Source organism: Nocardia vaccinii NBRC 15922, assembly GCF_001613305.1.
In the GTDB taxonomy this organism is placed as follows: domain Bacteria; phylum Actinomycetota; class Actinomycetes; order Mycobacteriales; family Mycobacteriaceae; genus Nocardia; species Nocardia vaccinii.
In genome coordinates this window covers 1-48,508 of sequence record NZ_BDCC01000081.1, presented here as the reverse complement: position 1 = coordinate 48,508, position 48,508 = coordinate 1, and the positions used below count along the sequence as shown (strand labels likewise).

General features: G+C 65.9%; 19 protein-coding genes. 5 read left to right on the top strand and 14 right to left on the bottom strand.

What is annotated here, in order from left to right:
• The coding region (locus NV1_RS38545; protein ID WP_157117657.1) for a hypothetical protein at window positions 1-671 on the bottom strand (671 nt) is incomplete at its 3' end.
• Between the two features lie 60 nt (window positions 672-731).
• Complete coding sequence (locus NV1_RS38540; RefSeq protein ID WP_084526529.1) at window positions 732-1,265, bottom strand: cupin domain-containing protein; 534 nt, start codon at window positions 1,263-1,265, stop codon at window positions 732-734.
• Between the two features lie 258 nt (window positions 1,266-1,523).
• Between NV1_RS38540 and NV1_RS38535 the strand changes: the two genes are divergently transcribed.
• Together NV1_RS38535 and NV1_RS38530 are read left to right on the top strand one after the other, a co-directional pair.
• Window positions 1,524-2,480: an AraC family transcriptional regulator gene (locus NV1_RS38535; protein ID WP_218027348.1), complete on the top strand. Its 957-nt coding sequence runs from the start codon at window positions 1,524-1,526 to the stop codon at window positions 2,478-2,480.
• Between the two features lie 178 nt (window positions 2,481-2,658).
• On the top strand, window positions 2,659-3,279 hold the full coding sequence (locus NV1_RS38530; RefSeq protein ID WP_067903502.1) for a hypothetical protein: 621 nt from the start codon (window positions 2,659-2,661) through the stop codon (window positions 3,277-3,279).
• Between the two features lie 17 nt (window positions 3,280-3,296).
• On the opposite strand, the gene NV1_RS38525 is transcribed toward NV1_RS38530, so the two are convergent.
• From NV1_RS38525 to NV1_RS38515, 3 genes are all read right to left on the bottom strand, one after another.
• Complete coding sequence (locus NV1_RS38525; protein ID WP_067903506.1) at window positions 3,297-5,252, bottom strand: acyl-CoA dehydrogenase family protein; 1,956 nt, start codon at window positions 5,250-5,252, stop codon at window positions 3,297-3,299.
• 129 nt (window positions 5,253-5,381) lie between these two features.
• Window positions 5,382-7,676 carry a glycoside hydrolase family 65 protein gene (locus tag NV1_RS38520; RefSeq protein WP_169813523.1) on the bottom strand — a complete coding sequence of 765 codons (2,295 nt, stop codon included), beginning with the start codon at window positions 7,674-7,676 and terminating at the stop codon, window positions 5,382-5,384.
• 179 nt (window positions 7,677-7,855) lie between these two features.
• Window positions 7,856-8,428, bottom strand: a complete 573-nt coding sequence (locus NV1_RS38515) for a hypothetical protein (RefSeq protein ID WP_067903496.1) — start codon at window positions 8,426-8,428, stop codon at window positions 7,856-7,858.
• 277 nt (window positions 8,429-8,705) lie between these two features.
• Here NV1_RS38515 and NV1_RS38510 point away from each other — a divergent pair, with 277 nt between their 5' ends.
• Window positions 8,706-10,115 carry a wax ester/triacylglycerol synthase domain-containing protein gene (locus tag NV1_RS38510; RefSeq protein ID WP_067903493.1) on the top strand — a complete coding sequence of 470 codons (1,410 nt, stop codon included), beginning with the start codon at window positions 8,706-8,708 and terminating at the stop codon, window positions 10,113-10,115.
• Window positions 10,116-10,125: 10 nt separating this feature from the next.
• Here NV1_RS38510 and NV1_RS38505 read toward each other — a convergent pair whose 3' ends face one another.
• The 5 genes from NV1_RS38505 to NV1_RS44815 all read right to left on the bottom strand — a co-directional run bounded on the left by NV1_RS38505 (window position 10,126) and on the right by NV1_RS44815 (window position 16,174).
• Window positions 10,126-11,367 carry a fatty acid desaturase family protein gene (locus NV1_RS38505; protein WP_067903490.1) on the bottom strand — a complete coding sequence of 414 codons (1,242 nt, stop codon included), beginning with the start codon at window positions 11,365-11,367 and terminating at the stop codon, window positions 10,126-10,128.
• Window positions 11,368-11,375: 8 nt separating this feature from the next.
• Entirely contained in the window at window positions 11,376-12,488 is a 1,113-nt protein-coding gene (locus tag NV1_RS38500) for a ferredoxin reductase (RefSeq protein ID WP_067903487.1), read from the bottom strand.
• Between the two features lie 430 nt (window positions 12,489-12,918).
• Window positions 12,919-13,242: a hypothetical protein gene (locus tag NV1_RS38495; protein WP_157117656.1), complete on the bottom strand. Its 324-nt coding sequence runs from the start codon at window positions 13,240-13,242 to the stop codon at window positions 12,919-12,921.
• 124 nt (window positions 13,243-13,366) lie between these two features.
• Window positions 13,367-14,080, bottom strand: a complete 714-nt coding sequence (locus NV1_RS38490) for an FkbM family methyltransferase (RefSeq protein WP_218027347.1) — start codon at window positions 14,078-14,080, stop codon at window positions 13,367-13,369.
• A gap of 351 nt (window positions 14,081-14,431) precedes the next feature.
• Complete coding sequence (locus NV1_RS44815; protein ID WP_245714149.1) at window positions 14,432-16,174, bottom strand: cutinase family protein; 1,743 nt, start codon at window positions 16,172-16,174, stop codon at window positions 14,432-14,434.
• A gap of 834 nt (window positions 16,175-17,008) precedes the next feature.
• On the opposite strand from NV1_RS44815, the gene NV1_RS38480 reads away from it, so the two are divergent.
• The gene (locus NV1_RS38480; RefSeq protein ID WP_067903476.1) at window positions 17,009-17,248 is read left to right on the top strand and encodes an MbtH family protein; all 240 of its coding nucleotides are present in this window, start codon (window positions 17,009-17,011) and stop codon (window positions 17,246-17,248) included.
• 142 nt (window positions 17,249-17,390) lie between these two features.
• Window positions 17,391-18,089 carry a hypothetical protein gene (locus NV1_RS38475; RefSeq protein WP_157117655.1) on the top strand — a complete coding sequence of 233 codons (699 nt, stop codon included), beginning with the start codon at window positions 17,391-17,393 and terminating at the stop codon, window positions 18,087-18,089.
• A gap of 110 nt (window positions 18,090-18,199) precedes the next feature.
• On the opposite strand, the gene NV1_RS44215 is transcribed toward NV1_RS38475, so the two are convergent.
• The 4 genes from NV1_RS44215 to NV1_RS38450 form a co-directional block, all read right to left on the bottom strand.
• Window positions 18,200-18,685: a hypothetical protein gene (locus NV1_RS44215; RefSeq protein ID WP_157117654.1), complete on the bottom strand. Its 486-nt coding sequence runs from the start codon at window positions 18,683-18,685 to the stop codon at window positions 18,200-18,202.
• Window positions 18,686-19,274: 589 nt separating this feature from the next.
• Complete coding sequence (locus NV1_RS38465) at window positions 19,275-43,736, bottom strand: non-ribosomal peptide synthetase (protein WP_067903467.1); 24,462 nt, start codon at window positions 43,734-43,736, stop codon at window positions 19,275-19,277.
• Between the two features lie 1,130 nt (window positions 43,737-44,866).
• The gene (locus NV1_RS38455) at window positions 44,867-46,093 is read right to left on the bottom strand and encodes an acyl-CoA dehydrogenase family protein (protein ID WP_067903461.1); all 1,227 of its coding nucleotides are present in this window, start codon (window positions 46,091-46,093) and stop codon (window positions 44,867-44,869) included.
• Between the two features lie 121 nt (window positions 46,094-46,214).
• The gene (locus tag NV1_RS38450) at window positions 46,215-47,222 is read right to left on the bottom strand and encodes a hypothetical protein (protein WP_157117653.1); all 1,008 of its coding nucleotides are present in this window, start codon (window positions 47,220-47,222) and stop codon (window positions 46,215-46,217) included.
• Between the last annotated feature and the right edge of the window lie 1,286 nt (window positions 47,223-48,508).

Below are 48,508 nucleotides of genomic sequence, written 5' to 3'. Positions count from 1 at the left end.
CTCGCTTCGGCCTCGAACAGGATCTCTTTGTGCCGCCGGGTGAGCTGGTGTGGGCTTTTCGCGGCCCAGAAACAGTAGTTGAGCAGGACCAGCATCGGCGGCACGCCGAGCAGGTCCGGATATCGCACATGCCGCTGCGGCCACTCGTGCCACCACGATTCCTGCCAGACATCCGGGTGCGATGTCATCGGCAGGCGAAGTCGCTGCCCAGGCTCCAGAATCTGCACGCCCAGACGACGCAATTCCCGCAAGGCAGCGACGGGGACGTGTTCGGATTTCGTCAGAACCGCCCAGTCCTCGGTCGACAGCCGCTGCACGGGTGGGGCGAGGATCGGCGCTTGGAAATTCATCCTGTCGTGCACCCAGGCCACCAGGGCGTGAGGCATCGAGACGGCGGTCATCGTATCGTCGGCGACCAACTCCACCTGCCCGCCGGGACCGAGCAGCGCCTTCAGATTCCGGGCTAAGTAGGCAGTCACCCAATCCTGCGGTGTCACCAACGAGTCGATGTCATCCCAGCGGCGATTGCGGGCACCCTCGATCACCGCCCGCGCTGCCACTCCGACCGAGCACTCGTGCCAGCTGTGCTCGGACCAGTGCGCTCGGGCCGCGTACGGGCTCAACGACATCGGGTAGATGTCGCAGGTGTCCTGTTCGTCCGCAAGTCCCATCACGCCCTCCCCTTCACCGGCACACCACCCAGAACCTTCCGTACCGACAAGCAGGTTCGGTCAACGCGCACCACACAGGGTGTAGCAGAAGACGAACGGCTCGGTGCCGTCATTGAACCACGCGTGCAGAGCCCCGTTCTGCACGATGCAGTCGCCCGGGGACAGCTGTACGTCGATCCCCTCGCCCACGCGCATGCGGCCCCGGCCGCTGAGCACGACCACGAAGTCGACCGTGCCAGTGGCGTGCGCCCCCGGGCGGGTGGTGTCGAAGGTATTCATCAAGCCGGGCAGCTTGGCTTCGGCTTCGGCTGCGGCGGAAGCGAATTCGGCCTCGGACCACTCGGCCGGGGGTTCGTAGGTCAACCCCGGCGGGACAGTGATGAACCCGAACCGCAACCCGTCCGGCCCCGGAAAATACTGGCCATATGGCTGCTGCGGGATCTCGGTCAACGGCAGGCGGGCCGGCTCGTCCAGTTCCCACATCCGGTGCATCTCGGCACCGGGAAGCAAAGCCAGGGTGACCGGTTCGATGTCGCGGTCCTGTAGCACTCGCGCCTGCCCGGCCTCGTCATGTCCCACCACAATTCTGCGCATCCGCACACTCCTCGACTTGTCGGCACCGGATGAAAGCGCACCGCCGCTGACTGCGATTTCGCTTGGCGCGCAGCGGTACAACGACGGTATCGATGCGGGCGTTCGTCCCTGTAGTCCGCGAGCGCAGGGCGATGGTCCCGGCGCGCACAGTTCACCGACGCCCGATACCCCACTGTCGCGAGTCCACCGGGCTAATCTGATGGCTGTCCGGCTCCGGCCGGATCCAGCGACGATGACGAATTCCGGGAGTCCGGGTTGGTGAACCGCACACCTGATGCCGAATCGGCCACCACGGAGGTGATGCATCCCCGTGAACGCGTCGACTACTGGGCGCACCTGATCGACTCGTATCACGGCCGCCTGGGTTATCGCTTCCCGAGCCGCAGCGACTTCCGGGGCCGCGCGCTGCGGCGCCGGACGGATCTGTACCAGCTGGTGGGGTGGGAATCCGACGCCGTGACCTACTGTCGCGACCGCAGGCACATCCGCACTGCCCCCGACGAGGATTACCGGCTCGTGTTGGCCACCACCGGACAAGTCCTACTCCGTCAGGACGGCGAGGGCGGTTCGCTACCGCCGGGAACATGTGCTCTGGTCACCATCGACCAGCCGATGGAAGTCTCGATGAGCGACCGCAGTACCGGGCTGATCATGACGATTCCCCGGCACGAGATCCAGCACCGCCTCGGCCGGACAGCCGCACCGGTCCGGCCGTTGGACCTCACGACCGGACTCGGCCGCGTGACCGCCCGAATCGCTGCCGGCCTGCATTCCGAGCAGGACACCCTGACCGCACGCCAATTCGACGCGGTCTCCGAACGACTGGTCGACCTGCTGTGCATGCTGATCCTCGGCGAGTCCCCGGCCGCGGCGACGCACACCGACGAGCTGGTGGAAACTGTTCGCGAGTACGTTCGACGGCACGCCCACGATCCGGCGCTGACCGGCGCCGCCATTGCCGACGCGCTCGGTTGGTCGCTGCGTCAGATCCAGTCGGTCCTCCAGCGTGCCGGTACCACACCTCGCGAGCTCATCATGGCCGAGCGTCTGCGGCTCGCCCGCACGCGCCTCGGCGCGCCCGCCTACCGGCATCTGAGCATCGCCCGGATCGGGCTCGACCTCGGCTTCGGTTCGGCCGGCAGTTTCAACAAGGCCTTCCGCCGGCATTTCGGCGTGACACCCGGCAGTGTACGAGCAGACGCCATGCGTCCGTGACTTCGTCGCGCACCCCGGCCAGGCTCGCGATCGGGGCGGGCGAACGTTTCGGCCCCCAACCGGCGTGCCGCCCCGGCGGGCGACCACTATTGCATCGGCGGCCACGGAAGAGCAGGGTGAACAAGGTACCGGTGGCGCCACCGGGGCGCTGCCTTCGAGTCGAGAAGGGGGTACGGACGTGTACGCACGCTCCACCACGATTCAGGCGCGACCCTCCGAAATCGATGCCGGGCTCGCGTACGTTCGCGACGAGGTGATGCCCGCTCTCACCGGCATCCCGGGCTGCGTCGGGCTGTCACTGTTGGTGGACCGGAGCTCGGGCCGGTGCATCGCCACGAGCGCATGGGATTCCGCGGAAGCGCTGCACGCGAGCGCGGACCATGTGCGCCCGATCCGCGACCGGGCCGCAGAACTCTTCGGCGGCAGTGCCAAGGTCGAGGAATGGGAGATCGCCGTCCTGCACCGTGAGCACAATTCGCCGCAGGGGGCCTGCGTGCGCGCGACCTGGCTCAAAACCGCTCCCGACCGACTCGATGCCGCCGTCGAGGCATACCGAAGTCAGTTCCTGTCGGAAATGGAAACCCTCGAAGGCTTCTGCAGTGCGAGCCTGTTGATCAACAGGGCATCCGGTCGCGCGGTGTCGTCCGCCACCTATGACAGCGCCGAGGCGATGGCCCGCAGTCGCGACCAGGCCGCGTCGCTGCGGGCCGATGCCAGCCGTCGATCCGGCGCGGAATTGATCGACGGCGTCGAGTTCGAATTGGCGCTCGCGCACCTTCGGGTTCCCGAAATGGTGTGACGGCGCTCGGGCCGCTTCTAGGTGGTCGCCTCGGTCCGAGTGGACGGCAGGAACGGAGCAAGCAGATTCGTCTCGGTGGACGGGCCCGGTTCCCATTCGGCGATCCACGGGCCCGTCCCCGCACTCGGATCGAGCACACCGTTTTCGAGCCACCGGTACCGGCCGTCCAGGATTTTCCGGGCCAATGCCGTGTCGGCGTCGTCGGTGTTGTCCCACAGAGCGTCGAACAGTTGGCGCACCCGGACACGGGCTTGGCGGCAGAACACGTCGGCCAATTCCTGTGCGGCGTCGGCGTCCGCGCTGTTCTCGGCTCGCAGCGCCCGGGCCCGCACGCAGGCGGCGGACATCGCGAACAGTTCCGCGCCGATATCGACGATGCGGCCCAGAAAGCCTTGGCGGTACTCGAGTTTCGCCTGCCAGCGACCCATCGCGTACATCAGCGACCGCGCCTGTTTGCGCGCGGAGCGTTCGACGAAACGCAAATGTCCCGCCAACGGCCCGAATTCGGTGAACCCGCCCGGCGTCGTCCCCGCCCCGACGGCCAACTGCGGGAACCACTTGGCGTAGAAACCGCCCGCCCCTACGGCGGCCTTGGCCTTGTCCTTGAACTGCGCGTTGCGGTCGACCAGCGCACCGGCCGCGGCCATGTGCGCATCGGCCATCTCGCGCGCGATCAGCAGTCGCATGATCTCGCTCGATCCCTCGAAGATGCGGTTGATGCGCAGATCCCGCAACAACTGCTCGGCTCCCACCGCGCGCTCGCCCCGGGCACGTAGCGAGGCCGCGGTCTCATAGCCGCGCCCGCCGCGGATCTGCACCAGTTCGTCGGCGATCCGGCAGCCCACCTCCGATGCCCACAGCTTGGCCAGTGCGGCTTCGATGCGGATGTCGTTGCGCCCCTCGTCGCACATCGCGCCGGACAGATCCAGGACCGCCTCGAGCGCGAAAGCGGTTGCGGCGATGTAGGACAGTTTCGAACCGACGGCGGCGTGCTGACCCACCGGCCGCCCCCACTGGACGCGGTTCAGTGTCCATTCGCGGCCGATCCCGAGCGACCATTTGGCCGCCGCCGCGCACAGAGCGGGGATCGCCAGTCGACCGGCGTTGAGGGTCGTGAGCGCGATCTTCAGCCCGTCACCTTCGCGGCCGATCAGATTGCGGCTGGGTACGCGCACGTTGTACATGCGGGTCAGGCCGTTCTCGATGCCGCGCAGCCCCATGAAGGAGTTGCGGCGCTCGACGGTGATGCCGGGCGAATCGGCCTCGACCACGAATGCCGAAATACCGCCTCGATGCCCGTCGCTCTTGGGCACCCGCGCCATGACCACCAGCAACTCGGCCACGACGCCGTTGGTGGTCCACAGCTTCACGCCGTTCAGTTCGTATGCCTCGCCGTCGGCCGTCGGGGTCGCGGTGCTGGCCATCCGCGCCGGATCCGAGCCCACATCGGGTTCGGTGAGCAGGAACGCACTCACCGCGCCGCGGGCGCAGCGCGGCAGGAACTCCCGTTTCTGTTCCGCGGTGCCGGCCAGCTTCAGCGGCTCGGGCACACCGATCGACTGATGCGCCGACAGCAACACTCCCAGGCTGGGGTGCGCGGAGCCGACCAACATCAGCGCGCGGTTGTAGCCGACCTGCGAGAGCCCCTGCCCGCCGTACTCCTCCGGGATCTTGAGCCCGAAACACCCCAGTTCGGCCAGCCCGCGCACGTAGTGCTCGGGGATCTTGGCCTCGTCCTCGATCCGGCTGCCGTCGATGGTCTCGCAGAATTCCCGCAGGCGCCGCAGATATGTCTCGGCCTTGGCCTCGTCCTCGGCGGACGGCCGCGGGAAAGGATGGATCAGGTCCAGCCGGAACCGGCCGAGAAACATTTCCTTCGCGAATGACGGCTTGCCCCAGGTACTTTCGCGGGATTCCTCGACGAGCGCGCGAGCTTGTTCCTCGGTGGCGTCGACTTTTGCGGTAGTCGCCATGATGCCCTCCTCGAAGGTGACGCGGATCACATTCGAGTGTAGGAGCCTTGGTTACCCGCCGGTAGGGGGTTGGGCCAACTCACTTGGCGGCCATCTCTCATTTCCCGCAGGCGCGCCGGCCGAATGTGGTCAGCAGGCCGATCGGGTGGGTATTCGCAGGGGTCGCGCGGAGGTGACGGTTTCAGGTCCCGCGGGGGTGTCGAAGGTTATCGGGCCACCGGAGGCGAGGGTCACCGTCGTGGTGCGCGGCGCGATGCGGACGGTGACGGCGCCGGCGCCCACCGCGAGCCCACGGATGGTCAACCCACGTGAAAATCCTTGGGGCAGCACGGGATTCAGTCGCGGATGAGAATCGGTCCAGCGCAGTCCGGTCGGAGCGTAGAGCAATCCCTGCAGGAAGCCGGCTGCGCCGGTGACGAAGATCCACGCCGCCTGACCGAGTGCGTTCGCGCCGGAACGGTCACCGCGTGCCTCGGATTGAAAGTCGTAGGGACCACGCACATATGGCCGCACCGACTGGTCGAGGAAGTGCTGGGTGCGGCAGGGGTCGTAGTCGGCGCTGAGAATCGCGCCGACGGCATTGCTCATGTTCGGGCCGCCGGGGTCGGTCCGATCGAAGTAGTAGTGCAGCGTGTCGACCGGCGAGTACCCGGGTGAGGTGTAGGAGAACGGGTAGCTGAGCAGCACGGTATCGGCCTGTTTGATCGGCGCTCCCGCATACCCGAGGTATTCGGCGGGTACCCCGGGGGCGATGTCGGGTGGCATGGCCATGTTGGCGGCGACGTCGGCCCAGCGCGGGTCGACCGGCAGCCCGGCCGTCCCGGCGGCCCGGGCGGCGATGCGCATCGTGTTCATCACTCCACCGTTGGTGAGAGCGTTGTCGACCGACACCGCGACATACTCGTCGGCCCCGGCCGCCGGCACGTAATGGTATTTCCCGTCGGGCATTTTCGGGCCCACCCGGGCGGTGAGGTAGTCGGCGATGGCGGTGATCACCGGGGCGCCGGTGGTGTGCAGCCATTGTCGATCGCTGGTAGCGGTGTAGTACTGCCACTGCGCCAGGGCGATCTCGTTGCTCAGGTGTTCCTCGGTGAGTCCGCACACCACCGGTGAGGCGCACCGCTGGGCAGGACCGTCGTTCCACGGGTACAACGCGCCCGGGAATCCGTAGCCGCGAGCATTGGACCGCGCGGATGGCAGGGACCGGCCACGAAAGTCGACTATCGTGCGCGCCAGGTCCGGGTACAGCGCCAGCAGTGTCGGGAAGATCCAGGTGTCCGCATCCCAGAACGTCATGCCGCCGTAATCGTCGGAGGACAGTCCCGCGGGCTGCACGGCCCACCGGTCACCCGCACGAACACTGGCCAGCACCGAATACAGGGCCGCGTGGATCCACCGCATGTAGTCCTCGCGCCCGGCGATATCGATTCCCTTGCGCCACAACTGGTTCCACGCGTCGGTATGCGCGCCGTATTCGGTGCGGTAACCCGCCGCCCGGCCGGACTCGGCCGCGGCGGCCGCGGCAGCCCGCGGATCGGGGCCGTAGTCGGTCGAGGAGATTCCCACGTACTTGGTGAACGTGTACTCGCCGCCCGCGGTCACCGGCGTGGTGTAGCGGATCCCACTGGTGGCGGGCAGTGCCGCGGCCGCGGTGTGCCGGGGCGTATCGACGGCCGAAACCACGAATGCGGTGTCCGCCGAGCCGTCCGCGCGCACCCCGGCGACGCTCTGCTCACGGGCCGGATCGGCAAAGGCGGTCACCGGGGACACCCGTCGCGCTGCCGCGGCGTCGATCAAGTCGGTGACCTCGACGTCTCCGGAGAAGTCGGGGACGAGGGTCAACCGCTGCACCGCCAGGTCGGGTCGCGAGCGGGACACGAACGTGTCGTAACGCAGGCGCACCCGATGCCCGGGATCCGGCGTCCAGGTGACTCGAGTTGTCGCCGTTGCCGTCCGGTAATCGAGCGTCTGGCGGTAGTCGTGCACCGCCGCCGGATCCACGTCGGCCCGGTATTCATGACCGAGGACCCCGACGGTCAGCCCCGACCAGGCCGGCAACGCCGCGATCACCTGCGTGTACTGCGGCGAGGGAGCCGCCCGAGCATAGAAACCGGCCAGAAACGTGCCGGTGTACCGAGGCTGCTGCAACGGGAACGCGGTGCGTGCCGTGTCTCCGTAATCGTGGTACCCACCACCGCTGGGCGGCAGCATCGTGCCGATCCGGCCGTTACCCAGATACGGGGCAGCTCGAAAATCGTTCGGCGCGAACATGTCCGACGTGGCCGACCACTCCCCAGCCACGCCGTCGTCCGCGCGTGCGACACCAGGTGGCGACGTCGTCGGGACCAGCACACCGGCCAGTACGACCAACACCACCCACAGCAACCCGCCCCGCCCCCGCACGACGCTTCCGATCCCGATCACGCCGCCCATCCTCGGAATCGGGCACGGGCCGGTCAACACGACACGCGCAAGCGGGCGCGTCGCGGCTCGGCACCGGTGTGGCTCCATCGCCCACTGCCGCGCGGTCGCGGAGCCACCGAAGCCGTGGTCTTCTGCTGTGTCGCCCCTACCTGCAGTCCGATCGAACGTTCCGGCAGGTCTCAATCGAGGCGGTAGGCGGCGTCGGAGATGGTGAAGCCGTGGCCGTGGCCGTGGCCGTCGCCGGTGCGGCAGGTGACGCCGGTGGCTTCGTGGACGACGCACTGGGTGCCGGCGACGCGCAGTGCGACGTCGTAGGGCAGGACCTTCGAATCCGGGCCCGCGACGGGAGAGCAGGCGTTGCCGAACGACGCCCGCGTGCCGGTGCTGACCGAGATCGTGTTGGGCTTCAGTTGTCTGCCGGTGCAATCGGAGACCGTCGGGGTGCCGGGTGGGAATCGGCCGTTACAACTCGCGCGGCCGGCGTCGATGCCGCAGAGGAATCTGCCGCTCGGGGATTTGAACGTCGTGCCGTAGTCGGTGTGGTACTCGGCGGGGTCGGCCGTGGCAGGCGGACCGGCCTCGGCTTCGACAGCGGCGAGGGCCGGTGCCGGACCTTCGGCCGGAGTGGCCGAGTGTGCTCCGTGCCCGCATCCGCCGATGAATCCGATGGTTGCCACTGCCATCGCGATGCCCGTCGCCCGTCCCGCGGGCGATGGGCTCACGATGCTCGAGATATTCCGGAACAGCGTCATGAGGTCCCCTCTGAGCCGAGGTGTCGGTGTGGACCGACGTGAGCGTCGGCCCGTCCTTACTGACTTGGCTATGCCCTGCCAGGCTCCCGCAAACCTGACGCGGCGCATCGATCCGAAGATCGGCGAATTAGGGCCTTTCGGGAGTGGGCGACGGGCGTTCGGTCTCTACCGGCGCACCGGTCGACCCGAATAGCCTCGGTTGTCGAGCGACAGAGAAACCGACGCCGGGCACCGTCCGGCAACGCTCGTCCGGCGTCAGGCATTCGAAGGCAGGCTGATGACGGATACCCGCGAGTCCCATTTGACCCAGTCGGACTTGTTCTCCTGGAGCATGGAGCGCGATGCGATCCTGCGCTCGACAGTCACGTCGATCCTGATCCTGGACTCCCTCCCGGATGTGGACCGGTTCCTGCGGCTGGTCGATCGCGGATCGCGAGTGGCGCCGAGGTTCCGGGAAAGACTGGCGGCCCTGCCGACCGGCTTGGCTCCGCCCCGATGGCTCCTGGACACCGATTTCGATCTGTCCTGGCACGTGCGTCACATCGCATTGCCCGCGTCGACGGATGTCTCCTCGGTGCTGGAGTTCGCGCGCTACGAGGCGATGACCGCCTTCGACCTGGTTCGACCGCTGTGGCAACTGACGTTGCTGAGTGGTCTCACGGGCGGCAAGGCCGCGTTGGTTCTCAAGTTCCACCATTCGTTGAGCGACGGCCTGGGCGGCCTCCAGTTGGCGAACGAGATCGTCGATTTCACCCGGTCCGGTGACAAGCGCGGTCCGGTTCCCGAGCGGGTGACCGAATCTCGCGGCGAGTTGGCCGACATCCTCGCCTGGAACGCGGCCATCGGTTCGGCGCTGGTGCGCAACGGGATCTCGCACCTGCCGGTGCTGGCCTGGCGAGCGATGACCGATCCGGTTCGAACGATCCGTGACGGCGCCGCGATGGCCGTTTCGTTCGCACGTCTGGTACGCCCGGTGACCGATACCTGGTCACCGGTCATGACCAGCCGTGGGCTCGGACGACGACTGGCGACGATCGATGTGCCGGTCACGGGACTGCGTGAGGCGGCGCACGTGGTCGGCGGCACGCTCAACGACGCGTTCCTGGCCGCGATCGTGCTGGGCTTGCGCGCCTACCACGCACGTCACGGCGCGGCCATCGAACGGCTCCGGGTGACGATGCCGGTCAGCCTGCGCAAGCCCGACGATCCGATCGGCGGCAACCGCCTCACGCTGGCCAGGTTCGCGCTCCCGGCCGACAGCGAGAGTCCCGCCGTACTGATGCGGGCCTTGCACAAGGCGGTCGTCGACTGCCGGCGCGAACCCGCCATGCCGTATTCGGCCGCCGCGGCGGCGGTGCTGAATTGGCTGCCCGTCGGCATGGTCGGCGCCATGTTGAAACACGTGGACTTCGTCGCCTCGAACGTCCCGGGGTCGCCGGTGCCGATGTACGTCGCCGGCGCCGAGGTGGAGCGGATGTACGCCTTCGGCCCCACGATCGGCACCGCATTCAACGTCACCCTGATCTCGCATATCGATACCTGCTGCGTAGGGATCAACGCCGACACCGCCGCGGTGCCCGACCTGGATGTCCTGAAGGATTGTCTCGCCGGTGGTTTCCGCGCGGTGCTCGACGCGGCGGCCACCCATCGATCCGGCGAGGCCGCCGGTGCGGACCGTCCAGGGTGACCCCGCGAGGTCATTTCGCGGGTCGCACCCGGGCGTGCCTCAACTCGCGAAGGGCGGTCCGCAAGCCGCGGCGCTTACCGGTTTCAGGATCGACACCGAAGTGTACCTGGATACCCTCGCGGACGGCGAACCGCAGTTCCGATGACGTTTCCGGGGCATCGTCGGAGGTCGCTCGGAGTAATGCGTTGGGCAGCGCCAGCTTGGCGATCGTCCGGAACGATTGGAGGTATTGGCCGCCGAGCGAACCGGTCGTATAGGGGAGGTCGTATTTGTCGCACAGTTCGCGGACTCGCACGCCGATCTGCTCGTAGCGGTTACTAGGCAGGTCGGGGAACAAGTGGTGCTCTATCTGGTGGCTGAGATTGCCGCTCATGAAGCGCATCAGCGGCCCGGCCCGGAAGTTGGCGGACCCCAGCATCTGGCGCAGATACCAGCGCGGCTGATCCTCGTCCTCGAACTCTTCGACGGTGAACTTCTCGGCGCCGTCGGGGAAGTGACCGCAGAAGATGACCATATAGGCCCAGTAGTTGCGGACGAAGTTGGCAGTGGCATCGGCCGTCAACGTCGTCTTCCAATTCCGTCCGGCCAGCGCCGGGTAGATCAGGTAATCCTTGGCCGCCTGCTTGCCGACCTTGGTTCCGATGACGCGCAGGTCCTTGAACGCCTGCCGCCACGTCTTCTCACCGTTGCGCAGCTTCTCCACCTCGAGGTGGTGCAGGGCCACGCCCCATTCGAAAAAGGTCCCGAGAAGCAGGTTGTATACCGGGTTGCCGATATTCCACCACTCCCACGTCTGGTCACGGGTGACGCGCAGGATGCCGTAACCGACATCGTCGTCCATCCCGACGATGTTGGTGTATTTGTGATGGACGAAATTGTGCGAGTGTTTCCACTGCACGCTGGGACAGGTGGTGTCCCACTCCCACGACGACGAGTGGATCTCCGGATCGTTCATCCAATCCCACTGCCCGTGCATCACATTGTGGCCGAGTTCCATGTTTTCGATGATCTTGGCCAGTGAGAGCATCGCCGTGCCCGCGAGCCACGCGGCCTTGCGGTTACTGAACATCAGCGTGACCCTGCCGCCGGCGGCCAGCGCGCGGTGCAGCGTGATGGTGCGCCGGACATACCGGGCGTCGCGCTCGCCGCGCGACTCCTCGATGTCACGGCGGATGGCGTCGAGTTCGGCGCCGAGCGCTTCGATGTCGGCTGGGGTCAGAAGCGCGTAGATGTCGATGTCGGTGATGGCCACCCGGCCTCCTAGATATCGAGAGTGCATTCACCAGACACGCTGCTGATGCACGTTTGAATTCGTTCTCCTTCGCGGCGTTCTTCACCGGTACGCAGGTCGCGGACATACCCACCGGCGAGCGGAAGGACACAGGTCTGGCAGATGCCCATCCGGCAGCCGAAGGGCATATTGATGCCCAAATTCTCGCCCGCCTCGAGAAGTGTGGTCGCGCCGTCGATCCGCGCCTCCTTATCCGACAGGGCGAACCGTACCGTCCCGCCTTCACCGCCGTGATCGGTGCGGGCGATGGCGAACCGTTCGATATGCAGCCGCTCCCGCAGGCCACCGCGCTCGTAATGCGACTCCATCGAGTCCAGCATGCGTGGCGGTCCACATGCCCAGCAGTCGCGTTCACGCCAGTCGGATACCCACTCGTCGAGACGGGAGACCGAGAACTTACCCATTTCCCGAGTGAGCTGAAGGTGCAGTGTGTAGCTGGGGTTCTTGTCGGCGAGGGCTTCCAGCTCATCGAGGAAGATGACGTCGCCGCGGGTCGGCGCGGAATGGACATGGCGGATATCGGGCCGCTGCCCGCGCGATTCGAGAGACCGCAACATCGCGATCACCGGGGTTATACCGCTGCCCGCGGTGACGAACAGGATCTTGCCCGGGACGGGCTCGGGCAGATGAAAATCGCCGCGCGGCGCGGCCAACCGGATGATGGTGGAAGGCGCCACACCATCGACCAGGTGGGTCGACAAGAAACCGTCGGGGTTGGCCTTGACGGTGATCGCGATCGTTTTCTTCTCGGCCGAACTGATCGATGTGAGCGAATAGGACCGCCACCGCCAGCGGCCGTCCACCTGCAGTCCGATGCCGACGTACTGGCCGGGTTCGTACCCCGCCGGGAAGCCCCACCCGGTGCGGATCGTCACCGTGGCCGTGTCCTCGGTCTCTTTGACGACGCCGAGCACCTTTCCGCGAAGTTCACGGGCGGTCCAGAGTGGATTGATCAGGCGTAGATAGTCATCGGGAAGCAGCGGCGTGGTAGCACGGGCGAGCAATCCGCGCACGATGTTGACCTCGGGCTTGTTCGCGCCGACGCCAACGGCCGGACGCGCACTCCATCTCAGCAGCCCCACAAGAGAACCTCCTTTCCGTGTACAAGTGTACACTGAAATGGCGCCCTTGCGCATCTCGCTGGCCCCCGCTCTGTTCGATATTGAAATGTCGCGCAGAGGAACCTGGAGCCACCTGCACTGTCGAGCGCCAACCCTGCCCGCGGCGTCGAACGCGGACGCCGATATATCTGGGTGAACATGTGTGTACAAGTATCGACATGCGACACTCCGCGCCGGATTCTCCACCGACGGACGGCGCGATGGAGATCGAGAAGACCCATTCGAGCCCAACGGTCCGCTGGGGGGGTGAAGGGAATCCTCTCCCACGACCAGTACTACCCGGTAACCGAAAGACGAACCCGCGTAATTCCGGCAGGTCACCTCGTCACCCCATCGCGCGACAGCCCACGGGTGGACCCGCCTCGATCTCCGGTCGGACGGCGATGTGCCGTCACCCGATAGTTGCGGCGCTGACTGCGCGATAGGCGAGCAAGTACGTCACGAACAGATGCGGATGCTCGTCCCGCAGCGCATACAACGCGGACGTATCGGTGGTGTAGCCGGGTGTCGGCGGCAAACCCAGTTCCTCGAACAGCACCTTCTGCAGCTCCTGGCCGGAATCGAGGTCGACCGGCCGACCGATCAGCTGGCAAGCAGCAGAATGAAAGTGCGCCGCCGCGTCGAGCAGCTGGCGGCGCCTTTCCTCCCCGAGGTCATCGACGTCGTCGGGTTCACGTGTCACCGAACCAGGGCCGGTGGAAGTGGAATCTGTCATGAAATGCATTCGTTACAGACGGTGTGCCCGGATCACCGCAGGTCCATGCATGCATGGATCGCCTCCGACTCGTCGGGAATGCCCGAAGACCGGCGCTCCCCTGCCTGCCGCCCATCGAATCGAGTCAGTTGACCGGAGGCCGGGCAGCGTAGACCTCATGGAGTTCGGTCCCGACCAAACAGGGGTCTTGCCTGCGGTTCGGCGACAGTCCGTGCCGACTCAGCAACTCGCACACCTGTTCCAGTCGGCCGTTGGTGTCGTGCACCTCGGCCACCACCGCACGAATACGCGGCCAGTCCATTTCGGAAATTCCGCGCAATACGTCCAATTCAGCCCGCTCGACATCCACCTTGAGCAATGCGATATCAGCATCGGGGGCATGTTCGGACAGTATTTTGGAGACCGTGGTGACCTCCACATCGATCTGCTCGCCGTCATGCAGGCCGGCAGTAATATGTCCGATCGATTCATCATCCAGACCGCTGTTGCGCAGAAAAATCTTCGTCGTCTCGTCATCTTCCGCGCGGTCGGCATACATACCGGAATTGGCCGACGCCCGCGGGTACCAGGTGAACGGCAGGATTCCGGGCGCGGCACCGACGGCGGCCTGGAGCGCCACCCCATGAGGAACGTGAGCGGCCATATTGCGCTGCAGGCAGTGAAAAATAGTCGGTACAGGCTCGGCCGCAATGACCCGGATTCCGGGGCATGCGTCGGCGAACATCATCGCGGTGAGGCCGATATTCGCGCCGATATCCAGGATGATCTCCTCGGGCCGAAGGCGCGCGGCGGCGTACCGATAGAAACCGCTCGGCGCCATCACCTCGCGCCACAGCATGCGCGCCTCGGCCGGACTCGTACAAGTCACCCTTACCTCATCGCTGAGTCGCAACTGCTGCAGTGTGGACGTCATACGTTCGCGAACCTCTCGTAGTAGGACCGATGGTGGCCGGAGCGTCCCGAGATCACATTCCTTGTTCTCCCGTCGACACTCGATGACATTTACGTGGAAACGAAAACCCAACCCCCCGAAGCTCCCGGCGATTCTAGTCGCAGCATTTCGATCCAACACATATCACGGTGGCATTTCATCTCGAGAATTTCGATGTGCGGTCGAGTCCTGCAGTTGGTGTACGGTCTGACGTCGGCGAGTCCGAGTCGGCGAGACGACTGTATTGAATCAGCACGTTCAACCATCGTCTACACCGCTCTCATCGGCACCGGGACTTCGTGATCTTTTCGAAGACACCCGATCCGGCTGCTCTGCCGGCCAGATCCTGCGGGCACGAGCCGACGAGCGATTTGCACGACGGAGTCGGCAGGCGCCCCGGCCCGATATCAGAATTACGGTAAGGCCGAGCAGGAGCAGAACCGCTCGGCGGGTGTACGAATCGCGGGGCGAGCGAGAGCCGTCGGCGAAATCGGGTTTTTCGGGCGATGCCACGGCTGGGTCTGCGCGGCCGTGGTGCGGCGCGGCGGAAGTGCCATGAGATGTGGTCGGCGAGTCGGCCGAGGGAGTATTTCCCACAGAAATCCCGGGTGCGGCCGGACCTGTGAGGTGGCCGCTGTGCAGGTGCAACTTCCGGCTGGCCAAGTCGCGAGCAAGCGCAATGAACCAGTCGCTGAGCACGGTGGTGGTCGGGCGGATCCCACCATAAGAATGTGTGTATCCGCCGTGCCGGCGAATGGTATCAGCGAAGTGACTCCAAACATGCGGATCAAGAAGTTCCGCATTGTCGGCGCCGATCTCGCCGAGCTCATCGAAGATCTGAGTGAGTAGCCGAAAGGCGTCGTGCTGTGGTGCCGGACGGGTCGAAGCGGACTTGATCGCCATGCCGAGCCGGACAATAGCCGCCAAGGGGTCACGAGTCGCAATACCGGCGATATCGGCGTAATCAGAGCTGGACAGTACGGTCCCGGTAATCGCAATAAGTGTGTTGACTGTGGCGGTAGCCAGCTTCAACAGCGCCTTGCGAGACTGCGGATCGGCCGGGACACGGGGGTCGGCGGCTTCGGCGAGCCGGATACTGAGAGGCTTGCTGGGGGTCAGTGAAAGGGTCCCCAGCGAATAGCCGTGTACGTCCTCATCGACCACTGCCGCCAGGGTATTCGCGATTGCCGACCGAAGTACACAAGCGATCGACGATAGCGTCGCGACAGGATTGTCCGGTATCAATTCGGCCCGGCCGGCAATAGTCACGATCATATGCAGTATCGGCGCCCTGGTGGGCGCGTCGCAGGCCAGGTCACCGGGCAGGCAGACGGATGCGACCCGCCCGGTGAGTTGCCCGAAGTTCTCGGCGATGTCCCGCACCGGGCCGACGCCTTCCCCGGGCGGGGTCGGCAACGAAAACTTCGGCAGGGTGGCTACTTTCACCCCGACAGTGCCGGGGGCGGGGTCAGGATGATGCTTGCCCGGCGCTCCGGGAAATATCGGTGCGTCCGGACCGCGGGTCGGATCACCGAACAACGCCACCGCCGCCACTTTGTCTGCGGACACCGTGCTGTCTCCCGCGCCGATCTCGCGCGCGAATATCGAAACGACATGCGCGCCTTGAGAGTAGCCGACCAATCCGAGTTCCGTATCGGGGCACCGCTGCACGATGTCGGCGGCCATCGCCCGAAGCCGGGACACGCCACCGGCCACAGACTCCGCGTACGGCGCCCGGCTACCGGGCACGAATCCTCCGAAAGACGCTTGGTAAGGAACGTACGCACGGCCCGCAACAGCCGGGCCGACAGCGGACACCACCGGAACGAAGATGGCCGACAGTGTGCCGCCATCGACGGAAACGGGTGTGTCGGGCGATGATTCGCTTGTTCCCTGCACCCCGAGGAGAAAGAGACTCGGGCACGAGTGCAAATCCAAGGAACGGCCACCCACGGGATCAGCCGTCGATGACCCCGTTGCTATGACGGCGATAATACACATGAGCATGGCTGATACCAGCGACCGCGCACTTCTCGAGCATGCCTGTATTTTCGGCATCAACGGGCGAATCCTCCAAATGGAACTCAACACGTATGGTGGCGAATAGTTCCTTTGCCAACGGTCGTCCCGCTGGTTCGAACAGCAGTTGGTCCAGTGTTCCGGTGCCCCGGAGGCCGCTACGCCTATTCCGGACGAAACGCCCGTCCACTCGGCGAGAGCAGGAGTTCTGGCGACCGGCCATCCTGCTGCGGAGTAAGTCGCGCGGAGCGTCTGCACTCGGAGATGTTGCCTAACGACTATTACTGTACGCAGTTCGAGGCTGCAACTATCATCGCGCTGACACCTCGACGTGTCGGCCGTGCCGCACGTTACCCGTCCCGATGTCGGCGCCCACACGATTCGCATGGATCGAGCCGTTGACACGCCGATGCGGGGCGCTGCTTGACGTTCAAGTCTGCGGGAGATAAATTTCATGCCGGTTCTCATCCGTGCGCCGCGCGGCAGCATATTCCGTGCGATTCGCAGGCTTCGTCTGCGGAGAATCGACACGTGCGGAGGCAGAACCGGGTGTGTTATCTGCAACAAGGCCGGAGTACTCGTCGACCGAGACCGATGTTCGATCAGCGAGCGCTCCCGAATCCCGGGTGCGCGTCGATGCACGCACCCGGGATCATGCCTATTGCCCGGCAATCCTGAGATGGGTGGACGGATTCCGCCGAGGTCCCGCACGTGCTCGAAGACCTTTTCGCCAAGGTACCGAAATTCTGTCCGATCCCTCAGTGGCCGGATCAGAACTTCACGCATGTATACAACGCCAGTATCCAGTGAGGTGGAATGAGCACGAACCCATTCGACGACGAAAACGGCCGGTTCTACGTTCTAATCAATGACGAAGAACAACATTGCCTGTGGCCGAGTTTTGCCGAGATCCCGGACGGGTGGCGCGGAGCATTCGGCGCGGACAGCCGGAGCGCCTGCCTCGAATACATCGCCAAGACCTGGACCGATATACGCCCGAAAAGCTTGCGAACGTCGATATACGCTGACAGCGAGGCAACGCAGGCCACCGAGTGACCTGACCATTCTGCACAGGGCCCGAATATCGAGCGTCGATTTTCGAAGCATGCCGCCGTTTCTCCGAAGAAAGGTCGTTATGGGCGCAGGCAAAAACATAGACCCGCAGCCGCATCGCAGTCGAATCGGTATCACGGTCGTCATGGGCACGATTCCGTTGGCGCTGGCGATCGTTGGGGCCGGTACTTCGGCCGCAGCACCATCGCACGCGAATCAAATCATTCCGGGGGAACAGGTCACCCGATGGGTGCGCGGGGACACGCCAATCACCGGACACTACAAGGTTATCGATACCGCCGCGGAAACACTCAGCTCTTTGCAGGGTGCCCGGCCGCAGCCCAACACCGCCTACCTTGCGCCGGTCGGTCAGCTGCATCTACCTGTTCCGGTGGCGCCCGTGCCACCGATCATGCCGCCGCCCGGAAAGGTTCGGGTCGGCGATCTCGAGGTCACCCCTCCGGACTGGCTCGACAAGCGGCTGACAACCCAGATAAACGATCAGTCGGCGGTGGGCGAGGCATACGTTGCAACCTTCTTGGACTCGATTGGCATGGAGCGCAGCCGCTCCGACTACGTTGCCGCGCGGACTGTCGGCGACGCCGCAGTAGGGATGGCGGTCGGGACGGCCGCATCCGCGGCTGTTGCGGTGGGCTCGGTAGCGCTCGGTGGCCCGGGAGGCTTGATGACAGCGGGGATAGCGCTCGAGGCCGGCCCCATGCTCGGTGCTGCTGTGGGCGGCGTGGTGGGTGCGGTGGACGGAATTACCGCACCAGCACACGATGGACACCGGCGCGTGGCGCCGGGTCGTTCGGTGCGACCCCCCAACTCCGAACGCACCTGAGCACCAACTGAATACGATTCGGCAAGAGCGGAGTCCGTGCCTGCTGGGCCATACGCGGACTCCGCCCTCTTGTTCTTCCTGGATCGAAGATCGGCCTGCGCGGTTGGTGCTTATCCGGCATCGCCGGCAGTGAGAGCCGCAGTGGCTCGGGTGAGGAGTTCGGTCGGTGCGGGGGGAAGGGTGCGGGCGGTTCCTATCGGCAGGCCGCTGGTCGGGTCCACCGGGATGTAGGGCGGGATCGCCGGGTCCGTGCCAGCGGCCGCGCAGCTACGCCAGGCGTGCTCCAGGGCAAGATCGTCCATGCAGTTCACGGTCACTGCCGCCAGTCGCCGCCAGGACTCGAGATCTCGGGATCCCCAAATGAGTGTTCCTTCGGCGGGGCTCAGGTCCGCGGCAGCGGCCAGCGCTGTGATGCGCGTAGACAGCAAGCTCATCTTGCTCTCGATCGCCGCAGCTGTCGCCGGGTCTTGCCCGACACCGAACAGGCCCTGCCCCAGGCGAATCCGGTGCGCGGCGATCAATAACGTAATCCGCTCAAGATGGAACCAATCCACCCGCAACATATCGGTGAAGAACGCACACAGATCTTCCGGCACCAATTTCGCCGCGGTCGATCGGACCTGAGCGGGCGGAGTAGCGCGGCTGCCGAGATCTCCGGACCGGCCGGCCGATTCTTCCGGCAGGTGAGCCGACGGCGCGACATGTTCGATCTGCTCCCGCAGCCATTGCCGGCCCCCCAGATGCGAGCCCCAATCCCGTTCGGGGCCTTCGCAGTCGCTGACTGCTTCGCGGTCCGAGCGGTTGGCGGCCGTATGCTCGGAGACTGGAAACTCGATGTGCCGCAACACTTCACCGCTTCGCGACGGTGTCAGATCCGACGCGAATTTCGAGTGCGTCATCGCTGTATCCCTTCTGAATAGTCAATTCTGAAGCCGATACGAAGACCTTGCGCCGGCCGCTCAACGCGTGGCCGCTCATCCGTGTCAAAGCTGGTTCGGGGTACCGCAATCGGAGACCGCGGCCGTGCTGAGCACGGCAATTCCTCGGCGAATCGCCGATGTCGGCCGGCCCTTCCCGCCGAACCGTCAGGTCGGCAGGAAGAGCCTCGCTCGAATCAACCGCTATTCCCGCTATCTACGCGACGCCTCTCGTCGATAGCGCTGACCAGGGGCCGACCGGTATCGATCAGCATTCGTCGATGAACCCTTCCAGGACCGGGCCGATGACGGCCATTGCCTGCGGATGACTGAGCTCTAGATGACGTGCATCGACGACCGTGTTGTGAATCTTGCCCGTGACGTACGGCCGCCACGCCTGGGCAAGAGCCTGATCATCGGCGTGGTCTTTGCCCGCGGTGAAGAAGATCAGATCCCCTCGGAAAACTTCGGGCCGGTATGCGCTGGAAAGGTCGCTCGCGGTCTCGAAACTCTCCATTACTCGATCGGTCTGATCGGCACTGAAGAGTCCGGTCTCGACCACCTGACTGCGGATGACCTGCCACGCTTGTTCATGCGTCTGCGCCTGTACGACATCACCGAGGTCGAACAGCTCACGCCAGCCGCCGAGCAGGTCCGCCATCACATGCGCTGGGGCGGGCTCCTGCGCGGCCGTGATCGTCGAATCAGCCGACAGGTCCGGTGCTCCGGGCGCGGAATCCAAAAGGGTCAGGGTGCCGACGAGCGCGTCGTCGCGCTGGAGTTCGACCGCTATCGCATGCGCGATCTGCCCGCCCAGCGACCAGCCCAGCAAGTGGTACGGGCCGTGCGGCTGCACCCGGCGAATCTCATACGCGTACCGCTCGGCCAGTTCCTGCACCGACTCCGCGCGCGGTTCGCTCGCGACCACGTGCGGATCCTGCAGGCCGTACACCGGTCGGTCCTCGTCCAGATGCTCGACGATGCCGCCGTAGAACCATGCCAATCCCCCGGCGGGGTGCACACCGAACACCGCGGGCTTGGACCCTCGCGCACGAAGCGGAAGCAGCACCGCCAGACCCGGACCTCCCGCGGCTTCATCGGCCCTTTGCGCCAGAGCTTTCGGTGTCGCGTCGTCGAACATCCACGGCAACGCGATCGTCACACCACGATCGCGGAGTTCGGTCACCACCATCGCCGCCAGCAGCGAATTGCCGCCCAGATCGAAGAACCCGTCCGATACCGCGACCCGCTCGACGCCTAGAACGTGCGCGTAAACGTCGGCGATCATTCTCTCGGAGCGGGTTCGCGGCGGGACGAACTCGGTTGCCGCCGAGTCGAAATCGGGAGCGGGCAAAGCCTTTCGATCGAGCTTGCCGTTGACCGTCAGCGGCAGATCCGGCAATACCATCACCGTCGCGGGCACCATGTAGTTCGTCAGCACCTGAGCGGCGATCTCGCGGACCTCGCCCGGATCGATCCGCCGGCCGTCGATGCCGACCACGTAGCCGATCAGCTGGTCGACGCCCTGTGCATGGCGATGCACCGCCGCGGCGGCACGTGCCACCGACGGGTGGCCGAGCAATGCGGATTCCACCTCGCCCAGTTCGATGCGGTATCCGCGCAGCTGTACCTGGGCGTCCGCTCGACCGGCATAGCTCAGCTCGAGTCCCCGCGCGGACCTGCTCCACCGGCCGAGGTCGCCGGTCCGGTACAGCCGGGAGCCGCGAGGACCGAAAGGATTCGCCACGAATCGCTGCGCGGTCAAACCCTGGGCGCGCAGGTAACCTCGCGTCAGTTGCCCACCGGCGACATAGATTTCACCGGCGGCGCCGATCGGCGCCGGTTGCAGCCGCTCGTCGAGGACGTACACCCGCAACCCCGGCAGAGGTGCGCCGATCCCGGTCGTTTCGGCCTGCTCGACCTCGCGGAACGTGACATGCACCGTGGTCTCGGTGATTCCGTACATATTGATCAACCGAGGCGATCCCGGATCGTGAGCCGCGAACCAATCGGTCAACCGGGATACATCCAACGCCTCGCCGCCGAACACGACGTAACGCAGGGCGAGCCTGCCTGCGGGGCAACCGGATTCGCGATATGCACGCTCCGCACGAGCGAAACCGTAGAAGGCCGAGGGGGTCTGGCTCAGCACCGTCACACGCTCGCGCGCCACGAGGTCCACGAACGCCTCCGGCGATCTGGAGGTGTCGTAGTCGACGACGACCACCCTGCCACCGGACAGCAGCGCTCCCCACATCTCCCATACCGCGAAATCGAAGGCGTAGGAGTGGAACATCGTCCACACGTCGTCCGAGCCGAGAACGAAGCGCTCGGCTGTATCGGCGAACAATGTGACCACTTCACGGTGAGTGACCGTCACCCCCTTGGGGCGGCCCGTGGACCCGCTGGTGTAGATCACGTAGGCCACGTTGTCCGGCCGCAGGTCCGGCACCACCACCGGATCGGAACTGTCCGTCGCACCATCCTCGAGGAGCACCACCGGTACCGCGCACTCCGGTAGTGCCGAGGCCGTCCCGGCGGATGTCAGCACCGCTACCGGGCGCGCGTCGTCGAGCACGAACCGCAACCGCTCGACCGGATACGCCACGTCGAGCGGCAGATACCCAGCTCCCGCCCGGATCACCGCCACCAGACCCACGACAAGGTCGATCGAACGAGGCAATGCCACCGCGACCAGCGATTCCGGCCCCGCCCCCCGAGCGATCAGCCGGGCAGCGACCTGGGCCGAGCGCCGATCCAATTCCGCATAGGTCAGTTGCGAGACGCCATCGGTGACCGCGACAGCGCCCGGTTGGGCAAGGGCACGATCAGCGAACAACTGCGCGAGCGTCACATCGGGGACCACCGGGCCGTCGCAACCCGCCGAGTCGAGCAATTCGCGCCGCTGCATCGAACCGACGATGTCGATATCGCCCACCGGCACCGCCGGATTGGCCGTGACGTGCTCGAGAATTCGCAGATAAGCCTGTGCGAACCGAGTCATCGTCGCATCCACGAAGAGGTCGGTGGCGAAGGTCAGTCGCCCCACCATGCCGGCGGGACGGCCGCCCTGGCCGAATTGCTCGGCCAGCTTGACGTTCAGGTCCGCCTGCGCCGGCTCGAAACCGTTTTCCATCGGCTCGATGGTCAGCTCCGGCAACTCCAACGCGGCTTTACTCAGGTTCTGGACATCGAGAGTTACCTGGTACAGCGGAAGATGCGCGGTCGACCGCCGTGGATTCAGTGTTTCCACGACCTGCTCGAAAGGCACGTCCGCGTTGGCCAGGGCCGCCAGGTCCGTCTCCCGGATCGAGGCCAGCAGTTCGTCGAACGGCTGGCGCATCGACACTCGCGAGCGCAGCACGAGGGTATTGACGAACATGCCGATCAGATCGTCGAGATCACGCTCGCCACGCCCGGCGACCGGGGTACCGATCGCGATATCACCGACGCCGGCCAGCCGGGACAACAGCACCGCAAGCGCGGCGTGCAGGATCATGAACAGCGTCGCGTTCATCTCCCGTGCGGCGGCGATGATTCGCTCGTGCAGCTCGGCGGGAAGCTCGAACTCGACTACGCGCCCCCGCAGCGAGGCGACCGCAGGCCGCGGCAGGTCCGTCGGGAGTTCGAGCAGCTCGGGCAGCCCGTCCAGGGTGTCCTTCCAATAGCCCAACTGCCGGGACATTGCCGAGTCCGGGTCGTCCGCCGACCCGAGCATCTCGTGCTGCCACAGCGTGTAATCGGCGTACTGGACCGGGAGTACCGGCCACATCGGCTCTTCGCCCTGCCTGCTCGCCTCGTACGCCACCGCCACGTCCCGCACGAGCGGGATCATCGACTGACCGTCGGCGCAGATGTGGTGCACGCAGATCAGCAGGACATGGTCCCGGTCGTCGAGGGTGAACAATTCGACACGCAACGGGGGCGCCTGCGTCACGTCGAAACCTGCCGACACCACGGCGAGTGCCCTGTCCATGACCTGCTCTTCCTCGACCGGCACCGGTATGAGCGACGGAGCGACCTGATCGGTGGGAACCACCACCTGAACGGGCTGTCCGTCGGCCGTCGGGAACTTGGTACGCAGCGATTCGTGCCGATCGATGACCAGTTCGCACGCGCGCCGCAGCGCATCGATGTCGAGGTTTCCACGCAGACGAATGATCAGCGGGATGTTGTATCCGCCGACGGTAGTGTCGAACTGGTTGAGGAACCATATCCGCTGCTGTGCCGGTGACAGAGGCAAGCGCTCAGGACGCGGGCGCGAGGTCAGCGCAATCCGTGCGGTGCTGTCGGATGTCGCCAGGCGGGCAGCCAGTTCGGCGACCACGGGCGCTTCGAACAGGTCGCGCACTCCGAGACGCACTCCCCATGCCGTGCTCAACTGCGCGGTCACCCGGGTGGCAGAGAGCGAATCGCCACCCAGGTCGAAGAAATTGTCGGTCGCGCCCACCCCATCGATCCCCAGCACGCTGCCGAACACCTCGGCGACGCGACGTTCGGCCTCGGTGCGAGGAGCGACCCGTTCCCGCATGTCGCGGAATTCCGGCACGGGAAGCGCCAACCGGTCGAGTTTGCCGCTGGCGGTGAGCGGGAGTTCGGCGAGCACCGTGCATACGTCGGGCACCATGTGCGCGGGCAGCCGCAACTGCGCCGCGGCACGGACCTCGTCCGGATTCACATCCTCGCTGGTGACGAGGTAACCGACGAGCCGGTCGATGCCGACGCGGTCTTTCCGCCGCAGGACGACCGCTTGTTCGATCCCGGGGTGTCCGGCCAGAACGGATTCGATCTCGCCGAGTTCGATGCGCTGGCCGCGGATCTTGACCTGGAAATCGCGGCGCCCCAGGTATTCCAGAGTGTGTTCGGGTGTCCAGCGGACCAGGTCACCCGTGCGATACATGCGCGAACCCGCCGCACCGAACGGATTCGCGACGAACGCGCCCGCCGTCGCCACCGCCCGGTTCGCATATCCACGCGCCAGCTGCACACCCGCGAGGTACAACTCCCCCGCCACCCCCACCGGCACCGGCTGCAACCACGCATCCAGCACGACAGCCTCGACGCCTCGGATCGGACCACCGATCGTCACCGTGTCACCTGGGCACAGCGCGCCGCTGATCCCCGCGAGGATCGTGGTTTCGGTCGGGCCGTATCCGTTCAGCAGGGTCCGCCCCGACGCCCACCGCTCCACCGTCCCCGGTGTGACCGCCTCCCCTCCGGCCATCAGCACCCGCAGCGAATCCATACCGTCGGGCGACATCGTCGCCAACACGCTCGGTGTGATGAACGCGTGCGAAATCTGCTGTGCACGAATCAGTTCCGCCATCTCGTCGCCGCCGAGCACCGTCGGCGGCTGCACCGCGAGCACGGCGCCGGCGGTGTGTGCCAGCAGCAGCTCGAGGACGATCACATCGAAGCCGGGAGCGGCGGCCTGCAGCACGCGCGATCGTTGGTCGACACCGAACCGGTCTCGTTGCACAGCAGCGAAATTCGCCAGGCCCTCGTGAGTGACCACGACACCCTTCGGTGTTCCGGTGGAGCCGGAGGTGTAGAGAACGTATGCCACGTCCCGGACGTGCGGGGTACGAACGAGTTCACTCGCTGTGACGCCGGCCGTCGTTCGCGCGGTGATGGACTGCTCGTCCTCCGGATCGTCCAGCACCAGCGAGCGCACCGTGCCGGGCAGCAAGTCCCGTGCTTCCCCGACCGTGACCGCCAGCCGGATGTCGGCGTCGGCCACCATGCGTGCGATGCGCTCTGCCGGGTTGCGCGTATCGATGGGTACGAAGGCAGCACCGGTCTTGGTCACCGCCCACAGGCCGATCACGAATTCCACCGACCGCGGCATCGCCAGCGCGACCTGATCACCCGGTCCCGCGCCCCAGGCGATCAGCTGCCGGGCAACCTGGTTGGATCGGGCATCCAGTTCCGCGTAGGACACGGTACGCGGGCCGGAGACTATCGCTGCCGCTTCCGGATTCACCACCACGCCCGCGGCCAGCAACTCCGCCATGTGACGTGGTTCCGCGACGCTGCCGCCGGACGCAGGGACGAGCTCTCGTCGCTCGTTCGCGGTCAGCAGGTCGATGGCTCCGATCCTGGCGGCCGAATCGACCGCAACGGCCCGCAGTACGGTCTCCAGTCGTGCCGCGAGGGCCGCCGCCGTCCCAGCGTCGACGCGTGCTCGCTGGTAGCGAACTCGCACCTGCAATTCGTCGGTGAGGTGCGCCTGCACGGTGATCGGGTAGTGCGCCGCGTCGCGGCCGTCCGCGCAGATCACCCGCATACCGTCGATGTCGGCATCGCCCAGGCCACTGCTGTCGACCGGGTACGACTCGAATACGACCAGGGTGTCGAACAGCACGCTGCTGCCCGCGTTCGCCATGATCTGCGACAGTTCGAGGTAGTGGTGGTCGAGCAGACCGGTGTTGCCGACGTGCATCCGGTTCAGCGCGTCATCGATGGTCAGATCCCGGCGCACATCTGCGGCGACCGGAATCGTATTGATGAACAGGCCGATCATCGACTCGACGCCCGGCAGGTCGGCTGGGCGGCCGGATACCGTGCTGCCGAACGCCACCCGTTCGGCACCGAGCAGGTTGCCCAGCACAACGGCCCAGGCGAATTGCACGATGGTCGCCATCGTCACGCCGCGTGCCCGGCCGAACGCCACCAGTTCCGCCGTGGTCGCGCTGTCGACGACAACAGGCAGATCGATCGGGATCTCCGCCGTGGTCGCGGTGTGCGGGTCGGCGACGAGGGAGGGCTCGTCGACATCGCGCAGCGCGTCCTGCCACACCTGAAGGCTCGCGCGACGATCGCGTCCCGCCAGCCACGCCAGGTAGTCGCGGTACGACGCCGCCGGAGGGAGCAACTCCGACTGTGCCGCAACGGCGTACAAACCGATCAGCTCGCGCCACAGCAACGGCAGCGACCAACCGTCGAGCAGCAGGTGGTGCGCGGTCAGCACGAGCCGGTACTCGTTCGAGGCCTCGGCGATGAGCAGGAAGCGCAGCAGCGGCGGCTCGGCGGGATCGAAGACCACCGTCCGCTCGGCATCGATCAGTTTTTCCACTTCCGCTGCGCCACCGAGGATTTCAACACGCCGCCAGGGCACCGCGATATCCGTCGGCACGACCTGGGCGGCTACGCCGTCGGGCGTCCGGGTGAATCCGGCCCGCAGGTTGGGGTTCCGCTCCAGCAATACCCGCACGGCGCGCTCGAGCCGAACCTCGTCGACCTCGCCGGCCAGAGTCAGGACCGACTGCGCGGTGTAGACGTCGATTCCGCCCGCCGCGAATTCGGCGTGGAACAGCAAGCCCTCTTGCAGCGGAGCCAGTGACCACACCTCGCTCAGCGGACCGTAGCGGTCGGCGAATACGTCCAGATCGCGCTGCGTGAGCTCGACCAGCGGAACATCCGCGCGGGACAATCCCCATTCGCCGCCGGCGAGTGCGGCGATCTCGGTCACCGCATCGATCCATCCGGCGACGAGTTCGGCCACATCGTCGTGTTCGAGCAGACGCGAGGCGTAACCGACATACGCCGACAGCTCGGGGCCGAACTCGGTGTCCACGATGTCGACATCGATCGTGATCGCCGCTGCCGCAGGCATATCCGGATCGAATGCGGACCTCCGATCGAACTGCTCGCCGGTCGGGATCCACGCCAGATCCGACAGTGCGGCCAGGTCCACACCGGCGCGGCCGAGATTGTTGAAACTGATCTGCGGCGCGGGCGCCGCCGCGAGCCGCTCGGCCGTGCCGGCATTCAGATAGCGCAGCAGGCCGTATCCGATGCCCTTGTCGGGGATCTCGCGCAATTGGTCCTTGACGGACTTCACCGCCGTGCGCAGGTCCGTGTCCGCGATCCCGGTCAGGTCGAGCATGACGGGGTACGTGCTGGTGAACCAGCCCACGGTCCGTGAAAGATCGGCTCCCGGGGCAATCTGCTCTTCGCGGCCGTGTCCCTCCAACAGGACCTTCATCCCCGGCTGCGAAATGCCGCGGCGCCTGCGCCACCGGGTCAGGGCTACCGCCAAGCCCGCCAGCAGTGCGTCGTCGGCGCTGCCGCGCACCGCGCGCGGTACCGACTCCAGCAACGCCGATGTCACCTCGGGCGGAATGGATGCCCGCAGCTGCCGCACTGTCGCGTGGGTGTCGACGGCGGGGTCCAATTCCGAGGTTCCGAGCAGCGGATCGGCCGCGGTACTCATCCGCTCCCACAACTCGAACTCGCTGCCGCGTTCGGCCGCGGCAGCAGCCAGCGCGTGCGCCCATCGCCGCATCGATGTGCCCTGTTCCGGCAGGGCGACCGCTTGGCCCCGGCTGATCTGCTGCCATGCGGTGACGAAGTCGGGCAACAGGATTCGCCACGACACCCCGTCGACAGCCAGATGATGGATCACGATGAGCGCACGGGCATCGGCCTGGACCCCTGATTCGGGAAGCAAGCATACGACCTGCACCATCCGGCCTTCGCTGGGATCGAGCCGACCGGACGCCTCGGCCAGCGCCGACTCCACCACGGCGGTGAAACCGTCACTGCCCGGTGCCTCGTGCGCCTGGAAGGTCCGTACGAATACCGCCGCGGCGGCGTCGGCGGCCTCGACCGGCGGCACCTGCATGCATCGTTCGGACATCCGCGACCGCAACATGTCGTGCTGTTCGAGCACCGCCTGCACGGTCGCGATCACTTCCTCGACACCCGCGTGCCGTGGCAGGTGAACCAGCATCGACTGGGCGAACCGATCGGCTCGGCCCGGTTGTGCCGCGAACCAGGACACGATCGGGGTGAAGGGGATATCCCCAACGCCACCGCCCGGCAACTCCGCGAGAAATATCCGGCCCGAGGTAGCGGCGACCTGCGCCAGCCCGCGCACGGTCTTACGCTCGAAGATGTCCCGGGCTGTGACGACGACGCCCGCCGCCTTCAGCCGCGAGGCCAGCTGGATCGACATGATGGAATCGCCACCGAGCGCGAAGAACGACGTCGTCACCCCGACCTCGGCGACACCGAGAACGTCCGCGAAGGCGTCGGCGATAGCGCGCTCCATATCGGTCGCCGCGACGACGTCCTCGTCGTCGCCGGTATCGAACACCGGTTCGGGCAACGCTTTTCGATCCACCTTGCCCGTTGAGGCCAGGGGCATGCGGTCGAGCACGGTGATCGTCGAGGGCACCATGTGGGCGGGCAGAGCAGCGGCGGCATGATCGAGCACCGCACGCGGTTCGACGCCCGTCGCGGGCTCGGTCACGACGTACGCGGCGAGCATGGGTTGCCCGCCGGGCCCCGAACGGCTCACGGTGACCGCGGTAGTGACCTGCGGATGTGCCAGCAGCACCGCATCGATTTCGCCGAGTTCGATGCGCTGGCCACGGATCTTGACCTGGAAGTCGACCCGGCCGACGTATTCCAGCGCGCCCTGCGCGTTCCAGCGGACGATATCGCCGGTGCGGTACATCCTCGACCCCGGCGCACCGTACGGGTTCGCCACGAACGCACCGGCGGTCACCGCGGGACGGTTCAGATAGCCGCGCGCCAACGCACTGCCGGACAGGTACAGTTCCCCGCTCACCCCGACCGGCACCGGACGCAACCGGGCATCCAGCACCACGGCCTCGACACCGCGGATCGGACCACCGATGTTGATCGGGTCGGACGGTTGCACCGGATCGCTGATCGTGACCACGATCGTGGTCTCGGTCGGACCGTAGATGTTGTGCAATTGCCGCCCCGGAGCCCAGGTGGCGATCAGATCCGCGGAGACCATTTCGCCCCCGACCGCCAGCATCCGCACCGATTCGAAGTCCTCGGGCGACATCGTCGCAAGAACACTGGGTGTCAGGAACGCATGCGTCACCTGATGCGCGCGGATCAGTGCGGCCAGCTCCGTGCCTCCGAACACGTCCGGCGGCGAGACGACCAGGCAACCGCCGGCCGCGCACGCCATCAACGCCTCGAGCAGCACGGCGTCGAACGCGGGTGCCGCCACTTGCAGAACACGCGACGTGGCGTCCACGCAATAGCGGACCCGTTGCTCGGCCGCGAATCCGGCCAACCCCTCGTGGCCGACCACGACACCCTTCGGCGTTCCGGTCGACCCCGACGTGTAGATCACATACGCCGCATCCCGAATTCGCAGTACGCGGGGACGAACCGCATCGGTGACCGCCCGACCGGCCGACGCGGCGATCTCCGCGGCCGAATCCGGTTCGTCCAGCACCACCCAGCGGACGTCGCCCGGAAGCGACGCGCGCGCGGAGGTGACCGTGACCCCCACGGTGACACCGGAATCGCTCACCATGTGCGCAATCCGCTCCGCGGGATATCGCAGATCCAGTGGCACGAAGGTGGCGCCGGTCTTCGCGATCGCCCACATCGCGACGTGATAGCCGACCGAACGCGGCACGGCCAGCGCGACACACATCCCCGGTCCGGCACCGCGGGCCAGCAGATACGCGGCGAGTCGGTTGGACCGGACATCGAGTTCGGCGTAGGTGAGGCGCTCGCTGTCCCCGATCAGGGCGATGGCAGCGGGATCGGCTGCCACGGCCGCAGCCAGCAGATCGGGCAGCAGACACGGCGACGTGCTCTCGCCACCCCGCACCGGCACCAGCCGTTCGGCCTCGGCCGCGTCGAGCAGATCGACGCGGCCGACCGGCCGCTCCGGCTCGGACACGACCGACTCGAGCACCCGGACGAACCGCCGCGCGAGCGATTCCGCGGTCGATCCGACGAACAGGTCTGTGGCGTAGATGATCTCGCCGTCGATTCCGGCCGGCCGGACGTCATCGCCGCGTTCGGTCATCAGCACGGTGAGATCGGTTTTCGCCTGCGCGATACCGGGATCGAGCAGTTCGACATCCACACCCGGCAGCTCGAACCGGGCCGAGCGCATATTCTGCAGCCCGAACATCACCTGGTACAGCGGCGTATACGCGGTGGACCGGGCGCGGTCGAGAACGTCGACCAGCCGCTCGTAGGGCACGTCGGCGTGGGCGAGCGCATCCAGATCGACATCACGTACCCCGGCAAGGAATTCGCGGAACGACAGGTCGTCGCGGACGCGCGTGCGCAACACCACTGTGTTGACGAACATGCCGACCATATCGTCCAGCGCCCGGCTTCCTCGACCTGCGACCGGGGAACCGACCGAGATGTCCTCGCTGTGCGAAATGCGCGCCAGCAGGATCGCCAGTGCGGCATGCAACACGACGAACACGGTGACACCCTCACGCTGTGCCAGCCGCACGATGTCATCGTGCAACCGAGCCGGCAGCGCGAAGCGAACACTGCCACCAGCCATCGACATGGCGGCGGGCCGGGGCCGATCCGTCGGTATGTCCAGCAGCTCCGGCAGATCACCGAGCACCTCGCTCCAATGCGCGATCTGCCTCGCGATCAGCGACGACGGATCGTCCTCGGCACCGAGTACCTCGGCCTGCCACAGCGCGTAATCCGCGTACTGGACGTCGAGAGGTCGCCACTGCGGCGACTCACCGCCCACCCGCGCGTCGTAGGCGGCGAAGATGCCGCGGGCCAGCGGGGCCATCGACGAGCCATCGGCCGCTATGTGATGGACCACGAGCACGATCACGTGCTCCTCGACGCCGGTGCGATATATCCGTGCCCGTACGGGCACCGACTCCGCGACATCGAAACCTGTTTCGACGACCCGCCGGACCCGGTCGGCGAGGTCGGCCTCGTCGGTGACCGGCTCCGGATTCAGACCCAGCACTGCGGCCACATCCGCGACCTGATGCACGACCTGGCATGGTTCGCCGGCGACGGCCGGGTACACCGTTCGCAACGCCTCGTGCCGGTCCGCGACGTCGAGTAATGCCGCCCGTAGCGCTTCGATGTCCAACCGGCCCGTCAACCGGGCCGCGAAGCAGATGTTGTATGCCGCGGAGGCGGTGTCGAACTGATTGAGGAACCACATCCGCCGTTGTGCCGCCGCCAGCGGAACCGCCGCCGGACGCGGCCGGGCCGCGAGCGGAACCACCGCACAACTGGTTCTCGCGCTGAGCAGCTCCGCCAACTCGGCGATCGTCGGCCCGTCGAAGATGTCGCGAATGCCGACCTCGATACCGAGTGCCGCAGTGGCCCGGGCCGCGATCCGGGCCGCTGAGAGCGAGTTGACCCCGGCCTGGAAGAGGTTGGCGGTCACGCTGATCGGGTCGCCGCCGCTGATCTCGGCGGCGATGGCGGCGAGGGCCGCTTCGCGCTCGGTGCGGGGTGCCACGAATTCCTCGCCGTCGTCGATCACCGGCTGCGGCAAGGCGGCCCGATCGAGCTTGCCGTTCGGTGTCAGCGGCATCGCCTCGAGGACCTGCACGGCGGCCGGAACCAGGTAGGACGGCAGTACCCGGGTGAGCTGGTCGCGAATCGTACGCCCATCGGCGTGCGCACCGGGGACGAGTGTCACGTAGCCCAGGATTCGTTCCGTCGTGGCGACAGCCACGGACCGCGCGACGCCGGGGAGAGCGGACAACGCCGCCTCGACATCACCGGGCTCGACCCGCTGTCCGCGGACCTTGACCTGAAAATCGCTGCGGCCCAGGTACTCCAGCTCACCGGCTTTCGCCCACCGCACGAGATCGCCGGTGCGATACAGCCGCTCACCGGGCGCGCCGAACGGGTTGGCGACGAAAGCACCGCACGTGAGGTCTGCGCGGGCGTGATAGCCGCGCGCCAACTGGACACCCGAGACGTAGAGGTCGCCGACCACACCGACCGGCACCGGTCGCAGCCGCGAGTCCAGCACGTAGACCCGCATGCCGGCCACGGGCGTACCGATGGGCGCCATCGAGCGGGTCGCCACATCCGGCAGGCACCGCGCAGCCGTGACGACTTCCGCCTCGGCCGGCCCGTACCAGTTCACCACCTCGGCATGCGCGAACATCCGCGAGGCGGCGTCGACGGTTCGCTGGGCCAGTGCCTCACCGGCGACCAGAACCCGCCGAACCGAGCTCAGTTGCGCGGCAGCGGCGGTTTCGACGAGCACGTCGAGCATCGACGGCACGAAATGCACGGTGCTGATCCGATGAGCGTCGATGATGCCGGCGATATACGCCGGGTCGCGATGCCCGTCGGGCTCGGCGACCACGATCCGCGCACCGGTCTGCAACGGCCAGAACAGCTCCCATATCGCGATGTCGAAGGTGATCGGAGTCTTGTACAGCACGGTGTCGGACGCGTCGTGCGGCCATTGCCGCTGCGCCCACGCCAGCTGGCTCACGGTCGCGGCGTGAGTCAGCGCGACGCCCTTGGGAACTCCCGTGGAGCCGGAAGTGAACAGGACGTAGGCCACATTGTCCGGTCGCAGCGGCGTACGACGCTCCGCGTCCGTGATCGCGTCATCGGCGAGATCGGCCACCTCGACTTCATCGAGGCATACGGTCTCGAAGCCGTCCGGAAGCGCATCGCGCTCCGCCGATGTGGTGAGCACCAGCAGCGGCTGCGCCGCGTTCAGCACTCCGGCGATCCGTGCGCGCGGATGATCGGGATCGATCGGCAGGAACGCCGCTCCCGCCTCGAGCACCGCGTACAGCGCCGTGACGAGCCCGACCGATCGCCGGATGCCCACCGCGACAACGGTTTCCGGCCCGGCACCGCTGGCGATCAGCCATCGGGCGAGCCGATTGACGCGACTGCCGAACTCCCGATAGGTCAGCTCGGTACCGTCGGGAAGACAGATCGCCGGAGCATCCGGGGTGCGGGCGACCTGTTCGTCGAAGGCGTCGACCAGCGTCCGGCGAGTTGCGACGGGGCCGCCGGTGTCGTTCCATCGCTGCAGCACCGCATGCCGCTCCGCGGCATCGAGCAGCTCGTAATCGCCTACCGCCGCATCGGCATCCGTCGCGGCCGCGTCGAGTACGCGCACGAATTGCTGGGCGAAACGCAGTACGGAATCTTCGTCGAACAAGTCCGTGGCATACGTCAAGCGCAGCGTCATGCCGGTCGGCTCATTGTGGGCGCCGTGCCCCTCAGTCATCATCAGCAGCAGGTCGTAGATCGCCGCGCCGTCCTGCGGCTCGACGTTCTCGACGGTGAGATCCGGCAGTTCGACCCGCGCCTGCGCCATGTTCTGGTAGGCGAGCATGACCTGAAACACTGGTGTGTGTGCGGTCGATCGCGCCGGATTCAGCACCTCCACCAGCTGCTCGAACGGCACGATGGCATGGTCGAAAGCTTCGGTGGCCGTGCGCCGCACGTGGTTCAGCACGCTGGTGAACGATTGCTCCCGGCTGATCCGGCTGCGCATCACCAGGGTGTTGACGAACATTCCGACGAGGTTGTCGAGCGACTGGTGGCCGCGGCCGGCATGCGGCACACCGATGGTGATGTCGTCACTGCCCGAGAGTCTCGACAGCAACACCGCCAACGCGGTGTGCACCACCATGTACGTCGTCGCCCCGGCACGACGCGCCAGCGCCTCCACCCGGCCCTGCAGTTCACTCGGGATCGTGGCGAACACGACCGCGCCGCGTTGTGTCTGCACGAGCGGGCGCGGCCGGTCGGTCGGCATGTCGAGCACATCGGAAATGCCCGCGAGTTGAGTTCGCCAGTAGGCGAGGTCGCGGCCCAGGTACGAGTCCGGGTCGTCCGCTGAGCCGAGGACCTCGCGTTGCCAGAGCGCGTAATCGGCGAACTGAACCGGCAGCGGCGCCCAGTCCGGCGGATTGCCGGCCGAACGTGCCCGGTAGGCCGTGACGATATCGGCCGCCAGCGGCGCTACCGACGAACCATCGCAACTGATGTGGTGGACCGCCAGCGCGACCACCCATGTCTCGTCGGACAGCTGATACAGCGCGACGCGCAGCGGCACACCCTCCGACACGTCGAATCCGGTGCCGAAGAACTCGGCCAACCGGTCCGGCAACTCGCGCTGACCGATCGGCTGCGACGTGAGATCCCAGTGTCCGAGGACATCGGCCGCATCGAGCACGACCTGCGTCGGCGTGCCGTCGACCGCCGGATACATCGTGCGCAGACTCTCGTGCCGCTCGACCACGTCACCGACGGCCGCCGCGAGCGCCTCGATGTCGAGGATGCCGTCGAGCCGCATCGCCAGCGGCACAACGTATCCGGGCGAACCAGGGTCGAACTGATTGAGGAACCACATCCGCGCCTGCGCCAGCGACAACGGGACACGGTCCGGGCGCGGCCTGCGGCTCGGCGCCGGCAGGTTGGGCACCGTACGCAACTGGGCGATACGTTCGGAAAGCTCGGCGACGGTGGGTGCTTCGAAGATCACCCGCACCGGCACGGCGACACCGAAAATCTCGCCGATGCGGCTCAACGCGCGCGTCGCGACGAGCGAATTTCCACCGAGATCGAAGAAGTTGTCGTCCGCGCCGATCTCCGGGCGACCGATCAGTTCGCCGAATACTCCGGCCACGGTCTGCTCGACGAGACCCTGCGGCGCGCGGTATCCCGCCTCGCGCGCCGCCCCATCCGGCGCCGGCAGTGCCCGGTAGTCGATCTTGCCGTTGACCGTAAGCGGGACAGCGTCGATTCGCACCATCGCGGACGGCACCATATAGGCCGGCAACCGCTCGAGCAGGAACCGTCGGAGCAGCTTGACGTCCAGCGCCTCCGCGGTGACCAGGTAAGCGACCAGGTCCTGCTCACCACCGTCGGCGCGCATCTGCACCACGGCCGCGGTCACCTGCTCATGCGCGATCAATGCGGCTTCCACGTCACCGAGCTCGATTCGCAGACCGCGGACCTTCACCTGGGTGTCGGCACGGCCGACATACCGCAGGTTGCCGTCCACTCCCCAGCGAACAAGATCACCCGTGCGGTACAGCCGGGAACCGGGCGAGCCGAAGGGGTCGGCAATGAAGGTGGCCGCGGTCTGACCGGGACGTTCGTGGTAGCCGCGAGCCAGCTGGACACCACCCAGATACAGCTCCCCCGTCACCCCGGCAGGAACCGGATTGAGACGCGAATCAAGCACGCGCACAACGATATTCGCTTCAGGAACGCCGATCGGCACAGCGATGCCGTCCACCGCGTCGATGCGGTGCGCGGTGACGCTCACCGCGGCCTCGGTCGGCCCGTACAGGTTATCGATGCGCGCCGGGCCGAGCTGCCGGAAGCGCTGGACGGTCTCCGCCCGCAGCGCCTCACCGATACACAGCACACGCCGCAGACTCGGGAATTCGCGCGGTCCGGCCGTGTCGAGGAACGCCGCGAGCAGCGACGGCACGAAATCCACTGTCGTCACCTGGTATTCGGCCAGCAGCTCGGCCACGGAACCGGGGTCCAGGTGCGCGTCGCGATCCGCGACAACCAGCGCCGCTCCACAGGTCAGTGCGGAGAACAGCTCCCATACCGACAGATCGAAGGTCACCGGCGTCCGCAGCAGCATCACGTCCTCGCCACCGAGTTCGTAATGATCCCGCAGCCAACGGAGTTGGTTGACCACCGCGGCATGCGGTACCGCCACGCCCTTCGGCACGCCGGTCGAGCCGGAGGTATAGATGACATACGCCAGATCATCGGGATGCAGTGCCCGAAGCCGATCGGCGTCCGTCACCGTCGATGTGTCCGCACTCTCGGCTTCCAGTTGCTCGAACGCCCACACCAGCACGTCATCGGGCACATTCGCGTCGTCGGCCGATCGGGTGATCACGGCACCGGGCTCGGCGTCGGTGACCACCGCGCGCACCCGGTCGACCGGATGATCGGGATCCAGCGGCAGATAAGCCGCGCCCGCGGCATGGATCGCGTACAGCGTGGTCAGCAGATCGACGGAACGTCGCATCGCCACGGCGACGATGGTCCCCGGACCGACACCGCGGGCGATCAGCGCTCGGGCCAGCGCATTCACCCGTGCCGCGAATTCGCCGTAACCGAGCCGGTCACCGCCGGCGGCATCGATGACCGCGGTCCCGGCCGGGGTCGCGGCCGCCTGCGCGGCGAACAGGGACGCGATCGTCGCGGGCGAAGGGTTCGTCGACGCACCGCTCGAAAGCGCCGTCAGCTCACGCGCCTCGTCCGCGGTGAGCAGGTCGATATCGCCCACGGCACGGGCCGGCGCCGCCACGAGCTCCCGCAGCAACAGCAGGTAGCGTTCGAACATCGCGGCGACCGTCGACTCGTCGAAAAGGTCTGTCGCGTAACTGAACTCGACCGCCATTTCACCTGGGTCACCGTCCGGCGCCGCCAGCGAGTCGACAAGGTTCAGATGCAGGTCGTACTTGGCCACGCTCGGATCGACCATCCGCGCCGAGACTGTCAGGCCCTGGAATCGCATGGTCGGAATCTCGATGTTCTGGAACGAGAATCCGACTTGGGTCAGGGGCGCGTGGGCGGTCGTACGCGGCGGATTCAACACCTCGACAAGCCGTTCGAACGGAATGTCGGCGGTCTCGAATGCACCCAGATCGGCGTCCCGGACTTGTTCGAGGACATCCAGGAACGACGCACCGAGCTCGATGCGGGTCCGCAAAACCAGTGTGTTGACGAACATTCCGATCAGATTGTCCAGACCGGGCTCGCCGCGGCCCGCGATCGGTGTGCCCACCGCGATGTCGCCGGTCCCCGAAAGCCGAGCCAGCAGCACCGCATACGCCGCGTGCATCACCATGAAGACCGTCGAATCGTGTCGGTGGGCCAACTCGATCACCGCACGATGGAGGTCCGCGGGAACCGTCGTCGACACCGTCCCGCCGCGGAACGTCTGCGCGGCCGGCCGTGGACGATCGGTCGGCAGGTCGAGCACCTCGGGCAGGTCGGCGAGGGTCGCACGCCAATACTCGATCTGCGCGGCGGCCAGGCTGTTCGGATCGTCCTCGGTACCCAGCAGTCTGCGCTGCCACAGAGCGTAATCCGCGTATTGCACGGGCAGCGGGGCCCACTGCGGCGGCTGTTGGTCGACCCGGGCTCGGTACGCGGTCGCCAGGTCCGCGGCCAACGGCGCCAGCGACGACCCGTCGAAGCTGATGTGATGGACGACCAGAATCAACGTGTGCTCGTCGGGTGCGCTGCGCAGAAGAGTTATCCGAATCGGCACCTCGGATGTGACATCGAACCCGGCGGCGCTCTCCACGGCGATGCGCGCCTCGATCTCGCTCGCCGTGACCGGCACCGGCGTCAATGCGGGCAGTACCGTCTCCGTCGGCACGCTCACCTGATGCGGTCCGCTGTGGCTGTCCGGGTAGATGGTTCGCAGTGATTCGTGCCGGTCGATCACATCGGCGATCGCCTCGCGCATGGCGGCCACGTCCAGGTCACCCGACATGTGCGCGACCATCGGGATGTTGTATATCGGCGAGGTGGTGTCGAACTGATTGAGGAACCACATGCGTGCCTGCGCGGGCGAAAGCGGGACCTGGTCCGGACGCTGCTGACGGCCCAGCGGTTCCCGCCCGGCCGAGTCGATGGTCCGGATATTCTCCGCCAGCGCGGCGACGGTCGGCGCTTCGAAGAGCATGCGGAACGAAACATCGACCCCGAACGCGGCGCTGAGTTGCGCCGCGGCCCTGGTGGCCGACAGCGAGTTGCCTCCCGAATCGAAGAAGCTGTCGAAGATGCCGAGCCGTTCGATCCCCAGCACAGCGGCACACACGTCGGCGACCATCTGCTCCGTCGTATCGCGCGGAGCTACAAATTCGGTTGTGCTGCCGGCGAAAACCGGTGCCGGCAACGCCGTGCGGTCGATCTTGCCCACCGACGACAGGGGCAGCGTTTCGAGCGTCATCACTGCGTCCGGGACCATGTGCGACGGCAGCCGTTGCGCGGCGTAACCCAGCAGGTCCGCGGTATCGATGGCGCCATCGACCGGCACGACGTAGGCCGCCAGTAGCGATCCGCCGTCGGTGCCGACGCCGACCGTCACGGCCGCCGCCACCTGCGGGTGCGCGGCGAGAACGGACTCGATTTCGCCGAGTTCGATGCGTTGGCCCCGGATCTTGACCTGGAAGTCGGCCCGACCGAGATATTCGATGGTTTCCTCGGATGTCCATCGCACCAGATCACCGGTGCGGTACATCCGGATCCCCGGGCGGCCGTACGGATCGGCCACGAACGTGGCGGCTGTCGCGACCGGTCGGCGGAGATACCCCCGGGCCAACTGCACTCCGGAGACGTACAACTCGCCCGCCACTCCGACCGGAACCGGCTGCAGGCTCGCATCCAGTACCAGCGCTTCGACGCCGCGGATCGGGCCGCCGATGGTGACGCGTTCCTCGACGCACAAAGGGTCGCTGATCGCGACCATGATGGTGGTCTCGGTGGGACCGTAGCCGTTGAAAAGCCGGCGGCCGGGAGCCCACGTCGCAACCGTTTCCGCCGACACCGCCTCACCCCCGGCCACGAGCACTCGCAGCGAGTCCAGACCGGCCGGCGCCATCGTGGCCAGCACGCTCGGCGTCACGAAAGCGTGTGAAACCCGCTGTGCGCGGATCAAATCCGCCAATTCACGACCCGCGAACACCTCTGGAGGCGCAATAACCAACGCCGCGCCGTTCACATGGGCCATCAGCAGTTCCAGCACAACCGCGTCGAAACCCGGTGCCGCCAGCTGCAATACCCGCGCGGTATCGTCGACACGATAGCGATCCCGTTGCTCGGCGGCGAAGTTGGCCAATCCCGCGTGCGTGACCGCGACGCCCTTGGGCGTACCAGTCGAGCCCGAGGTGTACAGCACGTAGGCCGTGTCCGAGATACGGCACGGACGCACCCGATCCGCATCCGTCACCGGAGCCGAGGACTCTGCCGCGACATGAGCCGATGTGTCCGGATGATCGAGCACCAAACGCCGGACCGACCCCGGCAGCAGATCCTTCGACGCCTCGACGGTGATCCCCACCCGCACCTCGGCATCGGCCACCATGAGCGCGACACGCTCGACCGGATTGCGGGGATCCACCGGCACGAACGCCGCGCCCGCCTTGGTTACGGCCCACATCCCGACCACGAACTCCACCGACCGCGCCATCGCCAACGCGACGTTATCGCCGGGGCCGATACCCCAGGCGATCAATTGCCGCGCAAGACGGTTCGACCGAGCGTCCAGCTCCCCATACGACACGGTGTTGTTGCCCGAAACCACCGCTGCCGCATCGGGATCGGTGACCGACAGCAACTCCACCAGTACCTGCGGCGCCTCGGCCGAGCCCCCGGACGCCGGCACCAGCCCTGCCCGTTCGGCTCCCGACAGCACATTCACCCGATCCACCCGCAGGTGGGGATTCGATATCACCTCATCGAGGATCCGATTCAGCCGATGGGCCAACTCCTCGACCGTCCGCCGATCGAACAGATCGGTGGCGTAGTTGATCCGCAGGGCGATATCGCCTCCCGCAGAGGCATTCTCGGCGACGGTGACGATGATCTCCACCTTCGCCGGTTGCGGCCCCGGGTCCAGGACCTCGACCGTGAGTTCGGGCAACTCCAGAGTCGGGCGGTCCATGTTCTCGAAGGCGAGATACACCGGGCACAGCTGTGCGTGCGCCGCCGCCCGCCTGGGATCCACCTCATCGACAATCCATTCGTAGGGAACGTCGCTGTTGTCGAACGCATCGATATCGATGTCCTTGATTCGCGCCAGAAATTCGAGGAACGACTCATCCGGCCGTACCTCGGTGCGCAGCGGCACCGTGTTGACGAACATTCCGATGAGCGGCTCGAGCGCGCTCTCGCCTCGGCCCGCGACCGGCGCCCCGATGGTGATATCCCCCGAACCCGACAGCCGGGCCAACAGAACCGCCAGTGCGGCATGGATGACCATGAAGGTGGTGACGTCGGCTGTTCGAGCCAGACGCTCGATCGCGCTGAACGTCGCGGCCGGGATCACGCTGTCGGCGATATCGCCGTGCAGCGATTGGCGGGCGGGGCGCGGACGGTCCGTGGGAAGCTCCAGCGCCTGCGGCATCCCCGCCAATTGTGTTACCCAGTAACGTAACTGACGTGCCGCCAGCGACTCGGGGTCGTTCTTGTCGCCGAGCAGATTGCGATGCCAGATGCTGTAATCGGCGTATTGCACGGTGAGCGGCCGCCAGTACGGGATCTTTCCCTGCGACCTGGCCTCGTAGGCCGCCGCGACATCGGCCGCGAGCGGTGGCAGAGACGAACCATCACAGCAAATATGGTGCAAGATCATCACCAGGACGTGCCGGCGCCGATCCCCGGACTCGAGCAGCGCGACGCGGACCGGCAGCTGGGTACGTACGTCGCAGCCGATCGAGGTCAGCTCACCGATCCGACCCGCGATATCGGCGAGGTCGATCGTCTCCGGTATCAGATCGAAGCTGGAGACGACGTGCTCGGCAGCCAGAACTATCTGTGTCCCTTCACCTTTCACGTCGGGATAGATCGTCCGCAGTGACTCGTGCCGATCGATCACATCCAGCAGAGCCGCGCGCAGCGCAGTGACATCGAGCCGTCCTGTCAGCTGCACCACCAGCGGAATGTTGTACGCCGCGGAAGCCGGGTCCACCTGGTTGATCAACCACATCCGGTTCTGTGCCGGCGACAACGGAATCGGCTCGGTGCGCGGTTGTGCGCGTAGTGCGAGCCTGCCGGGGTGGTGCTCGGCGTCGATATGCGCCGCGAGTTCGGCGACGGTCGGCTTGCCGAACAAATCGCGAACCGACACAGCGGATCTGGTCAACTCGGCGATCCGTGCGGCGGCGTTGGTCGCGGTCAGCGAATTGCCGCCCAGGTCGAAGAAGTTGTCCAGCACGCCGATCCGCTTGAGGCCGAGCACCTCGGCGAAGATGTCCGCGATCGCTTCCTCGATAACCGAACTCGGTGCGACATAGGCCGCGCCCGAATCGAAGACCGGCTCGGGCAGGGCCCGATAGTCGACTTTGCCGTTGGCCGTCAGCGGCAGTTCGGGCAACACCACGACGGCGGAGGGCACCATGTATTCGGGCAGCAGTGTCGCCACATGCGCACGCAAGGTGTCGGCGGCACAGGTGTCCGCACTGGCGGGCACGACATAAGCGACCACCCTGGCCGCCTCCGTGCCGGGGAGATCCACGACGACAACGGCCGCGGAGACCGCGCTGTGGGTCAACAACGCATTGCGGATTTCGCCCAGTTCGATGCGGAACCCGCGCAGCTGCACCTGCTGATCGGCACGGCCGCGATATTCCAACTCGCCCTTGTGATTCCAGCGTGCCACATCACCGCTGCGATAGAGCCTCTCACCCGGCCGCCCGAACGGGTCGGCGACGAAACGGGCAGCGGACAGCGAAGGACGGTTGAGATAACCGCGGGCGAGTTGCGTTCCGGCAACATAGATCTCGCCCCAGGCCCCCAGCGGCGCCGGGCGCAATCGCTCATCGAGAACATATGTGCGCAGACCCGGCAGTGCCGCACCGATCGTACTCGGCGCTCCCGGCGCCGCGATACTCCGGGGCAGGGCGAGATAGGTCACGAACACCGTGGTTTCGGTGATGCCGTAGCTGTTCGCCAGCACCGGGAGTTTCGGATTCTGCTCGTACCAGTCCACCAACCCCGCTGGGTCGAGACGCTCGCCGGACAGTATGACCAGTCGCAGCGACAGTCCCCCTTCCGGCGCACCGTCGTCCTCGTACCGTCGCGACGCCGCGCCGAATTGCTGGAACGCGGACGGTGTCTGATTGAAGATGGTCACCTTCTCGCGGGCCGCCAAACGCACGACATCGTCCGGCGAGCGTGTGGTGAGGCTGTCCAGGACGACCAGGCGGCCGCCACTGACCAACGCGCCGAAGATCTCCCACACGGAGTAGTCGAATGCGAACGAATGGAACAACGTCCACACGTCTCCGGGACGCACCCCGATCTCGGCGCACGCATTCACCAGGTATGTCGCCACGGCGCGGTGGGAAATGGCCACGCCCTTGGGCCGACCGGTCGACCCCGATGTGTAGATGACGTAAGCGAGGTTGTCGAGGCACAGCGGGGCCGTCCGGTCCGCATCGGTGACCGGCGCCGCGACTTCGTCACCGGCCTCGGCGACCTCGTCGAAAAGCACCACGCGGCCCGGGAGGGCGGGCAGATCGTCGTGCACAGCGCGAGTGGTCACGACGACGATCGGATTCGCGTCGTTCAGCACGTATTCCAGACGATCGGCTGGATGCGCGATATCCAACGGCAGGTACCCGGCGCCCGACTTCAGCACGGCCAGCGTGACGACGATGAGATCCGCGTCCCGTGGCATCGCGATCGCCACCAGCGAGTCGGGGCCCGCTCCGGACGCGATGAGAGTGCGGGCGAACCGATTGGAATACTCGTCCAGCTGGCGGTAGGTGAGCGCGCTATCACCCGATGTGACCGCGATCGCGGAGGGCGTCGCGGCGGCCTGTCTCGTCAGCAGATCCACCAGCGTTGCCGTACTCGTTGTGCCGTCGCGGCCGGCCAGCTCCCCGACGATCCGCGCCTCCTCGGCAGGGTCTACCAGCGGAATCGTGCCCAAGACCGTATCGGTGGGTGCGGCCATCATCCGTTGCAGGAAGTCGATGAACCGACGGGCGTGGGCATCGAGTTCATCCTGGCTGTAGAGGTTCGCGTTGCCGTGCAGCTCGATCAACAGCGGCGCTTCGGCACCGGAACGGTAAAGATTCAGCTGCAAATCATCCAGGGCGCCCGAGGTCAAGGCACGATAGCGGCCCACCGCGGACCCGAGCCGAATTTCGGAGTCGAAGAAAAGGATATTCACGATCGGGCCGAACGATTTCGCGGAGGCATCCAACGCATTCGAGTCGCGGCGCAGATCCTCGAAACGGTAGAGCTGGTGCCGCATCGCGGAGACGAGTTCGGTCACCGAGGCGTGAATCAGCTGTTCAACGGTGGTTCCGGCATCCACAGTGAACCGGATCGGCACCATGTTCGCCAGCATCGCGGCGGCGTTGCGCAAGCGTTTCGTCACACGCCCACTCACCGGCATCGACAACACCACGTCGTCGCCGCCCGTCATACGGGCGAGGAACGCGGCAAAGGCTGCCACGACCACCTGCGCAGGGGATGCCTTCAGGCTGTCCGAGAAACGGTCGAGCGCCTCGGACAACTGCGACGGAAGCTCCAGGCTGGAAACATGATCGACCTTGCTGGACCGTGCGGTGCGACCGGACAGGCTTGTCGGCGTCGGGAGACCGGAAACCTTGTCGAGCCAGTACTCCCTGTCGCTCTCGAACCGAGAGCTCGCCCGATACGCCTGTTCGGCTTCGATGACGTCGCGCAAGGCAACCGCATCCAAAGGCCGGGGCGCCCGGCCCTCGACCAATGCGTTGTAGTGCTCGGCCATCCTGGTCAAGACATTGAACGCGCCGTAACCGTCGACGACGAGATGGTGGGCACGCCCGTACCACAGATACCGATCTTCGGCGATCCGGATCAACCGGGTCGCGGCGAGACGGTCACGGCTCAGATCAACCGCTTTGCTGTTGTAATCGCGGCGCATCCATTCCATCGCCGCCGCAAAGGGGTCGCTCTCCTGGCTGACGTCCAGCACGGACTCGTCGTAGGTAATGCTGCGATCGACGAATTGATACGGCATTCCGTCGGACTCGACCACCCGAACGACCAGGGATTCGGTTTCGTGACCGGCGTCGTTCACCGCCTGGGTGAAGGCGTCGACATCGACGGGCCCCTCGATCTCGACGTAGTGTGCGATATTCATCGGTTGCCCACCGGGCAGGTTGTCCGCGAGCCACATGCTGTATTGCGCCCTCGACAGCGGAATCAGGTCCGACCGGAGATCGGCAGTTTCTGCTGACTTCAGATTCATTCAAACCCCTTGTTCAGACTCGGGGCCCGAAACACGGTGAGCCAACCCCCGCGCTCGTGCCGGAATTGCCTGTATATGTATTTCGCCAACGCCGAGGTGGCGTGCAGAACCCTGCCTCAGGACACCGCTATAGGAACAACAGCTGACTCACCTTGCCGACCGGCGTAATTCAGCGCGCAGTACTGATCCCCCATTACTCATCTATCGATGTCTCCCAGTATCTCGAAGTCTGAAATCTCGGACATTTCGAACATCTGGTGAAGCGGCGCGGGCCAACGGCTCGGCTGATGTACAGAACTTCAGCTCACACCCGACAGCACGTCGCAAGGTGGTGCCCACACTCACCACTGAGGGAAAAGCCAATCAAGCATACGAAATGCACAGCCACTCAGGGCGATTCGGTCAGCGCAAGGCCCCACGATCAGGTATCCAGGAGCTTAACACGCCATGTCCGGATACAAGAAAGCGACTCATGATCTTCGATCCGAAGCCGAGAACGTACATCCGATCCGCATCGCGTCAGCCGACCCGCTCGGGCCTTTCCACCCGGCACCGAGACATACGGCCGACGCACAGCCCCGGAGATCGCCTACCCGAGCCGACCTCCGGACAGCGTCCCCGACGGGATCGCTGCCATTCGGCCCGGCGCACAATGCGTTCATCCTCGGCGCGCCTGGCGAGCCGGAGCTGTGGCCGGGGGTACGCTGCGGGTACATGCGTGTTTGTTGTCGAACCATTCCATTTTCGACGAAAGGCACAGCAATATGAAGCGTCTCTCATTCACTATCGCCGTTGTGGCGAGTTCGTTGTGCGGCGCCGTACTCGGCGCCGGCCCATCGACGGCCGGTATTCCGCCGGCCGGTGTGCTCTGCGCCGGCATGACATGTGCGAACAGCACCTCCGCGCCGCAAATCGTCAATGGGACGGCGGTATGCGCGACCGGGATCTCATTGCCGGTCAGTGCACTGCTCGAGCCGCTCACCACCCGTCGGCTCAACGCGACGTGTCCCGACGGAACCGCGCCACTGGGCCTCAGTTTCTGAGCCGCCCATACCTCCACGTCCGCGTATCCGAGAACCGACCCGGCCGATCTGTTGTCAGGCCGATGGGATAAAGGCCGGAGCCCCAGATCAACTCCCCGACTCCATTTCGACGCTTGCCATGCCCGAGGGGTTGCACGCTGTGGAATACGTCTTTTCCGGTCGGCCGAGCCAGAAATTTGTGCTGCCGAGCCAGCGAATGATGTCCTTGGCTTGTGCGTAGTGGCGATGCAGTGCAGGCAAGGCCAAGGCGTTACCGACGCGCAGATAGTGACACATCCGTATAGCCACGGGCAGTTCGGAAGTGGCGTAGTGAGCCAGCATATGGAGATCGTTATCGACTCGTTGTCGATTCTCGGCGCTGCCACCATCTTGCGCGAGCGCCCAATTGGCCCACTGCGCAATCGCGTGCAGAGCCCGGGATGCGACGTAGATATCGGCACATGTCCGGGACACCGACCCGCACCGCGCGAAAGTACCCATGCCATCCTGCGGCCGCACGTATTCCGCGGCCAGCGTGAGTACGCCTTTCAACAGCCCATCGGCCACAGCACCGATCGACGCCAACGCGATCCGGTACAGCTCCGAGATGCCGTCTGGCAACAGTTGTTCTGCGGGGATCTCCACGTCGTTGAAATGCAGCGAAGATTCCGGCACACCAGTCGAGTACGGACTCCGGACGCGCTCGAGTCCTTCCGCCTCGCCCTCCACTACAGCAAGGCCGGAATCTGTCGGCACCAGAATCCACCGAGCCTGGTCGGCGTACGGCACGGTGACCTTACGACCGCGGATCCGCACCGTGCCGCCGTCAACGGCCGCGGTCGTCTCCGGCTTCATTGCGAACGGCGCACCGGGTTCATTGAGCGCGGCCGTGAGCACCGCACCCTCCGAGACTGCGGGAAACACCTTCTCCGCCAATGATTTCGGCGCGATGCGCAGTAACGGGAGCACTCCGAAGCCCAACGTTGTCAATACCGGCACCTGGACAGCGTCGGTGGCCAGCTCGGTCAAGACGGCAGCGACATCGAGCAACCCCAGACCGTCTCCGCCGTAGCATGCCGGCAGCGCTATCGACAGCAGCCCGCTATCCACAAGCTCGGGCCACAGCGCGATATCGCGTGCACTCTCACGCTCCAGCAAACGCACGACAAGCTCAGCAACAGCATCATGGCTCTCATCCCCGACGATGAAGCCCAAAGCAATGCCTCCCCAATCGAGTTTCAGAATAGGCTGCACGACTTGCGCAGTGGAACGAAACCCCTCCTCAGCGATGCGCAACTGGACTTCGTCGATACCTGCGACATTCGACAACAGCACATGACCAGTAATTCCTGCGACACAGTACACCCTTCGGCAATGGCAGTGACGCCGACACCGGCGGCAATCTCCCTTCGAGCTTTCACCGAAGGGAGATTGCCGCCGTGCTGGGACTTCTTCGTCAGGATTCCGATTCGATCACGAAATGCTCCAAGTGGGCTGTTTCATCAGAGCTGTCGCCGACATCGACCACTGCGACGAACTCCCGATCACCGGCACGTCGCTGCAGGGGGCCCCAGGAGTTGGCGAGATACCAACTCGCGCCGGTGGTACCGCGCGGGCCCAGGCCCGCACAAAATATCCAGTATCGGTCGGGGTGCAGGTCAGGGCTCGGCCGCACCCGCACGATGACACCGAGGTTGTTGTGATCTCCGCCGCAGTCGTACCGGGTGCCGTCCGTCAACTCCAGTTGGTCGAAATGGGAACGGCCTTCAGTGCCGCTGCCGCCGAGGTTGAACAGCGGACGCTCCACGCTGTCGAGGTACATGCGTGTGCAATCATTGGACGTCAAGCCGAAGCTGATGAAGGGGCAGTCGCTATTCATAGCGACTTCGCGGTCACTGCGGATATCGGCCGAAATACCGCTGTGCCGCTGCAGCATGGAAAACACGTACAACAATCCGCGAACTTCCCTCTCCGGCAAGGCAACCAGCAGATCCGAGTGATAGTCGGCTGCCAGTGCCCGGACCTTGCTACCGACCGCGCATCGATGGGGGAGTTCGGCTGCTCGCAGCTCTGGCACATGCCGTGTCGGCAGGTCGAAGGTCGGGTACACCAGAGTGATCCCGCTGGTGCTCACCTCGGCACCGAGAAATTCCTCGAGTTGGAGATCTGCTGTGGGAAGGTCCAGCTCGTGCGCTCCCACCGCACCCGGTGCTGCATCGACCAGCTGGAACAGTTTCTCGATCCGCCAGCCCGGGAACATCTTGGCCAGCACTCGACAATGGTAGTCGCGGGGAAGTCCGATCATTCTTCCCGAAAGCCACTGGTAGAACTGCGTCTTCGCCGGCCCGTAGCCCGGAGGGATGGGCGGATCGAGTTGCGCCGCACATCTGTCGTATACGGCCAGAAAATCCGAATGGTTCTTGAGATGCTGCTCCGCCAGCAGCATCTTCAGAACTGTTGCCAATGAAACCCCCTTCTACCCCTGCACCACCGACCGGTGGCGACTTCGACCTACATCCGCAGCCGGCGGTCGATCGATAACTCCGGGAACAGCCCCGGACGCGGTACCAGGCGAACCTGGATGTCGAAGCCTCCGTTACCGAGACCATCCATCGTTGCCACAGTCGGCCGTACCGGCTCGTTCCCGTCCGTGCCGAACGCGATATGCCGTCCGCCAAACGCACGACGAACGATGATGTGGCCGCGACGCCGCTGACGAAAAGCCGTCACAGGCGTGATCGGACGGCCCGTCCCGGTGCGGCCGGTGGGTCATGCTGCCTGCGAGGGGGCCCCGGCAGGAGCGGATGCAGTACAGGACGGAATACGGAACGCAACGAACCCGGATGGCGGCCCCGTCCGAGTGACCGGCGGTGACCGGCGCCGCATCGGCAGGCATGACGGCCGCGGTGGTCGGAGCCGCGTCAATGGTGAAAGCGGTTGTGGTGGAGCAGAACCGTGCGACCGGAGGATCGGAGGAGCCGGTACTCGCCACAACCGCGTCCGCGCCCGCCTGCGTGGGGTTCGAGGCTGGAGAGAGGGTGGTGATGGAAGACACGGCGCTGCCTCCTTTGCCGGCGATTGTGGTTCCTCTGCTGCACCAGATTGTTGCCCGACTCGTTTGGTGGCCCGCTACTTCCATTAACCCACCTAACATGTTGCAGGGCAACGTATCTCTGATCCGTTTTCGTCCGTTTTCGCGGCGGCGGCCGGCGGGCAACTCTCCGGGGCCGACACGGGCCTCTCGACCCGGCGATCGATCTGTCGAGAGGCCTTGTCAACAGCGATCTTTCAGCATTTTCGATCTGGGCGGACCGCACCGGGAACTCGCAGCAGCTGCCGCGTGGAAGTCCGGATAGCTCATGCTCCACGCAGGCCGAAAGTCGTTGCGTGGTGGATCGGCGATCTTGCCGGTGCGGCGATCGGATCGCAGCATTATCGGCAATTAGTCACTGTACTGGCGATACTCGTTGCAGCGCTGCACTTTTGGAAATCCATTGCCGTCTCACGCTCGAGGATCGGACCCGATTTCGCAATCATGGCAATCGACCGTCCCGCCGGACGAAGCCGCGGACCGGGAAGCCTTCGACCCGCGAGACGCGGCGAAGATCCGATACCGGACGAAAACGAACGCTTCCAGCGGGTCACCCGCCTGTTTCGAGGACGTTAATGGAAGTAGGGGGCCGCCAGAACAACTCGGGCAACCACAGGGGCTTGCCACGAGACAAACCTCAGCAATAAGGAGGCAAGCAG

Excerpts from the sequence above, each read along its gene's own strand:
- NV1_RS38525 (WP_067903506.1), bottom strand. The coding sequence starts at position 5,252 with ATGGCGACTACCGCAAAAGTCGACGCCACCGAGGAACAAGCTCGCGCG.
- NV1_RS38475 (WP_157117655.1), top strand. The coding sequence starts at position 17,391 with ATGGGCACGATTCCGTTGGCGCTGGCGATCGTTGGGGCCGGTACTTCG.
- NV1_RS38540 (WP_084526529.1), bottom strand. The coding sequence starts at position 1,265 with ATGCGCAGAATTGTGGTGGGACATGACGAGGCCGGGCAGGCGCGAGTG.
- NV1_RS38495 (WP_157117656.1), bottom strand. The coding sequence starts at position 13,242 with ATGACAGATTCCACTTCCACCGGCCCTGGTTCGGTGACACGTGAACCC.
- NV1_RS38510 (WP_067903493.1), top strand. The coding sequence starts at position 8,706 with ATGACGGATACCCGCGAGTCCCATTTGACCCAGTCGGACTTGTTCTCC.
- NV1_RS44815 (WP_245714149.1), bottom strand. The coding sequence starts at position 16,174 with ATGTGTATTATCGCCGTCATAGCAACGGGGTCATCGACGGCTGATCCC.
- NV1_RS38480 (WP_067903476.1), top strand. The coding sequence starts at position 17,009 with ATGAGCACGAACCCATTCGACGACGAAAACGGCCGGTTCTACGTTCTA.
- NV1_RS38515 (WP_067903496.1), bottom strand. The coding sequence starts at position 8,428 with ATGACGCTGTTCCGGAATATCTCGAGCATCGTGAGCCCATCGCCCGCG.
- NV1_RS38490 (WP_218027347.1), bottom strand. The coding sequence starts at position 14,080 with ATGCTGTGGCGCGAGGTGATGGCGCCGAGCGGTTTCTATCGGTACGCC.
- NV1_RS38465 (WP_067903467.1), bottom strand. The coding sequence starts at position 43,736 with ATGAATCTGAAGTCAGCAGAAACTGCCGATCTCCGGTCGGACCTGATT.